General features: G+C 63.9%; 50 protein-coding genes and 6 pseudogenes (1 of these 56 running past the window's edge). 22 read left to right on the top strand and 34 right to left on the bottom strand.

From position 1 onward, the window contains the following. Positions 1-242, top strand: partial view of a serine hydrolase gene (locus ACLQI9_RS01945; RefSeq protein WP_442382041.1) — the 3' portion only. Its footprint begins 2,044 nt before the window's first position; 242 of the gene's 2,286 nt are visible here — the last part of the coding sequence; its start codon lies off the left edge, out of view; its stop codon occupies positions 240-242. An 80-nt stretch (positions 243-322) separates the two neighbouring features. Here ACLQI9_RS01945 and ACLQI9_RS01940 read toward each other — a convergent pair. The 6 genes and pseudogenes from ACLQI9_RS01940 to ACLQI9_RS01915 form a co-directional block, all read right to left on the bottom strand. After that, positions 323-519, bottom strand: a pseudogene (locus ACLQI9_RS01940) (steroid 3-ketoacyl-CoA thiolase); the annotation flags it as partial. A 60-nt stretch (positions 520-579) separates the two neighbouring features. Then, positions 580-987 carry a nuclear transport factor 2 family protein gene (locus ACLQI9_RS01935; RefSeq protein WP_442382040.1) on the bottom strand — a complete coding sequence of 136 codons (408 nt, stop codon included), beginning with the start codon at positions 985-987 and terminating at the stop codon, positions 580-582. Positions 988-1,161: 174 nt separating this feature from the next. Next, positions 1,162-1,380, bottom strand: a pseudogene (locus ACLQI9_RS01930) (steroid 3-ketoacyl-CoA thiolase); the annotation flags it as partial. 110 nt (positions 1,381-1,490) lie between these two features. Then, positions 1,491-2,525 carry an NmrA family NAD(P)-binding protein gene (locus ACLQI9_RS01925; protein ID WP_442382053.1) on the bottom strand — a complete coding sequence of 345 codons (1,035 nt, stop codon included), beginning with the start codon at positions 2,523-2,525 and terminating at the stop codon, positions 1,491-1,493. Then, positions 2,508-3,569 (bottom strand): annotated as a pseudogene (locus ACLQI9_RS01920) (IS630 family transposase); the annotation flags it as partial. The gene ACLQI9_RS01925 and the pseudogene ACLQI9_RS01920, both read right to left, overlap by 18 nt. A 171-nt stretch (positions 3,570-3,740) precedes the next feature. Continuing rightward, positions 3,741-4,934, bottom strand: coding sequence for a thiolase family protein (locus ACLQI9_RS01915; protein ID WP_442382627.1), 1,194 nt, complete (start codon positions 4,932-4,934; stop codon positions 3,741-3,743). 93 nt (positions 4,935-5,027) lie between these two features. On the opposite strand from ACLQI9_RS01915, the gene ACLQI9_RS01910 reads away from it, so the two are divergent. Then, positions 5,028-5,516: a winged helix-turn-helix transcriptional regulator gene (locus ACLQI9_RS01910; RefSeq protein WP_442382628.1), complete on the top strand. Its 489-nt coding sequence runs from the start codon at positions 5,028-5,030 to the stop codon at positions 5,514-5,516. 36 nt (positions 5,517-5,552) lie between these two features. On the opposite strand, the pseudogene ACLQI9_RS01905 reads toward ACLQI9_RS01910, so the two are convergent. Continuing rightward, positions 5,553-6,203, bottom strand: a pseudogene (locus ACLQI9_RS01905) (DUF1345 domain-containing protein). A gap of 131 nt (positions 6,204-6,334) precedes the next feature. On the opposite strand from ACLQI9_RS01905, the gene ACLQI9_RS01900 reads away from it, so the two are divergent. From ACLQI9_RS01900 to ACLQI9_RS01890, 3 genes are read left to right on the top strand one after another with little or no spacing between them, the layout of a single operon-like run. Further along, complete coding sequence (locus tag ACLQI9_RS01900; RefSeq protein ID WP_442390867.1) at positions 6,335-7,546, top strand: cytochrome P450; 1,212 nt, start codon at positions 6,335-6,337, stop codon at positions 7,544-7,546. 56 nt (positions 7,547-7,602) lie between these two features. Beyond that, positions 7,603-8,817, top strand: coding sequence for a CaiB/BaiF CoA transferase family protein (locus ACLQI9_RS01895; protein ID WP_442382675.1), 1,215 nt, complete (start codon positions 7,603-7,605; stop codon positions 8,815-8,817). Then, the gene (locus ACLQI9_RS01890) at positions 8,814-9,971 is read left to right on the top strand and encodes a thiolase family protein (RefSeq protein ID WP_442382630.1); all 1,158 of its coding nucleotides are present in this window, start codon (positions 8,814-8,816) and stop codon (positions 9,969-9,971) included. Before ACLQI9_RS01895 ends, ACLQI9_RS01890 begins: the two co-directional genes overlap by 4 nt. 69 nt (positions 9,972-10,040) lie before the next feature. On the opposite strand, the gene ACLQI9_RS01885 is transcribed toward ACLQI9_RS01890, so the two are convergent. From ACLQI9_RS01885 to ACLQI9_RS01850, 8 genes are all read right to left on the bottom strand, one after another. After that, on the bottom strand, positions 10,041-11,231 hold the full coding sequence (locus ACLQI9_RS01885; RefSeq protein ID WP_442382631.1) for an acyl-CoA dehydrogenase family protein: 1,191 nt from the start codon (positions 11,229-11,231) through the stop codon (positions 10,041-10,043). Further along, positions 11,232-12,284, bottom strand: a complete 1,053-nt coding sequence (locus ACLQI9_RS01880; RefSeq protein WP_442382632.1) for an acyl-CoA dehydrogenase family protein — start codon at positions 12,282-12,284, stop codon at positions 11,232-11,234. Between the two features lie 2 nt (positions 12,285-12,286). Beyond that, entirely contained in the window at positions 12,287-13,126 is an 840-nt protein-coding gene (locus ACLQI9_RS01875; RefSeq protein ID WP_442382633.1) for an amidohydrolase family protein, read from the bottom strand. Further along, entirely contained in the window at positions 13,123-14,748 is a 1,626-nt protein-coding gene (locus ACLQI9_RS01870) for an acyl-CoA synthetase (RefSeq protein ID WP_442382634.1), read from the bottom strand. The genes ACLQI9_RS01875 and ACLQI9_RS01870 overlap by 4 nt, the downstream gene beginning before the upstream one ends. Before the next feature lie 22 nt (positions 14,749-14,770). Then, positions 14,771-15,973, bottom strand: a complete 1,203-nt coding sequence (locus ACLQI9_RS01865; RefSeq protein WP_442382635.1) for an amidohydrolase family protein — start codon at positions 15,971-15,973, stop codon at positions 14,771-14,773. Beyond that, positions 15,954-16,856, bottom strand: coding sequence for an enoyl-CoA hydratase (locus tag ACLQI9_RS01860; RefSeq protein ID WP_442382636.1), 903 nt, complete (start codon positions 16,854-16,856; stop codon positions 15,954-15,956). Before ACLQI9_RS01860 ends, ACLQI9_RS01865 begins: the two co-directional genes overlap by 20 nt. A gap of 233 nt (positions 16,857-17,089) precedes the next feature. Then, a complete protein-coding gene (locus ACLQI9_RS01855) occupies positions 17,090-18,139 on the bottom strand; it encodes a dihydrodipicolinate synthase family protein (protein ID WP_442390865.1) in 1,050 nt (349 codons plus the stop codon). A gap of 27 nt (positions 18,140-18,166) precedes the next feature. After that, positions 18,167-18,964 carry an SDR family NAD(P)-dependent oxidoreductase gene (locus tag ACLQI9_RS01850; protein ID WP_442390863.1) on the bottom strand — a complete coding sequence of 266 codons (798 nt, stop codon included), beginning with the start codon at positions 18,962-18,964 and terminating at the stop codon, positions 18,167-18,169. A 178-nt stretch (positions 18,965-19,142) separates the two neighbouring features. Between ACLQI9_RS01850 and ACLQI9_RS01845 the strand changes: the two genes are divergently transcribed. After that, on the top strand, positions 19,143-19,931 hold the full coding sequence (locus ACLQI9_RS01845) for a TetR/AcrR family transcriptional regulator (RefSeq protein ID WP_442382639.1): 789 nt from the start codon (positions 19,143-19,145) through the stop codon (positions 19,929-19,931). Between the two features lie 15 nt (positions 19,932-19,946). Here ACLQI9_RS01845 and ACLQI9_RS01840 read toward each other — a convergent pair whose 3' ends face one another. The 3 genes and pseudogenes from ACLQI9_RS01840 to ACLQI9_RS01830 form a co-directional block, all read right to left on the bottom strand. Next, positions 19,947-20,834, bottom strand: coding sequence for an enoyl-CoA hydratase/isomerase family protein (locus ACLQI9_RS01840; RefSeq protein ID WP_442382640.1), 888 nt, complete (start codon positions 20,832-20,834; stop codon positions 19,947-19,949). 125 nt (positions 20,835-20,959) lie between these two features. Beyond that, positions 20,960-21,721 (bottom strand): annotated as a pseudogene (locus ACLQI9_RS01835) (FadR/GntR family transcriptional regulator); the annotation flags it as partial. Between the two features lies 1 nt (position 21,722). Further along, positions 21,723-22,406, bottom strand: a complete 684-nt coding sequence (locus ACLQI9_RS01830) for a hypothetical protein (protein WP_442382641.1) — start codon at positions 22,404-22,406, stop codon at positions 21,723-21,725. 120 nt (positions 22,407-22,526) lie between these two features. Between ACLQI9_RS01830 and ACLQI9_RS01825 the strand changes: the two genes are divergently transcribed. The 6 genes from ACLQI9_RS01825 to ACLQI9_RS01800 are packed head-to-tail and all read left to right on the top strand — an operon-like array spanning position 22,527 to position 29,625. Further along, positions 22,527-23,348 (top strand): enoyl-CoA hydratase/isomerase family protein, encoded by an 822-nt coding sequence (locus tag ACLQI9_RS01825; RefSeq protein WP_442382642.1) that lies wholly within the window; start codon positions 22,527-22,529, stop codon positions 23,346-23,348. Between the two features lie 22 nt (positions 23,349-23,370). Further along, positions 23,371-24,192, top strand: a complete 822-nt coding sequence (locus tag ACLQI9_RS01820; RefSeq protein ID WP_442382643.1) for an enoyl-CoA hydratase/isomerase family protein — start codon at positions 23,371-23,373, stop codon at positions 24,190-24,192. After that, positions 24,189-24,980, top strand: a complete 792-nt coding sequence (locus ACLQI9_RS01815) for an enoyl-CoA hydratase/isomerase family protein (RefSeq protein WP_442382644.1) — start codon at positions 24,189-24,191, stop codon at positions 24,978-24,980. The genes ACLQI9_RS01820 and ACLQI9_RS01815 overlap by 4 nt, the downstream gene beginning before the upstream one ends. After that, positions 24,977-26,473 carry a class I adenylate-forming enzyme family protein gene (locus ACLQI9_RS01810; protein WP_442382645.1) on the top strand — a complete coding sequence of 499 codons (1,497 nt, stop codon included), beginning with the start codon at positions 24,977-24,979 and terminating at the stop codon, positions 26,471-26,473. The genes ACLQI9_RS01815 and ACLQI9_RS01810 overlap by 4 nt, the downstream gene beginning before the upstream one ends. Beyond that, complete coding sequence (locus ACLQI9_RS01805; protein ID WP_442382646.1) at positions 26,463-28,037, top strand: class I adenylate-forming enzyme family protein; 1,575 nt, start codon at positions 26,463-26,465, stop codon at positions 28,035-28,037. The genes ACLQI9_RS01810 and ACLQI9_RS01805 overlap by 11 nt, the downstream gene beginning before the upstream one ends. Further along, positions 28,027-29,625: a class I adenylate-forming enzyme family protein gene (locus ACLQI9_RS01800; RefSeq protein ID WP_442382647.1), complete on the top strand. Its 1,599-nt coding sequence runs from the start codon at positions 28,027-28,029 to the stop codon at positions 29,623-29,625. Before ACLQI9_RS01805 ends, ACLQI9_RS01800 begins: the two co-directional genes overlap by 11 nt. On the opposite strand, the gene ACLQI9_RS01795 is transcribed toward ACLQI9_RS01800, so the two are convergent. Then, positions 29,599-30,033, bottom strand: a complete 435-nt coding sequence (locus ACLQI9_RS01795) for a MarR family winged helix-turn-helix transcriptional regulator (protein WP_442382648.1) — start codon at positions 30,031-30,033, stop codon at positions 29,599-29,601. The two genes, ACLQI9_RS01800 and ACLQI9_RS01795, sit on opposite strands and share 27 nt — an antisense overlap. A 112-nt stretch (positions 30,034-30,145) precedes the next feature. On the opposite strand from ACLQI9_RS01795, the gene ACLQI9_RS01790 reads away from it, so the two are divergent. Beyond that, positions 30,146-31,099 carry a quinone oxidoreductase family protein gene (locus ACLQI9_RS01790; RefSeq protein ID WP_442382649.1) on the top strand — a complete coding sequence of 318 codons (954 nt, stop codon included), beginning with the start codon at positions 30,146-30,148 and terminating at the stop codon, positions 31,097-31,099. A gap of 16 nt (positions 31,100-31,115) precedes the next feature. Here the strand turns inward: ACLQI9_RS01790 and ACLQI9_RS01785 are convergent, their stop codons facing one another. Genes ACLQI9_RS01785 through fabG form a run of 5 tightly spaced genes read right to left on the bottom strand, consistent with a single transcriptional unit; the run spans position 31,116 to position 36,183 of the window. Further along, entirely contained in the window at positions 31,116-31,817 is a 702-nt protein-coding gene (locus tag ACLQI9_RS01785) for a GntR family transcriptional regulator (RefSeq protein ID WP_442382650.1), read from the bottom strand. A 2-nt stretch (positions 31,818-31,819) separates the two neighbouring features. Next, positions 31,820-33,013: an acyl-CoA dehydrogenase family protein gene (locus tag ACLQI9_RS01780; RefSeq protein WP_442382651.1), complete on the bottom strand. Its 1,194-nt coding sequence runs from the start codon at positions 33,011-33,013 to the stop codon at positions 31,820-31,822. Positions 33,014-33,032: 19 nt separating this feature from the next. Next, entirely contained in the window at positions 33,033-34,220 is a 1,188-nt protein-coding gene (locus ACLQI9_RS01775; RefSeq protein ID WP_442382676.1) for a CoA transferase, read from the bottom strand. A gap of 2 nt (positions 34,221-34,222) precedes the next feature. Next, entirely contained in the window at positions 34,223-35,446 is a 1,224-nt protein-coding gene (locus ACLQI9_RS01770; protein WP_442382652.1) for an acetyl-CoA C-acetyltransferase, read from the bottom strand. Then, positions 35,443-36,183 carry a 3-oxoacyl-ACP reductase FabG gene (fabG, locus tag ACLQI9_RS01765; RefSeq protein ID WP_442382653.1) on the bottom strand — a complete coding sequence of 247 codons (741 nt, stop codon included), beginning with the start codon at positions 36,181-36,183 and terminating at the stop codon, positions 35,443-35,445. The genes ACLQI9_RS01770 and fabG overlap by 4 nt, the downstream gene beginning before the upstream one ends. A gap of 113 nt (positions 36,184-36,296) precedes the next feature. On the opposite strand from fabG, the gene ACLQI9_RS01760 reads away from it, so the two are divergent. Beyond that, a complete protein-coding gene (locus ACLQI9_RS01760; protein WP_442382654.1) occupies positions 36,297-37,463 on the top strand; it encodes an acyl-CoA dehydrogenase family protein in 1,167 nt (388 codons plus the stop codon). Between the two features lie 46 nt (positions 37,464-37,509). Then, positions 37,510-38,331 carry a mycofactocin-coupled SDR family oxidoreductase gene (locus tag ACLQI9_RS01755; RefSeq protein WP_442382655.1) on the top strand — a complete coding sequence of 274 codons (822 nt, stop codon included), beginning with the start codon at positions 37,510-37,512 and terminating at the stop codon, positions 38,329-38,331. 18 nt (positions 38,332-38,349) lie between these two features. Here ACLQI9_RS01755 and ACLQI9_RS01750 read toward each other — a convergent pair whose 3' ends face one another. From ACLQI9_RS01750 to ACLQI9_RS01710, 9 genes are all read right to left on the bottom strand, one after another. Next, the gene (locus tag ACLQI9_RS01750; protein WP_442382656.1) at positions 38,350-39,414 is read right to left on the bottom strand and encodes a phosphotransferase family protein; all 1,065 of its coding nucleotides are present in this window, start codon (positions 39,412-39,414) and stop codon (positions 38,350-38,352) included. Between the two features lie 173 nt (positions 39,415-39,587). Further along, the gene (locus ACLQI9_RS01745) at positions 39,588-41,072 is read right to left on the bottom strand and encodes an adenylate/guanylate cyclase domain-containing protein (RefSeq protein ID WP_442382657.1); all 1,485 of its coding nucleotides are present in this window, start codon (positions 41,070-41,072) and stop codon (positions 39,588-39,590) included. A gap of 71 nt (positions 41,073-41,143) precedes the next feature. Beyond that, positions 41,144-42,628: an aldehyde dehydrogenase family protein gene (locus tag ACLQI9_RS01740; protein ID WP_442390861.1), complete on the bottom strand. Its 1,485-nt coding sequence runs from the start codon at positions 42,626-42,628 to the stop codon at positions 41,144-41,146. 114 nt (positions 42,629-42,742) lie between these two features. Next, positions 42,743-43,960: a cytochrome P450 gene (locus tag ACLQI9_RS01735; protein WP_442382659.1), complete on the bottom strand. Its 1,218-nt coding sequence runs from the start codon at positions 43,958-43,960 to the stop codon at positions 42,743-42,745. Between the two features lie 2 nt (positions 43,961-43,962). Next, the gene (locus ACLQI9_RS01730) at positions 43,963-45,000 is read right to left on the bottom strand and encodes an SDR family oxidoreductase (RefSeq protein WP_442382660.1); all 1,038 of its coding nucleotides are present in this window, start codon (positions 44,998-45,000) and stop codon (positions 43,963-43,965) included. Next, complete coding sequence (locus ACLQI9_RS01725) at positions 44,993-46,129, bottom strand: spirocyclase AveC family protein (protein ID WP_442382661.1); 1,137 nt, start codon at positions 46,127-46,129, stop codon at positions 44,993-44,995. The genes ACLQI9_RS01730 and ACLQI9_RS01725 overlap by 8 nt, the downstream gene beginning before the upstream one ends. A 4-nt stretch (positions 46,130-46,133) precedes the next feature. Continuing rightward, positions 46,134-47,252 carry an ABC transporter substrate-binding protein gene (locus ACLQI9_RS01720; protein WP_442382662.1) on the bottom strand — a complete coding sequence of 373 codons (1,119 nt, stop codon included), beginning with the start codon at positions 47,250-47,252 and terminating at the stop codon, positions 46,134-46,136. Between the two features lie 87 nt (positions 47,253-47,339). After that, positions 47,340-48,191, bottom strand: a complete 852-nt coding sequence (locus tag ACLQI9_RS01715; RefSeq protein ID WP_442382663.1) for a CbbQ/NirQ/NorQ/GpvN family protein — start codon at positions 48,189-48,191, stop codon at positions 47,340-47,342. A 137-nt stretch (positions 48,192-48,328) separates the two neighbouring features. Next, positions 48,329-50,035 carry a nitric oxide reductase activation protein NorD gene (locus ACLQI9_RS01710; RefSeq protein ID WP_442382664.1) on the bottom strand — a complete coding sequence of 569 codons (1,707 nt, stop codon included), beginning with the start codon at positions 50,033-50,035 and terminating at the stop codon, positions 48,329-48,331. Between the two features lie 234 nt (positions 50,036-50,269). Between ACLQI9_RS01710 and ACLQI9_RS01705 the strand changes: the two genes are divergently transcribed. From ACLQI9_RS01705 to ACLQI9_RS01675, 7 genes are all read left to right on the top strand, one after another. Further along, on the top strand, positions 50,270-51,412 hold the full coding sequence (locus ACLQI9_RS01705) for an acyl-CoA dehydrogenase family protein (protein ID WP_442382665.1): 1,143 nt from the start codon (positions 50,270-50,272) through the stop codon (positions 51,410-51,412). Continuing rightward, positions 51,409-52,521, top strand: a complete 1,113-nt coding sequence (locus ACLQI9_RS01700) for an acyl-CoA dehydrogenase family protein (protein WP_442382666.1) — start codon at positions 51,409-51,411, stop codon at positions 52,519-52,521. Before ACLQI9_RS01705 ends, ACLQI9_RS01700 begins: the two co-directional genes overlap by 4 nt. Further along, positions 52,518-53,456: an SDR family NAD(P)-dependent oxidoreductase gene (locus ACLQI9_RS01695; protein WP_442382667.1), complete on the top strand. Its 939-nt coding sequence runs from the start codon at positions 52,518-52,520 to the stop codon at positions 53,454-53,456. The genes ACLQI9_RS01700 and ACLQI9_RS01695 overlap by 4 nt, the downstream gene beginning before the upstream one ends. A gap of 27 nt (positions 53,457-53,483) precedes the next feature. Beyond that, positions 53,484-54,131: a nitroreductase family protein gene (locus ACLQI9_RS01690; protein WP_442382668.1), complete on the top strand. Its 648-nt coding sequence runs from the start codon at positions 53,484-53,486 to the stop codon at positions 54,129-54,131. Positions 54,132-54,369: 238 nt separating this feature from the next. After that, positions 54,370-55,689: a TetR/AcrR family transcriptional regulator gene (locus ACLQI9_RS01685; protein ID WP_442382669.1), complete on the top strand. Its 1,320-nt coding sequence runs from the start codon at positions 54,370-54,372 to the stop codon at positions 55,687-55,689. A 178-nt stretch (positions 55,690-55,867) separates the two neighbouring features. Beyond that, the gene (locus tag ACLQI9_RS01680; RefSeq protein WP_442382670.1) at positions 55,868-56,710 is read left to right on the top strand and encodes an SDR family oxidoreductase; all 843 of its coding nucleotides are present in this window, start codon (positions 55,868-55,870) and stop codon (positions 56,708-56,710) included. A 182-nt stretch (positions 56,711-56,892) separates the two neighbouring features. Beyond that, positions 56,893-57,231, top strand: coding sequence for a lipoprotein LpqH (locus ACLQI9_RS01675; RefSeq protein WP_442382671.1), 339 nt, complete (start codon positions 56,893-56,895; stop codon positions 57,229-57,231). A gap of 70 nt (positions 57,232-57,301) precedes the next feature. Here the strand turns inward: ACLQI9_RS01675 and ACLQI9_RS01670 are convergent. Next, positions 57,302-57,448: pseudogene (locus tag ACLQI9_RS01670) on the bottom strand (histidine phosphatase family protein); the annotation flags it as partial. Between the last annotated feature and the right edge of the window lie 223 nt (positions 57,449-57,671).

Below are 57,671 nucleotides of genomic sequence, written 5' to 3'. Positions count from 1 at the left end.
TCGTGCTCGATCCTGCACGGGCCGATTTCAACGGCGGCGCCATCGGTCCGGGTAGCTATTACTGGGGCGGCGTGCACGGCACCTGGTTCTGGGTCGATCCAGCCTACGACGTCATCGTCATCGGCATGATCCAGCAGGTAGACGCAGGTAACCCGATGACCGGGCGGCCCTACCCGGTGCCCGATATCCGTGCGATATCGCGGTCCATCACGTATGGAGCGCTGCTCGACCCCGCGAGCTAATGCGGAATTCGACAAGAAGACCCCCGGACCCATCAGGGGCCGGAGGCTTCTATTTTTCTCATCCTGGATGCCGGAGCCGCCTAGCTCAGCCGCTCGATGATGGTGGCGTTGGCCATCCCGCCGCCCTCGCACATCGTCTGCAGCCCGTACCGACCGCCGCATTGCTCCAGGGCATTGACCAGTGTGGTCATGATGCGGGCACCGCTGGCGCCCAGTGGGCGCCGCCGTTGACGTTGGTCTTGGCCAGATCCGCTCCGGTGTGATGGGCCCAGGCCAGCGTCGGATCCATGGCGCAACTTGCTAACCTCGCCGCGGAGGTCTGATTCTCGCTGAGGCGCTAGTAATGGGAAAGGTGTTGTGCGTCTTTCCAAACTCCGTCGGGGGGCATGTCGAGACGACCGGTGAGTGGTCGGCGCCATTCGGGCGTGGTGGTGGGTTCGCCCCAGTAGTCGGTGACTTTGGTGGCCTCGCCGTTGTGGAGTTCGGCGATGCTGACGTTCCGGTAGAGGCGTCCATCGCCGTAATTGCACGTCCATTCGACGACGACGATGTCCTCGAGGTGAAGTCGCCGACCGACTTCTAGGGTGAGCTCGGGGAAGTTGCCTTCGACTTGAGCGATGAGGTCGCGGCCAGACACGACTTCTGCCATTTGGGGCCATTGGCGTTGGCAATCCGGCGCCAGGGGCACCCCGAGGATGTAGGCCAAGCGGGTTTGGCCGTTGGACGGTGTTGAGGGCTCGGTCATGGTTAGGGATTCTTCCGTGCCGGCTCTTTGTCGGTGGGATTTTCCGAGCCCACCCGAAAGCCTCAGCTCGACACACCAATTTGGGGTGTCCGTGCCAGCGCGATCCGTCGGATCGCCGAGACGGCGATAGACCCCGCGCCTTGAATCGGACAGGCGCGGGGTCTGCCGTTACAGCTAGCCCAATCGCTCGATGATGGTGGCGCTGGCCATGCCGCCGCCCTCGCACATCGTCTGCAGCCCGTACCGACCGCCCCGCTGTTCAAGCGCATTCACAAGTGTGGTCATGATGCGGGCACCGCTCGCGCCCAGTGGATGTCCGATCGCGATCGCCCCGCCGTTGACGTTGGTCTTGGCCAGATCCGCTCCGGTGTCATGGGCCCAGGCCAGTGCCAGGTGGTCCGCGACCCGGCTGATAGTTCGATCACTGTCGGCGTGAAGCGATACCGCACGAAGACGGAAACCCATGTCTACCTGTACCTTTCAGACCGGATCGAGCGTCTGATCTATAACTTCCCTGTCCTCATATCCTCACCAATCTTTAGAATCGGGGTCTGGTTCTCCGGTTGAACCCTCTCCCAAAGGCTGCCGTGCCCCAACTCGCGGCCAAACTGATCTTCTCTCCGGAACCACTCCTCGGCACTCCTGATGCGATTCGGGTGAATTTCGTCGAGCAAAGCATAATCCCGTTTGACGATTCCGTATTTCCAAAGATTCCAGAACCCCGTGAAATTGTCGCGCACGCTCATGGTGCTTTTGTCAATTGGGTCGGCGTTGTATCCAGCAGGCGCAGCCGCGCGTGCACTCTGCGGACCGTTGCTCCAGTAAGCCTCTAAATCGGTGTCGATGTATTGCGCTGGATGGCCAGTGACCTTTTCAAACGCCGCAGCAAGATCCGCATAGCCGACGTGATCGATAGCGACTTCGAGGTTCATGCCGTTGGCGCGCTCCGGGTGGTCGAAAAGCCAACGAACATAAAACCCGCAATCCTCAAGAGACACATGCGGAACGGCTCCCCCGCCGAGCGGAACTCGCCAAGTTACGACACCATCCTCGACGGTAGGTGTCATCGGCGTCCGGGGCGAAATCACCATCTCGATGTACGGACCCGTCGTGAAGACCGCAGCTCCCATCCGATCCCTATTCGCCTGGTTCTGAAACAAGATCCACTCGCCCACGCGTCCCTTGCCGTCGTAATGGCCGGTGCGGAACCTAGAGTCATATCCCGATTTCTTCAGTCCGTAGTCGAGGTTTCCATAGACGAAGAATTTAATTCCTTCTTCGATGGCTATCTCGTAGCTGCGGATCGCCCAGTAGGTCTCGGTTTTCTCGCCGGTGTTGAACCCGTCGATGTTGATAAATGCTCCGTCGCAACCGCGGAATCCTTCCCGCAGGATGGCTTCGTCGGCGAATGAGCCTTCCAGGATGGAGACGTTGTCGAGTGCGAGGAGGTCCGTGGCTCGCCGGGAGGCGGGGTCGCGGCTGAGGAATCGAACGGAGTATTTCTTGTCGGCGACTAGCTGGTGTCGTGAGTCATTAATTCGGCGGCAGTAATTGGCGACGGCTTCGAGGATTTGGTCGGCAGTTTTGGTCCATACGTAGGGTCGCGGGTTGTCGTTCCAGGTGTCGATCCAGGCGCGGATGTCTTTGTTGAGTTGGCGTACCGAGGTGTGGGTGCCGCGGCGCAGTTTCTTGGTGGTCAGTTCGGCGAACCAGCGCTCGACCAGGTTCAGCCAGGACGCACTGGTCGGGGTGAAGTGCAGCACGAACCGCGGATGCGCTGTGAGCCAACGCTTTACCGCTGGGGTCTTGTGGGTGGAGGCGTTGTCCAAAACGACGTGGCAGTCCAGATCGGCGGGCACTTCGGCATCGATCTTCTTGAGAAAGGCAAGGAACTCCTGGGCGCGGTGGCGGGCATGCAGCGATCCGATGACCTTGCCGCTGGACAGATCCAGGGCGGCGTACAGGCTCGAAGTGCCGTGTCGGGCGTAGTCGTGGCTGGCCCGCGCCGGCGTGCCGGGCAGCATCGGAAACACCGGCTGGGTCCGGTTGAGCGCCTGGATCTGGGTCTTTTCATCCACGCATAACACCAGCGCTCGCTCCGGCGGATCCATGTACAGCCCGACGATGTCGCGGACCTTGTCGACAAACTGCGGATCCGAGGACAACTTCCACGAATCTTGCTTGTGCGGAGCCAATCCGAACGCCCGCCAGATCCGCGACACCGCCGATTGCGACATCCGCAGCTCGGCAGCCAACGAACGCGTCGACCAGTGCGTGGCATTCTTCGGAGTCGTCTCCAGGGTCGTGGTGATCACCGCCTCGACCTGCTCATCGGCCACCGTACGCGGCCGGCCTGGCCGCAGCTCATCGAGCAGACCGTCGAGTCGGTTGGCCACAAACCGCGTCCGCCACTTGCGCGCGCTGGTGATGTGGATATCGAGCTTGTCAGCGATCGCAGTGTTGCTCAGCCCGTCAGCAGCAGCCAGCACAATCCGCGACCGCATCGCCAACGCATTAGCACTGGTCGACCGCCGCGACCACGCCAACAACTGGGAACGCTCATCGTCGGTCAGATCCACCATAGGCGCGACAGGATTCGGCACCTATCAATTCTAAAACACTAGAGGTGAATTAATGACTCACGACACTAGGGCACGGATGATGGGGATGCCTTGGGCTCCGGTGCCACCTATGACAAAGATTTTGAAGGTGGTGTGAGATGACATTGTCGGTGGCTTTCTGTCCTGCGAGCGTTACAGCCGCTCGATGATGGTGGCGTTGGCCATGCCGCCGCCCTCGCACATCGTCTGCAGCCCGTACCGACCGCCGCTCTGTTCGAGAGCGTTGACCAGCGTGGTCATGATCCGGGCACCGCTCGCGCCCAGAGGGTGGCCGATGGCGATGGCCCCGCCGTTGACGTTGGTCCGCGCCAGGATGTTGCTTTGCTCCCCATCTACGTCCTTCGCCCATGCCAGCACGACCGGTGCGAACGCCTCATTGACCTCGAAGAGGTCGATGTCAGCCAGCGTGAGACCGGCGCGTCGTAACACCTTCTCGGTGGCGGGAATAACGCCGGTCAGCATGTACAGCGGATCCGAGCCCACCACCGTGGCGGTGTGAATCCGGGCCAGCGGCCGCAGGCCCAATTTCTTGGCGGCCTCGCCGCTGGTGATCAGGACCGCGGCGCTGCCGTCGGACAGCGGCGACGAGTTGCCCGGCGTAATCGACCAATTGATCTGGGGGAAGCGGGCTTGGACCGCCGGGTCGTAGAAGGCAGGCTTCAGCCCAGCCAGGGTCTCGACGGTGGTGCCGGGCCGGATGATTTCGTCGGTGCTCAGCCCGGCGATCGGAGCCAGCTCGTTGTCGAAGAGTCCGTCCTTAGTGGCCTGCGCCGCCTTCTCGTGGCTGCCGGCCGAGAACTCGTCGAGCTGGCTGCGCGAGAAACCCCACTTCGCGGCGATCAGTTCCGCGCTGATGCCCTGCGGCACCAGGCCCTCGGGGTAGCGGCTGGTCATGTCGTTGCCGAACGGGTTGCTGCCCGGCAACACCGAGCTGCCCATCGGGACGCGGCTCATCGACTCCACGCCGGCGGCGATAACCAGGTCGTACGCGCCGGAGACGACGCCCTGGGCGGCGAAGCTGATGGCCTGCTGGCTGCTGCCGCACTGCCGGTCAACCGTGGTGCCGGGAACCGACTCCGGGAACCCCGCACCCAGCAGGGCGTTGCGCGCGATGTTGACTGCCTGGTCACCCACCTGCGTTACGGCACCAGCAATGACGTCATCGATCTGGCCTGGTTCCACGCCGGTGCGTGCCACCAGCTCTCGCAAGCTGTGGGCCAGCAGATCTGCGGGCAGCACGTCGTGCAATGCGCCGCTTGCCTTGCCCTTGCCGACGGGCGTGCGTACCGCACCCACGATGACGGCGTCGCGACCTTGATATGCCATGACTCCTCCTTGAGCCGAATGCTAGGTATTTGTAGCTGTACTCAGCTAAACACCTGGGTATACTGAGAACAACCCAGATCGGAGGTGATTTGCGTGACACTTTTACAGGGCGCGCTGGCGGATCGCGACGCCTGGTCGGCGGTCGGTGAGTGCCCGATCGAGAAGACCATGTCGGTCGTGGGCACCAAATCGGCGATGTTGATCATGCGCGAGGCCTACTACGGCACCACTCGCTTCGACGACTTCGCACGGCGGGTGGGGATCACCAAGGCCGCCACCTCGGCGAGGCTCGCCGAATTGGTCGACCTCGGTTTACTGACGCGGCGGCCATATCGTCACCCGGGGCAGCGCACCCGCGACGAGTACGTGCTCACCGAGGCCGGCACCGATTTCATGCCCGTGGTGTGGGCGATGTTCGAGTGGGGCCAGCGCCACCTGCCGGGCCGCAGCCGGTTGCGCCTCATTCACCTGGATTGCGGAGCCGAAGCGTCGGTCGAAATCCGTTGCGCTGCCGGTCATCCAGTGCCACCGGAGGAGCTCGGCGTTCAGCTGGCCAGGCGGAATTCGCGCCGCGACGCTTGAGTCCGCGGCGCGGAGGCTCGGCGCGGTCCGATTCGATCAGACCTTGGAGCCAAGCCCCGCAATCAAATTGATCGTGACCGCCAGGACAACCGCGCCCAGGAGATAGGACAGCATCGCATGGCGCAACACCGTCGCCCTGATGGACCTCAAGCAGATCTCGGTGTCCGACACCTGGTAGGTCATGCCGACGGTGTAGGCCACATACGCGAAGTCCTGAAAACAGGGCTGCTCCCGGTCGTGGAAGTTGATTCCGCCCGGTTCGTCCGAATAGTAGAGCCGCGCGTAGCGCACGGTGAACAGCGTGTGCAAGGAAAACCAGGATGCCGCGACGGTCAGGATGCCGACAGCGGCGGCTTCTACGGCCTCGGGGCCGGAGCGCGACGCGGCGGCCACCAACTAGCCGACCCCGCCCAAGCTGGCGATACTTGCCGACACGATGACCACGTCGGCGATCCAGCGGGTGACGTCCTCCCGGGTCACCCATCTGCAGGTTTGCTCGGCATCCATTCCGCCCAAGATGAGCCGCGTCCACACCACATACACTCCGGCGGTAGCGATCCAGCCGGCAAGCGCGAATCGCCAGCCGACCGTGTTACCCACCGCGAGAGCGACGGCGACTCCGAGCGACACGGCGACCAATATCCGAACCGCGACGGTGTCGCGGAACAACTTCACCAGGGAATTCACAATCCCGACCTAACCACCAACCGGCCGTCAGCTCACCATTTGGACACCCGTGCGAGAGACGCTGCCAGCCCCGGATGTAGGCTACTGTAATCTTTACAGTACGATCATGTAGCCGAAGCCGGAGAGCAGCTGTGGAAAGTCGAGTTCAGGACGCTGCCGTCAACGCCGCCTTGCCTGCCGGCTTCATCCGTGACCCCTACCCGTACTTCACCCAGAAACGCAGCGAAGGCGGCGTGTTCCACGGGACGGTCGTCGACTACTCCAAAACCCCCGAATCGCTGCGACCTAAGAACTCCTTCGCTGCGATGTCGTTCGACGCGGTAAACAAGGCATTCCGCGACGGCCAGGCTTTCAGTTCGGCCTACTACGACAACACAATCGGGCTGTTCATGGGTCCCACCATCTTGGCGATGGAAGGCAAGAAACACCGCGAACACCGCAACCTGGTATCGGCGGCGTTCAAATCCAAGGCGCTCGCGCGCTGGGAACCCGCGGTCGTGCGGCCAATCTGCAATCAGCTGATCGACGAGTTCATCGACGCCGGCGAAGCCGATCTGGTCCGCAATTTCACGTTCGAGTTCCCTACTCGGGTCATCGCCAAGCTCTTGGGTCTGCCGGCCGAGGATCTGCCCACGTTTCGCCGCCGCGCAGTGCAATTGATCAACTACACCGTCAAGTACGAGCGCGCTTTCGAAGCATCGTCGGCGCTGAAAGACTATTTCCTCGACCAGATCGAGCAGCGCAAGGCGAAGCCGACCGAAGACATCATCGGTGATCTGGTCACCGCTGAGATCGACGGCGAAAAGCTCAGCGACGAAGCCATTTACTCCTTCCTGCGACTGCTGCTGCCCGCCGGGCTGGAAACCACCTACCGCTCATCGGGCAACCTTTTGTTCTTGTTGCTCACCAACCCGGACCAGTTCGATGCGGTGCACGCCAATCACGAGTTGATCCCGCCGGCGATCGAAGAGGCGCTGCGCTTCGAAACCCCACTGACCACGGTGCAGCGGTTCGCCACCGAAGACACCGAGCTGGAAGGAGTCAAGATTCCCGCACGTTCGGCAGTTGATCTGTGCATCGGCTCGGCCAATCGCGACGAGCATCGATGGGAGCGCGCGGAGGAATTCGACATCTTTCGCAAGCACATGCCGCACATCTCCTTCGCGGCCGGTGAACACACGTGCTTAGGCCTTCACTTGGCCCGCATGGAGACCCGGGTCGCGCTGGAATGCCTGCTGAGTCGGGTGACCAACGTCAAGCTCGTCACCGATGACGACCCGCATATCGACGGCCAGCCCTTCCGCTCGCCGAACGCGCTTCCGGTGACGTTCGACCCCACGTAGCGTTCACGGTTGGAGAGGTTTTCGAACGTCGAAGGAGGGCTGAATTGGTCAAAGTGATGGAGGGCTTTCGGGTCCTGGAGCTTGCGCAGTTCACGTTCGTCCCGGCGGCGGGCGCCATCCTCGCCGACTGGGGCGCCGACGTCCTCAAGATCGAGCACCCGGTGCGTGGTGACACCCAACGCGGCTTCCTCAACATGGGTGGCATCCAGGTCAACCCGGATCGGCATCCGCTGATGGAGCATCCCAACCGCGGCAAGCGCAGCGTCGGGATCGACGTTTCCACACCGGGCGGCCAGGAAGTGATCTACGAACTGGCCAAGACCTCCGACGTGTTCCTGACCAACTACATGCCCGCGCAGCGGCAGAAGCACAAGTTCGACGTGGAGCACATTCGCGCGGCGAACCCCAACATTGTCTATGCCCGGGGTTCGGCGTACGGCGACAAGGGTGCCGAGCGCGACGTCGGGGGCTATGACGGGACGGCGTTCTGGACGCGCAGTGGCGTGGGGTACGCGCTGACGCCCGAGGAGTTGGGCGGTGCACTGGGACAGGGCATTCCCGCGTTCGGCGATTCCATCGGCGGCATGTTCATCGCGGGTGGCATCTCGGCGGCGCTGCTGCATCGCGAGCGGACCGGCGAGGCCGTCGAACTTGACGTGTCGTTGCTGAGCACAGCCTGGTGGGCGGCGGGCGCAAGCGTGACGCAGGGCATGGAAACCGGAGAGGTGATGCGTACGCCCATGCCAGGTTCGGCCAACCCGTCGGTGAATCCATTCATGGGCAACTACGAAACCTCTGATGGCGGCACGATCAACCTGTGCATCATCAGCCCGACGGGCTTGATCCGCGACACCTTCGAGCACCTCGGCGTTCCCGAGGCCGCTGACGATCCGCGCTTCGCCGACGTACTGCCGTTGATCCAAAATGCCGACGCGGCAGCCCAACTGATTGCAAAAGCATTCTCCACCAGGCCCTTTGACTACTGGCGCGAGCACCTGAAAACGATGAAGGGTCAGTGGGCGCCCTTCCAGAGCCTCATCGACCTGGCCGACGACGAGCAGGCCATTGCCAACGACATGATCGTCGAGGTCGAACTCGCCAGCGGCGGAGCACCGTTCCGGGTGGTGCGCGGGCCCGTCCAGTTCAACCACGAACCGCAGGTGACAACCCGTGCCCCGCAGGCGTCGGAACACACCGAACTCGTGCTGATGGAGATCGGCATGGACTGGGATCGCATTGCCGAACTCAAGGAATCGGGAGCAATAGCGTGACCGATAGCAAGAACCAGGTCGCCATCATCGGTGCGGGTCTGCACCCGTTCGGTCGCTTCGAGGGTAAGTCCGCCATGGAGATGGCGGCCGACGCGATCGGACTGGCGCTGGCCGACGCCGGCGTCGAGTGGAAAGACATCCAATTCGCGGTCGGCGGGAGCTGGACGGTGGCCAACCCGGACGCGATTGTCGGCATGGTGGGTCTCACCGGCATCCCATTCACCGATGTGTTCAACGCCTGCGCGACCGCGGCCAGCGCCACCAAATTGTGCGCCGACAGTATCCGATTGGGCGACTACGACATCGGCATCGCAGTCGGGATGGACAAGCACCCGCGCGGCGCCTTCACCGAAGATCCCGCACTGGTCGGGATGCCGAGCTGGTACGCCGAGAACGGTCAATACCTCACCACCAAGTTCTTCGGGATGAAGGCAAACCGTTACCTCCACGACCACGGCATATCCACCGAAGCGCTGGCCAAGGTGGCCGCCAAGAACTTTCGCAACGGCGCATTGAACCCCAACGCCTTTCGCCGCAAGCCGATCTCTGAAGAGGCCATTCTCGCGTCGCCGGTGCTGAATTATCCGCTAACCCAGTACATGTTCTGTGCTCCCGACGAAGGCGCCGCCGCCGTCGTGATGTGTCGTGCCGACATCGCACACCGATTCAGCACCAAACCCGTGTATGTGCGTGCGGTCGAAGTCCGCACCCGCCGCTACGGCGCCTACGAGGTGAACACGACGTATGCACCCGTCGAGGAGGACGTATCGCCGACCGTCTACGCCGCGAAGGCCGCCTTCGAGAAAGCGGGTGTGGCACCGTCGGACGTCGACGTTATCCAACTCCAGGACACCGACGCGGGCGCGGAGCTGATCCACATGGCCGAGGCGGGGTTCTGCGCCGACGGCGAACAAGAGAAGCTGCTGGCTGACGGCGCCACAGAGATCATCGGCCCAATGCCGGTCAACACCGACGGCGGATTGATCGCCAACGGCGAACCGATCGGCGCATCGGGGCTGCGTCAGATGCACGAGTTGGTGCGCCAACTGCGCGGCGAGGCCGGCGACCGCCAAGTCCCCGGAACTCCGCGGGTCGGCTTTGCCCAGGTGTACGGTGCGCCCGGCACGGCAGCGGCGACCATCCTGACGACCTGATATTCCGGCCGAGCAGACGCAAAAGCCCCTGACACGCCGAGCTTTTAAGAGCTTTTGCGTCTGCTCGTCCTAATGAGCTTTCACCGGCGCCGAATAATTCAGCTTGCCCAGGCCGAGCACGTATTGCGCGATCATGTTGCGGAACACCTCGAGGGTGCCGCCGTAGATCCCGACCAGCGGCGCGAAGCGGTACACGTACTCCGACGCGCCGTCGTCGGCCGCGCCGTCGGTGCCGTTCGGCAGCGTCGACGCCGCGCCGAGGATGTCCATCAGGTCCGGTGAGATGTCGCGCATCGTCTGTGCCAGCGCTACCCGGCCGAAGATGCTCGGCGCGCTGAACGCCGCCTCCATCCGTGCGGCGCTGCGACCCAGCCGGTATGCCACTGCCTGGTCGTCGATGAGCCTGCGCCCGTTCGGATCCCGCTCCGCAACCTTGCCGGCGGCCTTGTCCAGGGCATCGGCCATGAAGCCGGCCTGGTGCATCATGATCGACACGTCCTGCAACCCATCGCGCGCCGCGGCAACTGCGCCGTGCTCGGTGTTGAGCGGATCTCGCAGCACCGTCCAGCCCGCGTTGACCTCGCCGAGCCGGTACTTGTCGTCGACGCGTACATCGCTGTAATAGACGATATTGGTGCGATCGCCGTCGATGGTGCGCATGCCCTGGATCTCGATGCCAGGGGAATCGAGCGGCACCAGAAACATGGTCAGGCTCTTGTGCTTTGGCGCCTCTGGATCGGTGTTGGTGATCAGAAAGACATACTGACACTTGTGCGCCCCGGTAGTGAACATCTTCGAGCCGTTGATGATCCAGCCGTCCCCGTCGCGCACCGCGCGCGTCTTGCAGGTGGCGATGTCGGAACCGCCTTCGGGTTCGGTGTAGCCCAAGCACAGCCGGACGTGCCCGCTGAAAACCTTCGGCAGCACCTCATCCCGCACTTCCGGTGACCCGAACTTGGCCACCGAACGCGCCACCATCGCGGTGGTCCCCCAGGTCACCCAGGGCACATGCGCCCGACGCTTCTCCAATTCCCAAATGCGGCGGCGTACCCGAGGGAATCCGCCTTCGGCATGCGGCTTCCATTCGCGTTCGAGATAGCCCACGTCTCCCAGTGCTAAATGCACACCTTCGTCAAAGTTGTCGCCGGTTTCCCGGTCTCGACGTTTGACGTCGTCCGTCACATGAGTTCTCAAGAACTGCCGGGCCTCGTCGAGAAAGGCCTGATCGTCATCGGAAAGAGTGACTCGTGAGAAATCCACCTATGCATCCTTCCCTGAACGGCTTTCGCGTTCGGCGACGATCTCGGCGATGTATTTGGCGCTGGCACCGGGGTCTCCCCCGGCCAGCGCCCAACCACGGGCGCGCACCAGGTATGCCGTCGCGGCCGCCTCCGCCGAAACGCCAAGACCACCTTGCACATGCACCGCCATGGTCGCGGCCTTCGCCGCTTCCTCGGCCATGAACACAAACGCCGCCGGTGCCAACTCCGGGCGCTCGTCGGGCTCGTTGTCCAAAAACCACGCAGCGCGCCGCGCCAGATTACGGCCGCCCTGCACGGTGATCGCAATGTTGGCAAGTGGATGGGAGATGCCCTGCAGCGTCGAGATCGGCACACCCAGCGTGTAGCGGGTCTTGGCGAACTCCGCCGCGATGGTCATGGTCTCTTCCACCAGGCCCGTCAATGCCGCAGCGGTCAGCACCCGCCATTCATCCAGTGCCCGTTGGTAGTGCGCCAAGGCGTCGGATCCGCTGGCAAGCACGACGCTGGTGTCGGCGCCTGCCGGATCGACCCACGCCATCGGCAGCCGGCCGATGTTGTCCACCTTGGTCGGGCGGGTGTCGAACGTCAGCCGCACCACGTCCTCACCGTCGCGGACGATGAGCTGGTCGGCGATTGATCCGGTCGGGATCAGCCGAACTCCGCTGACGTTGTCGTGTTGCGGGTCAAACGCCGCGAGCTGCTTACCGTTCACGAGATCGGATTCCACCGAGCCGAGTCTGTTCAACAACCGGGCCGCGCATACGTGGTCGATCCACGGCACCGGCGCCAGCGAGCGCCCGATCTCCTCAGCCACCAACGTCAAGTCGACCAGTGTCGCACCGTCTCCCCCGACGGTGTCGGGCAGCGCCATGGTGGTCGCGCCCATCGTGCACAGCCGCTCCCACAGGCTCTTGTCGAACCCGGATTCCTCTGCGGCACGCACGGTCTCGATCGGGCAGTGCGTTTTGAAGAAATCTCGGTACGCCGCCTGCAACGCCTGGTGATCCTCTGTCAGGCTGTAGTCAAGTCTGCGCAGTTCGTAGCGGTCCATCGTCAGTGTTCCTCCTGACCCTGAAAGAAGAATTCGTGCGCGTTGTTGTAGAGGTAGTTCTCGAGGACGTCGGCGGGCAGGTCCAGAGATTGAGCTTCGGGGACGACACGGCGCATTTTCAACACCGGCCAGTCCGAGGCGTAGATCACCTTGTTGTTCCCGCGGGTCCGCATGTAGTGCAGCAGACTTTCCGGCAGCCGCTTGGGTGACCAAGCCGACGTCATCAGGCGCAGGTTGGTGTATTTGATCAATAATCGGATCGCGATGTCCCACCAGGGATCCGCGCCGTGAATCATGCAGAGCTTGAGCTCGGGGAATCGCACGCAGACCCGGTCGAGGTGAATGGGGTTCTGCACCTCTCCGGGGATGGGAGGTCCGGGAATACCGGTGTTGATGCACAGCGGTAGCTCTAGCTCGGCGCATTTGGTGTAGAGCGGATAGTAGACGGCGTCACTGGGCGGGTACTGGCCATCTCCCCAGAAGCTGGGCCCCACAACGGCATACGCGACCGGAAGCTCGTTGACGACGGCACTAAGTTCCCGCAGCGACGGGATCGGCCGCAGTAGGTTGACACCACCCATCGCGAGCGCGAACCGATCCGGCCTGGCTTCGACGAATTTGCGCGCGGTTACCGACGGCTTCGCGAGGTTATCCATCAGCACGGCCTTGCGCACACCGTGCTCGTCCATCTCGTCGAGCAACTCCGCCAGGTCGACCGGCGCGAACATCGACTCCGGTCCCTTGAAGTAGTCATCGCGCACCTTCAGCATCCACGTGGGCTGCTTCTCGGTCTCACCGAAGTGCACATTGACCAAGCAATCGATGACTGGGCTTGCGTTCATGTCGACATCGGCGCCTTTTCTGTCGCTTGAGTTTTCGCCCACCGGTAATCGGCCTTGCCATTGCCCAGGCGATGGACGTATTCGACGAAGATGTAGTCCTTGGGCGCCTTGAACCGTGCCAGCTGCGATGTGCAATGCGCATGCAGCGGCTCACGTGCCGCATCGGTTCCGTCGCGCAGTTCGACGAGCGCGACAAGTTCTTCACCCCAGCGATCGCTCGGGCGGCCCACCACCAATGCATCGGCGACCGAGGGATGCGCACGCAGTACTTCCTCGACCTCCTCGACGAACACCTTTTCGCCGCCGGTATTGACGACCAGCGAATCGCGGCCGTACAGCCGCAAGGTGCCGTCCTCCTCGAGACTGGCACGGTCACCGGATATCACCACCCGCTTACCGTCGACCTCGGGAAAGGTCTTACGGGTGGCGTCGGGATCATTGAAGTACCCGAGCGGGATTCGCCCTTCTCTGGCAGCCCAACCTATTTCGCGCTCCCCGGGCCGAAGAAAGCGGCTGTAGTCCTCGGACAGGATCAGTCCGCCCTCGCGCAGTGTGAAGGTGTCGGTCCGGGTGTCACCCTGACTGTGCCCGAACCCCATGTTGCCGGTTTCCGACGACCCGTATCCGTTGATGAGCGTGATGTGGGGCAGCAATTCCAGCAGCGCCCGTTGGTATTTCGGATTCGTCGCGGCACCGCCGGTTCCGATCGCGTTGAGCGACGACAAGTCGTAGCGACCACGCCGCAGCTCCTCAACCAGCGGCGCGGCGTATGCGTCGCCGACCATCGTCATCATGCCGATCTTTTCACGCTCGGCCGTCTGCCATACTGCCCGCGGATCGAGTTTGCGGCGGGTGTCGTACAGCACCACGGTCGTGCCGGCCATGATCGCGGCGAACGCCGTCCACATGCCGGCGGCATGCATCAGCGGTGAAACGGCGAACCACGGCGGTCCGGCGGCTCGGCTCACCTTGTCATGGATCTCTTGGGCGGACTCATGATCGGCCCCCAACATCGATGACACGTAGATGTCGGACTGCCGCCAGAGCACGCCCTTGGGCCGACCGGTGGTACCTCCAGTACAGATCATCAGCAGGTCATCCGGCGGCCCGGTCGCGTTATGGTCGGTATTCCCTTGCGCCAGCGCATCGTCCAACGGCACCGCGCCGGGCAGCTCCGGTACCGAACTTCCGTCGTCCACCGACAGCAATAGATCCGCGCTGTCCGGCGGAAACACATCGGCGAATTTCGCGCCGAGAGACTTGTGGTAGATGACGGCGCGTGGCCGCAGGTAGTCGAGCAGTTCCTGGACTTCACGCGGCGTGTAGTTGTAGTTGACGTTCACCGGGACGGTGCGGGCCTTCAGGCAACCGACGACCATGTCGGGATAAAGGTCGTTGTGCATGACAAGCGCGATACGGTCCTGCCCACATTCCCAGTTCTGCAGGCCGGTCCGTTCCTGATGGGCACCAAAGCCCCTGCCGGCGAGGAAGTTTGCCAGCCGGCGGGTGCGGTCCGCTGTTTCGGCGAAGGTGCTGCGACGATCGCCGCAGACGGTGATCGTCCGGTCCGGGATGACCTCGGCGATCGCGTCCAGGACCGCCCCTATGGTCCACTCGCTCATCGGTTTGCGCGGCCTTGAACGTTCAAGCGGCCGATCCGACCTTGACGTCCAGCAAATCTAATGCGTTGTCGCGCATGACCTTTCGGATGTCGGCATCACTGAATCCGACCAATTCCTCGGTGAAAGAGACCGGATCCTCCAAGCCTTCGCCATGCGGCCAGTCTGATCCGAACAAAATCTTGTCGACACCGATGACCGAGGCCAACTCCGGCAAGTCATCCTCGTAGTAGGGCGCGATCCAGACGTTGTTACGCAGCTGCTCCACCGGATCCTCGGGGAACAGGCTGGGGTGATTATTGGCCGCCTTCTTCAGACGCTTGACCAGCCGGTGCACGAAATATGAACCGTTCTCGATACTGACCGCCTTCAACCGCGGGTGACGGGTGAACACTCCATGGACGATCATCGAGGCCATCGTGTCGTGAATCGCGCGGTCGTCAACGAGCACCTGGTCCAACGGATTTGAACCACCGAACCCCTCAAACGTCGACTTGCCGCCCCACATCGCCGCCACCTGCAGGTAGCCGCTGTCACTCAAGTGGAACCCCACCGGCACGCCCGCCTCTGCCAGTGAAGCCCATACCCGATCGTGGACCGGATCGCCCAAGGACCGCGGCTTGACCACACCGGGCACCGGCGCGGGCCGCACCAGGATTAGCTTCGCGCCGCGGCGCAACACGAATTCCACCTCGTCGAGCGCCTTGGCAGGATCGGCCAGCGAAATGATCGGCGCGGCGACGATCCGATGGTCGGGCAGGTCGAAGCCCCAGTCCTCATCCAGCCACAGGTTGAACGCATGCAGTGACGCCATCGTCGCGTCGACATCGTGCTTGAGCGCTTCCTCGACGCCACATGCGAACGTCGGCAACATGAACGCCGTTTCGATGCCTTGGGTATCCATCACCGTGATGCGGGCGTCGCGGTTCTGGTATTCGGGGTGCGCCTCCAACCGCTCGACCTTCATCAGCGACGCCGGGTCGACGCCTTCCGGAATCTCGCCGCGGAACAGCAAATCCAGGCACCCCGGCACGATGATCGGGTCGAACGTCGGGTTGGGGATGAAGCGATTTACCCGGTCCCCGATGACCGCTTGGGTGTGCTTACCGTCGCTGAAGATCTGCACACCACGTCGGCGGAACTTCTTGTCCAGATGCCGGGTGAAGGCGTCCAGCGGTTCGTAGTAGTGATTGTCGACGTCGATCGCCTTATAGCCCAAGTTCGCCATGATCATCCTTTCCGGGACCGCAAGAGTCATTCGTGGCCATTGTCGAAGCGCTCAGCCCGGGAAAGCTCGGCGCTCGCTTGTCGAGGAAGCTGGTAATCCCTTCGATGACATCGGGACGTTGCAGCGACTCGTGCAGTAAGGCTTCGGCCCGCGAACTCGCTTGCACCACCTCACGCATGGCATCACCGTAAGTCTGACGTTTGATGACGGCCATCGATGCCGGCGAGCAGTTCTGGGCGATGTCTTCGGCGTATTCCATCGCGCGTTTCATCAGCTGTTCGGGCGGGACCACTTCCTTGATCAGCCCCAGGTCTGCCGCCTCGTCGGCAAGGAAGGTTCGGCCGCTCAACAACAGGTCGAGTGCGATGCCCCAGCCGGTCAGCCGCGGAAGTATCCATGAGACGCCGTATTCGGCGATCAGGCCGCGCCGCGCAAACGACGCCGCGAACTTGGCTCCGGCGGCGGCGAACCGCACGTCGCACATCAGCGCCTGGGTCAGGCCGATGCCGACACAGGATCCGTTGATGGCCGCGACGATCGGTTTGCACAGCGTCGTCAAATAGTACGGTTGCCGTTCCCCGACGAGGCTTGCCAACTTGCCTTCGTCGGTCTTCTCAATCGACTGAGCCACGCTTCCCATCGAACCGAGCTGAGCGCCGGCGCAGAACGCCTTACCGCGACCGGTCAGCACGATGACCCGAACAGCCGGGTCCTCTTCGGCCCGGTCCAATCCCGCGTAAAACGCGGTCGCGATGTCACCGCCCCAGGTGTTGAGACGATCCGGCCGGTTCAACGTCAAGACGGCGACGCCGCTCGCGGTCACCTCGTAAATGACTGCCTCGTCTTGGGTGGAGTGGGCGACGACGTCGTCGGCGGTGTTCATATGCGCCACTCCTCCGCATCGCTGAGCTCTGCATCGTCGTCAGCGGTGCTCATCTGCGCCACTCCTCCGCATCGCTGCGCTCTGCATCGTCGTCAGCGCGGCTCATCTGCGCCACTCCTAACTGATCTCAGGCAGCAACTTCGGCGAGGTTTGTATCCATACTGTATACCTATCGGTACTGCATTCCGCAACTGCCGTCGTCCACCGCGCGATGGGGCGCGAGCAGCCAAAATTCACTGCCCGACATGTGATGTCAACGCCGTTCGCGCCGCCGGCGAGGCATCCACGAGCCCGAGGCGCCGATAGGCGTTTTCGATCTGAGCCTTGGCCTCGGGCGGCAACTTGGCCTGCGGCGGCCGGGAATGCGGATAGCCGCCGATCGGCAGGCCGAGTACCGACGCGGCGTATTTGAACGCGCCGCCCCAATGCGTGAAGTAATCGGCCCGACCGGGATAGCAGGTGAACCACGATCCGAGGTCGATTTCGAGTTGGTCGAGACCCGATTCGCGGCCGTAGTCCATCGCCTCGATGAGCTTGTCGTTGCACACCAAGTCCCAATACTCGGAGAGCAGCGGCCGCTGGGGGGTCTCGAACAAGTACCCGGCGGTGCCCAATTGGGCCGGGCAGACGATCCCGTCGCGCAGCCATCCGGCCCGGTACACCGTCTTTTCGCACTCCCAGATCACCAGGCCGGGCGCCAACTCGTGCAACAGACGGCTGTTCGCCGGACGGAACGCGCCCTCCTTCGTAGCGCAGACCGCGGGGACCTCGTCGTAGATGCGCGCGCCTTCGGCCGCCGTCAGTACGTATCCCGAAGCAGGCGAATTGAACATGCCCAGAGCAATATCCGTGCGCTGACCGATGTATTTGAAGAACCGCAGCACGCCTTCGCCGCCGTGAGCCTCCATCATCGGCGTCTGGATATAGGCGATGTCGGCGCCGGCGCGCTGAGCGTGCAGGGTGAGATCCAGGCAGTCCTTGGCCGACATGGCGGCTGTGCAGGCCTGCACCACGATGTCCGGGTTGGCGGCTCTGGCTTCCTCGATCGCCACCTCCAGCAGGCGCTTTCGTTCGTCGAGCGTCAATGACCAGAACTCCGCGATGCCGCTGGTGCACCACAACATCGGGTGCCCGAGATCGCTGACGCAGTAACGAACCAGCGTCCGATATGCGTCCCAGTCGATGTCGTCACCGTCGGTGCCGCAGAACGGTGTGTACAGAGAATCGCCGATTCCCCGCAAAACGCTGCGCGCCCAAGGACGTGCCTCGCTCGCCGTGGCCATCATCGACTCCTTCCCAGTCAGCGACGGTCAGGTGAAGTCCGAACCGCCGTCGACGTTGATATTCGCCCCGGTCATGTATGAGTTGCGACGCGATGCCAAAAACGCCACAACTGAACCCATTTCGTCTGGCAGCCCGGCTCGTGGCAGGTGGGCCGGATGCCCGAAGTGCTTGGCAATGGCATCCATCAACTGGTAGGGGTTATCACCGTCGACCCCGACCGACTTGGCCCAGCCGACCAGCGACTCGGACGCGATGCTGCCCGGGGAGACCACGTTGACCAGGATCTCGTCCTTGGCCAGCAACAGCGACAAGTTTTTGGAAATGCTCGTCAGCGCCGCTTTGGCCGCGGTGTACGCCGGCAGTATGACGCTTTGACGCTGGGTCGAGTGCGCCGAAAAGTTGACGATCCGCGCCCACGCCGCCTTCCGAAGTAGCGGAAGAGCCGAACGCACGGAGCGCACCATGCCCATCACGCCGTCGTCGAAAGCCTGGCGCCACTGCTCGTCGGTCAGGTCTTCGAAGCTGCCGACCGCGCCCGGCCCGACCGCGTTGATGAGCACGTTGAGTTCGCCATTCCATCGGTCACCGAGCTCGGCGAATACACCGTTGACTTGATCGGCATCGACGATGTCGGCCACCAGCCCAAGGGCATCGGGGCTGCCGCGATCAGTCAAGTCTGCGGCCGCGCGATCGAGGTCAGCCCGGGACCGGGCGACGATCGCGACGCGGGCGCCGTCGTCCGCTAGGCAGCGCGCGGCGGCTAGCCCCATGCCGCGGCCACCGCCGACGACGACTGCGGTGGCGTTTGTCAGCCCTAAATCCATGGCAAATGCCCGGTTATCTTTCGCTTGCCGCCATGCGTATCAAAAAGTTTACGATAGGTATTACAGTAGCAGACGGGGACGGCGACACGGCTGCGTTACCGCAGATCACCGGGCAACTGACGGTAGATTCGACTCCACCGGCCGCGGGGCCGGAACGGCATGCGCAGCATGGATCTTGATGGAGGTGCCCGCAGTGGCCAAGCAAGCAACCGCCGAGAAGCGTCAGCGACGCGAACGCGGGTCCATCAATCCCGATGACATCATCAGCGGCGCGTTCGAGCTCGCAGAGCAGGTGTCGATCGACAACCTGAGCATGCCGCTGCTCGGCAAGCATCTCGGCGTGGGGGTCACCAGCATTTACTGGTACTTCCGTAAGAAGGACGATCTGCTCAACGCGATGACCGACCGCGCCTTGCGCAAGTATGTGTTCGCCACTCCTTACGTCGAAGCCAAAGACTGGCGCGAGACGCTGCGCAATCACGCTCGTTCGATGCGGAAAACCTTCATGGGCAACCCGATACTGTGCGACCTGATTTTGATCAGGTCGGCGCTTAGTCCCAGAGCGGCCCGCCTCGGAGTTCAGGAGATCGAGAAGGCAATCGGCGGTCTGGTCGAGGCGGGATTGTCGCCGGAAGAAGCCTTCGACACCTACTCCGCGGTTTCGGTTCACGTGCGAGGTTCGGTGGTACTGCATCGGCTTCAGGAGAAGAACCAGGCGACGGAGAACGGAGCCCGCACAATCGAGGACGCGATGGTCATCGATCCCGAGACCACGCCCCTGCTGGCCCAAATGACCAGTAAGGGCCACCACATCGGCGCCCCCGACGACAACAACTTCGAATACGGCTTGGACTGCATCCTCGACCACGCCAGTCAGCTGATTGAGCAGGGGTCGAAATCGACTGCTCGTCAACGTAAGTCGACCAAGTCGAGCCCCTCCCGTGGACGGGCCAAGGAAGCGCGCTAGCGCCAGCGAAGACCGTTAAGGCGACTCGGGTTCAGGCACGTTGAAATGCTCGTCCCGAAGCCGAAACGCCTCTTTCGTGCCGTGCTGCGCTCGCGTCTTGACGAAGTTGAACTCCCCCGGCGCGAATTGCAGGTTGGTTCCGAACGCGTGGAACAGATAGCTGGCCACTTCTTCACCCTGGTAGGCCTGGCTCTGCTCGACAAGGCGAAAAGCCTCTTTGGCGATCACGACGCCGTCGGCCGGCATTTTCGCGGCCTTCTCCGCCCAGTACCTGGCCCGGGCCGCAACCAGGCCGGGATCGCAAGTGTCGGTGAAGATTCCCAGGTGCTCGATTTCACCGGCCTCGATGATGTCGCCGGTCAGCAAAAGGCGCCGCGCCAGCACCGGGCCCAACCGATGGAAGAACATGTGCAGGCTGCCCAGCGCGGGCCCGAGGAAACGGGTGGCGGGCATGCCGATCTTCGCGTTGCGTGCGATCACCGAGATGTCGGTCATCAATGCGATCTCGAACCCGCCGCCGAGCGCGTAGCCGCTGATCTCTCCCACGGTGACCTTCGGGAAGCCCATGAGGTTGTGGTAGAAGCCGAACGACTTACGGTCGACCGTGAGCCGGCGACGTTGACTGGGACGGCTTTTGACTTCTTGGGCGCCCTGCTCGCCGTACCAGCCGTAGGCGTTGTTCATGTCCGCCCCGGTGCTGAAAACCCCGTCCGCTCCACGCAGCAGCACCACGGTGAGATCGTCGTCTTCGGCTACCCGGTCCAGACAGCGGGCGAGGGCGTCACGCATGGCGGCGTCGTAGGAGTTGCGCTGTTTGGGGTTGTTCAACGTGATCGTGGCGATTCGTTTTTCGGGTTCGACTTCGAACAGCACCCGATCATCTGAAGCGTCCGAAACCGTCATGCGCCGGACTCCTTCCTGCTCTGGGCGTACGCCCCATCGCCGCTGCGCGGCTGGGGGTACCCCCACCCGCTTGCGGGGGAGGGTCGGCCGTTGTGTCGGAATCGCGAGTCCAGTCGCGAACCGATATCCGACATCAGCTTCGCCTCAATGGTTTTGTCAGGGCCGAAGGCAAGCGTCTTGCGGCGAGCCGCGGCCAGGTGATCCTGTGCCAGCCGGGCCGCCCTGGCCGGATTGCCATCGCGGATAGCGTCGAGCAGGCGCTGATGGTCACGCAGCGCGGCTCGCCTGGTCTTGTCCAGCATCGGCGCCGGTTCGCCGTCGTCGTCCCACACCGAAGACTCGTGCGCAGACCAGATCAGCTCCAGCGAGCCGATCAGCAGGATCATCGGCTCGTTGCCGCATCGGGAGACCAGCGTTTCATGAAATCGGCGGGCATTCGTGACATACTGAGAGACGTCGTCGAATTGCGCTGTCTGGAAATCGATTTCCTGCTGCAGATATGGCACCACTTCGGTCATCCGGTCGTCGCGGGCGGCGCACATCCCCGCGCAGATCGGCTCGAGATGCATCAGCGCCTCGCTGACGTCCACCGGTGTCGCGGACCTGGCCTGCAGAACCATGCTGATCATGTGCGCGGTCCGCTCGACCGTCGGCCGGTGGATGACCGCTCCACCGACATTGCCGCGACGCACCGAGATCAGCCCGTCGGTCTCCAGGATGTGGATTGCCTCTCGCAACGCGGGTGGGCTCACGCCGAATTCACCGAAAAGGCGTTCCTGAGAAGGCAACACATCGCCTTCCTTCAGGCGGCCGGACAGGATGTCGTCCCGCAACTTCGAGGCGACGATTTCCGCGACGCGGGGTTGACGAAAACGCTGCGGAGCCACGTCAGGTCTGCTCGGCTCGTCGCTTGCCGAATCGAAACCCGGTCAACTTGTCCGGCGTCTGCGCCAGTGTGTTGACCTCACCGATGCATAGCACCTCGTCGTCGAGCAGCAACCGGGCCGTCGACGTGATCCCGCGCTCTACCTCGGAGCGCGCAATGTCGAAACGTAGGTCGGTCAGTACGGGCGTGGGACGGCGGAAAGTGACCTTGAGCGAACGGGTCTTGCCGGAGAGTCCCGCAAGGCAGTTCTGGTGCTGCATGACGCAGTCGAAAAACACCGCGAGGAAGCCGCCGTGAACCAATCCCGGCGGGCCTTCGTAGACCAGCGGAAAGGCGACGCGGCCGGACGCGGTCTCGGCGTCGAAGTGGTCGAAATGGTATTCCGGAAAGCAGGGGTTGAACGCACCGATGTCGGTCGCGTGGTCGAGATAGATGCGCCGGCAGCCATCGTCGTCGGAACCGATTCGAGGGGCGCTGTCCGGCGGAACCGCCGCGCTCAGCTCGCGTTCCCAATCGCTGATCTGCGTCAGGATCGCGTCCACCGTCGGGTGGGCATGTTCCAGGGATAGCAGCAGCGAGCTGAGTCGGCGGATGGCGCCTGCGGCGACGACGGTCTGGGCGAGCGGCGCTTCGCCGAATCGCGAGCCGGGCCGCGCGGGAACAGCCCCCGTTTGTTGTTCGCCCATAGGCCCTCTTCCCCATGCAGCTGTTCCGTCGCCGAGCTTTCCTTGCTAAGTTATACAGCGCAGCAATTGTATAGCCTACTGTAGGGGTAACCATATCGGCGGGAAAGGGCGGGTTCGACGGTGAGTCATGACCTGGACTCCACAGCCGACGACGGCTCGCTCACCACGAGCCGTGACGGCGCGGTGCTGCGGCTCACGCTCGATCGGCCCTCGCAGCGCAATGCGTTGAGTCATAACATGATCGAGACCTTCGTCGCCGTGCTGACCGGCGCCGCCACCGATGACACGGTGCGGGCCATCCATATCCAGGGCGTGGGCGATCACTTCTGTGCGGGCGCCGACTGGGTTGCCACCAACAGCGGCGGCGACTCGCGGCCCCGCACCGGCGATCTCGTTCGCCGCATTCCGCACGCCGCCCATCGCGTGATCGAACTGGTGCACAGCATCCACTTGCCGGTCGTCTGCCGCGTCCGGGGATTCGCCGTCGGCCTCGGGTGCAACCTGGCACTCGCCGCCGACTTCACTGTGGCTGCGACCGACGCGGTGTTCTGGGAGCCATTTGTCGCCCGCGGTTTCGGCCCGGACTCCGGTGCAACCTGGCTACTCCCCCGGCTGATCGGGCTGGCCCGTGCAAAGCAGATGCTGCTGCTCGGCGACAAAGTCAGCGCAACAGATGCCGCGGACTGGGGTTTGATCCACCGAGCCGTCAGCCCGACAGAGCTCGACGACGCCAGCGAGGAACTGCTGGAACGATTGGCCGCCGGGCCCACGGTTGCGCTCGGCCTGACCAAGCAAGCCCTCCATTACGGCCAGCATGCGACGCTGAGCCAGTCGATGACGCAAGAACTCTTCGACCTTGAACTCTCCTGTCGAACCAAGGATTTCAAAGAGGGCCTGGCCGCATTCCGTGAACGACGCCCGCCGCAGTTCCATGGCCGATGACACTTAACAACAAGGAACGCTGATGTCTGCAAGCTCTGCACGGTCATACGACACCATCAAGTACGAAGTCGACGGACACAAGGCCACGATCACCTTGAATCGGCCCGACGCCCTCAACGCACTCAGCCCGCACATGGTCACCGAGCTGCGCAGCGCATACAGCGAGGCCGAAAACGACGACGCGGTATGGATTCTCATCGTCACCGGCACCGGCCGGGCGTTCTGTACCGGCGCTGATGTCAAGGCGATTCCCGGTGACGGGAAGGTGATCAACGAGCGGCCCTATCTGTCCACTTACGAACAGTGGGAGGCACCACAAGAAGGCACTCCGCCCTTTCGCACGATGGCCAAACCGGTGCTCGCCGCGATCAACGGAATCTGTTGTGGCGCGGGACTCGATTGGGTCACCACTGGCGACATCGTCATCGCGTCCGACAACGCGACGTTCTTCGACCCGCATGTCAGCATCGGCCTGGTGGCCGCACGTGAGGTGGTCCGGGTGGCCCGAGTGCTACCGCGCTCGATCGCGCTGCGCATGGCTTTGATCGGCAAGCATGAGCGGATGAGCGCCCAGCGGGCATACGAGCTCGGCTTGATCAGCGAGATCGTCGAGCACGACCGTCTGCTGGAACGCGCCCACGAGATCGCCGACATCGTCAACTCCAATGCGCCCCTTGCCGTCCGTGCTACCCGGCTGGCCATTCTCAAGGGCCTCGACCTACCGCTGCACGAAGCCGAGATGCTGGCCGAAGCATTCCGCGAACGCAACCTGCACACCGAGGATTCCCTCGAGGGGCCCAAGGCGTTCGTCGAAAAGCGACCACCGGAATGGCAGTGCCGATGAGCTTCCAGACGATCCAGCTCCAGGTGGACGGCGCCGACCGGGTCGCCACTATCACCTTGAACCGGCCCGACCAGCTCAACGCTTTCAACCGAACGATGTGTGACGAGATGACCCGGGCTTGGCGGATCGTCAAGTCGGACGATTCGGTCAATGCCGTGGTGCTGCGCGCTGCCGGTAGCCGGGCGTTCAGTGCCGGACTCGACATCAAGACACCTTACGGTCAACCCGAGAACATTTGGAATCACGAGGATCCCGGCGAAGCACTCAGCCCGAAATGGCAGAAGATGTGGAAACCGGTGGTATGCGCGGTGCAAGGTATCTGCACCGCGGGCGCGTTCTACTTCATCAACGAGTCCGATGTGGTCATCTGCTCGACCGACGCCACCTTTTTCGACTCCCACGTGTCGGCGGGGCTGGTCTGCGCGTTGGAGCCGATCGGGCTGATGCGCAAAGTCGGCCTGGGCGAAACGTTGCGAATAGCCCTGATGGGTAATGACGAACGGGTCGGTGCCGACACCGCCCTTCGGATCGGGTTGGTGTCGGAAGTGGTCTCCCCCGAACGGTTGTGGAGCCGGGCGCATGAGATCGCCGCGACGATTGCAGCCAAGCCGCCGTCGGCAACCCAGGGCACGGTCAAGGCGATCTGGGAATCGCTGGACAAGCCCTACCGGGCGGCACTGGATCAAGGCCTGATCTACACCCGGCTGGGAAATCCGATCGGGACCGCCGAGCTGGCGGCACGCGGCCGAGGTCCCAATGCCCCGGCGCCGGATCCGAGGATCCGGTGACGGCGCATCCGCTCAGTCGGCGCATCGCCGACGTTCTGGGCTTGCAGCCCAATGCGCCGGCTCTGGAGTATGAGGGCCGATGGGTGTCATGGGGCGAGCTGGGCGCGCTGGCCGACCGGATCTGTTCGCTCGTTGGTGATGGCAACCAACACCGGCAGATCGGGCTCCTACTGCGGAATCGTCCGGTGCAAGTGGCCACCCTGCTCGGCGTGCTGCAGTCCGGAGCGACAGTCGTCGCCATCAACCCGGCCCGCGGGGATGAGCGCACCCAAGCCGACGTCAACCAGCTGAGACTCCCGTTGATCGTCGGCGAGCCCGGCGACCTGGCGACGCTGGACAGGCCGTCCGCCACGGCAGTGATGTCAATCTCGGACCTTGCCGACGCGCCGAAAGTTGTTGCGGGCGACGAGGCTTGCACCGGCAACGATGTGCGGCCCGGCGTCGCGGTGCGGATGCTGACCAGTGGAACGACCGGACCACCCAAACGCGTGGACCTCACTTACGACATGCTGGCGCACAGCGTGATAGGTCCGGAGGATGACCGGTCGGCGGCGCCGACGGAGCTGCGTCGTGGTGTCGCGATCGTCAACTCGCCGCTGGTTCATATCGGCGGGGTGTTCCGGGTACTGCAATGTGTCGCCGAGGGGCGACCGTTTGTGCTGCTGGAGCGATTCGAGCTCAGCCGCTGGATCGAGGCGGTGCGCAGGTATCGACCACGCACGGTATCGCTGGTGCCGGCCGCGCTGCGAATGGTGTTGCATTCCGACCTGGGTCGGGAGGATCTGGCGAGTATCCGCGCCGTGACTTCGGGTACCGCGCCGCTGTCCGCTGAAGACGCCGACGCGTTCACCGAAAAATATGGAATTCCGGTCCTGACTTCCTATGCGGCAACCGAATTCGGCGGCGGCGTCGCGGGCTGGACGTTGCCCGACTACCAGAAGTATTGGCAGGCTAAGCGCGGCAGCGTCGGGCGCGCCAACCCCGGGACCCAATTGCGGGTGGTCGGCGACGACGGCACCCCGCTCGAGCCCGACCAGGTCGGGTTGCTCGAGGTCAAGCCCGGACAGCTGGGACCCTCCGGGCAGTGGATGCGCACCACCGACATGGCACGCATCGATGCCGACGGCTTCTTGTGGATCATCGGCCGAGCCGATCAGGCGATCATCCGCGGCGGCTTCAAAGTGATGCCCGATGACGTACGGACGGCGCTGGAGAGCCATCCCGCGGTCGCAGGTGCTGCGGTGGTCGGGCGGCACGACGAACGCCTCGGGGAGACGCCGGTCGCGATGGTGGAACTGCGAGAGCCAGCATCCGTGGACGTCGGTCGACTCGCCGACTTTCTGCGGACGCGGTTGGCGCGCTACGAGATTCCCACCGACATCGTCGTCGTCGACCGACTCCCGAGAACACCGTCAGGCAAACCGGACCTGAGCGCGGTCCGGCGCTTCTTCAGCGATGCCGTCTCCGCGGCGCAGGGCGACCATGCCGAGTGAATCGCCAACGGTCGGCGAAATCCTGCGGCAGCAAGCCCGCGGCAGAGGTGATCATCCGCTGCTGATTTCCGACACCGAACGCATCAGTTACGCCGAAGCCGACCGTCGCTCCGCGCAATTGGCGCGTGGGCTCGTCGCGCTCGGCGCCGGTAAGGGCAGCCATGTCGGATTGCTTTACCCCAACGGCGTGGCATTTGTCGTCGGCATGCTGGCGGCCGCGCGAGTCGGCGCCGTCGTTGTCCCGTTTTCCACGTTCGCGACCACGCCAGAGCTACGCGACCAGCTGGTCAACAGCGACACCGAGATTCTCCTTGCCGCGCCGTCCTACCGCTCTCACGATTACGTGCAGCAGCTTACCGACGTGCTGTCCGGTTCGAGCCTCGACGGAGATGATCGGCTATTCGACAGCGCCGCACCGCAATTGCGACATGTGATCTTCGATGTCACACTTCCCTGTCGGCTGGGCGAGACCATCGATGAAAAATTGCTGATGGCGATGGAAGACGACGTCGACGGCTCGGATCCGCTGTCGCTCGTCCACACGTCGGGCACAACCAGCGCTCCCAAGGGGGTGGTGCATACCCACGCCACGCTTCTCAACCACCAGAGAAATCTCAACGCGATCCGGGGCCTGACCGCCGCCGACAAGCTGTTCTGCAATTCGCCGTTCTTCTGGATCGGAGGATTCGCGTTCGCTTTGCTCGCCACATTGCTCGCCGGATCGACACTGGTGTGCTCCAACGCCGAAGATTCCGGCCAGATGCTCGATCTGCTCGAGGCCGAAAGGCCAACCATCACCAACGGTTTTGCTGCCGGGATCGCGCACCTGGCGCGACACCCGAGTTTTGACGGACGCGATCTCTCGTCGATGCGACGCGGCAACCTGTATCCGATTATGGCGCCCGAGGCGCGGCCGGCTGATCCGGAGTTGCGGCACAACATGCTCGGATCGACCGAGGCCGGCAGCGTGGTCCTGATCAGCGGCGACGAGAGCGACCAGCCGGAGCACCGGCGTGGCTCGTTCGGCAAGCCCGCACCAGGCTTGGAAACCAAGATCGTCGAACCCTCGACCGGAACGCCGGTCGAGGATGGCGCACTCGGAGAGCTGTGCATCCGCGGGTCGTGCCTGATGCAGCGGTACTACAAACGCAGCCGGGAAGAATGTTTCGACGCTGACGGCTGGTTCCACACCGGTGACTTGGTTGCCGCCGACCGTGACGGATTCGTCTACTACATTCGCCGCCAGGGTTCGATGATCAAGACCGCAGGCGCGAACGTCTCGCCCGCCGAGGTGGAGCAGGCGATCGCCAAGGTCACCGGCGGCGCCGTGGCTCACGTACTCGGCATCCCTGACGCCGAGCGCGGACAGCTGGTCGCCGCCGTCGTCGCGCTGGAAAACGGCGACCACTTCGACGAGACCGCGCTTCGACGCAAGCTCGCGGCGGAACTCTCGGCGTACAAGATCCCCAAGCGGTTCGCGGCCCTACCCGCAGCCGAGGTTCCGCTTTTGGCCAGCGGCAAAGTCGATATGCGGCAATTGAGGCGAGTGTTCGATGCCGGATGAGGTGCCGACCGGCCGCACCATAGACGAGCTGGTCAGGCTTCGCTCCGCCCGCGGCGGGGTCAAACCGATGGTGATCGACCCTGCCGGTCGGCTCAGCTACCACGAACTTGACGTAAACACACGTGATTTGGCGGCGGCGCTCGTCGAAGCCGGGATCGTCAAAGGCACACGAGTCGGGCTGATCATGCCCAACGGTGTCCGCTGGGTGCAGATCGCGATCGCGGTTACCCGGATCGGCGCGGTGCTGGTTCCGCTGAGCACGCTGTTGCAGGCACGGGAATTGGTGGCGCAACTGCAGGCCGCGTCCGTGCAGTTCCTGGTCAGTGTGGAGGAGTTTCGCGGCCACCGATACCTTGACGACCTCCGCTCGGTTCTCGATGTGCGCGATTTGGGCGGCACGTTGCAGCATCCCGAACTTCCTGCGCTGCGCCAGGTTTGGGTGGCCGATCAGTTAGCGGAGCCCAAGGCCCGTGAGTCGACCTCAGCTATCGTCGACGCGCTGGCAGCGACGGTGACACCCAGCGATCCGATGGTCATCATGTTCACCTCCGGCACCAGCGGCCCGCCCAAGGGCGTCATCCATTCACATGGCAGTGCGCTGGGCGCCGTCGCATCGGGCCTGGCAAGTCGTTGCATCGATTCCGACACCCGGCTGTATCTGCCGATGCCGTTTTTCTGGGTGGGTGGCTTCGGCACTGGCGTGCTCTCAGCGCTGCTGGCCGATGCCACCCTGGTGACCGAAGAAATCCCTGAACCAGAGACCACGCTGCGCCTGTTGGAGCGTGAACGGGTGACGCTGTTCCGGGGCTGGCCCGATCAGGCCGAGGCCCTGGCGCGCCATCCGTCCCGCCCCGAGACGGATTTGTCGGCGCTGCGCCCCGGCAGTCTGGAAGCGCTGCTACCCCCCGAGCAACGTGGGAAGCCCGGTGCGCGGGCGACACTATTCGGCATGACCGAAGCTTTCGGACCCTACTGCGGCTACCCCGCCGACACCGATATGCCGCACTCCGCCTGGGGCAGCTGCGGCAAGCCGTTCCCCGGAATGGAGGTCCGGATCACCGACCCCGACACCGGACAGCCGGCTTCGGCGGGAACCATTGGGATGGTCGAGCTTCGGGGACCGCACACCCTTCGCGGGATATGCCGGCGCAGCCGCGGCGACCTGTTCACCTCTGACGGGTTCTACCCCACCGGTGACCTTGGCCAGTTCGACGGCGATGGTTTCCTGTTCTATCACGGCCGATCCGACGACATGTTCAAAGTCAGCGGTGCCACCGTCTATCCCACCGAGGTAGCGCAGGCGCTGCGGGAAATCGACGGCGTCGACAACGCCTTCGTCATCAATGTTCCTGGCGCGCAAGGAGATCAGGTCGGTGCGGTGGTGGTGTGTGAGACCACTAGGAAATCCGCCGAGGAGCTCCGTGGATCCGCCCGCAAGCTGCTCAGCTCGTTCAAGGTGCCCAAACTGTGGCTGCTCGTCGACTCTGACGACGTGATTCCGCGCGGTCCGACCGGCAAGGTCGATGCCCGGCGGCTGCGCGAGTTACTGGCCGGCGGGGCGTCAGGAGCCGAGCGCTTTGGTGAGTAGCGAGGTGAGACGCTTCTGCTCGCCGGTACTCAGCTGACCGATCAACGGCTTGATCCGGTCACCGATCGCCGCCGTGACCTCGGGTACCAAACTGCGAGCTTGCGCGGTGAGACTTACCCGCACCGAGCGGCCGTCGACGGGGTCGGCGGCCCTCACGACCAACCCACGCTGGCTCGCGCGGTCGATCAGTCCGCTGACCGTGGAGCGCTCCAGACCGGTAAAGGTCGCCAGGTTGGCCATCGTCGGCTCACGATCACGCAGGATGCCCAAAACCCTCAGTTGCGTCAGCGACAAGTCATGTTCGGCTGCAACCTCCGTGAGGGCGGCCATCAGCGCAAAAGAAACCTGTACCAACGCATCTCGTAGATCGCCGAGGTGGTCTTGGCCGCCGCTGGGGTCGGGAGTCATGACTGAAACGATACCTTAACTCCTTCGCATTGCCAACTATAGTAATTCGTACTACCATCTATTTTTACGATCACCAGTCGGGCATGCGGGAAGAAACGAGAGGAAGGCCACGATGAAAGCAGCAGTTGTGACTGCGTTCGACCAGGCACCGCACTACGAGGACTTCCCAGACCCGGTCACCGCACAAGGGGATGAACTGGTCGTCGACGTCGTCGCCGCGGCATTGCATCCGCGGGTGCGTTCCCAGGCGAATGGATCGCACTACAGCAGCACCGGCCAGTTTCCGCTGGTGCCGGGCATCGACGCGGTGGTTCGCGACGCGAAAGGCACCCTCTACTACGCCCTTCTGGACGACACCACGGCCCTTCTGGACGACACCACGTTGGGCACCATGGCGCAACGGACGATCGTTGAAAAAGACCGCAGCGTAGCGTTGCCCAAACACGCCGACCCGGTGGCGGTGGCAGCTGCGATCAACCCCGTGATGTCCTCCTGGGTCGCGCTGCGGCACCGTGTCCACTTCAAGCGGGGATCGAGCGTGCTGATCCTCGGCGCTACCGGCAGCGCCGGACGCATGGCAATACAAGTCGCCAAACGGTTCGGCGCCAACGAGGTCATCGGCGCCGGCCGAAATCCCCAGCGGCTCGACGAACTCACCGCGCTCGGCGCCGACCGTGTGCTCACCCTCGACCAACTCGACCGGGCCGGCGATGTCGACGTGGTCATCGACTACCTGTGGGGCGAACCCACCGCCAAAGGCATGGTCCACCTCGTCACGCACCGACGCGACCGCGGCAAAGAACTCGTCTGGATCCAAATCGGCTCGATGGCCGGACCCGGTGCCGAAATCCCCTCCGCTGCACTACGATCAACCCGCCTGCAGATCGTCGGGAGCGGCATCGGATCGGTATCCGGCCACGACTTCCGCAAGGAAATCCCCAACATCGCCAAGGCCGTCAGCGAGGGAGCGTTCGACGTCCGCACCCAAACCATCCCACTGAGCGACGTCGCCACCGCATGGACACAGCCGCTCGACGCAGACAAACGCATCGTTTTTCTGCCGTGACCGCTAGGCCCGCCGGCTAGCCTCGGGCTCGAGGGGACGAACCGTCGCCCGGTTCGACCACGCCATGCTCGACTAGGTGGTTGATCAGCGGAGCCGCACCTGCGGCCAGGTGTTCCGACATGGTTTTGCGGGCAAGCTCGCTGTCGTGTTTGGCCAGCGCCGCCACCACCCGTCGATGGTCTTTTATCGATTGGTGCGGCCAGCCCGCGATGGTGGGAAACACGGATTCCGGTGCGTAGCGGGTGATTTGCGACATCAACTGTGCCAGCTTCGGCGAGTCGGCGGCAACGTTGATCGCCCGGTGAAACTCATGATTGAGCCGAACGGTTCGTTCGTCGTCGCCACCGGCATAGGCTTCCTCCAGCTGGGCCTGGATCTCCTTGAGCTCGCGTAGCTGGATGTCGTCGATGTTGGTCGCGGCCCGCGCGGCAAGCTCGCCACCGACATGCGCCTGGACGTTGGCCACATCAGTGAGATCTCGTCCAGTCACCGGTAGCACCACGAAGCCACGGCGCGGCTGCTGGGCGAGCAGGCCCTCGGCACGGAGTTCGAAGAGAGCCTCACGCACCGGCGTGACGCTGATCCCTAACTCCGCAGCCAACTGATCCAGCCGGACGTACTCGCCGGCGGAGTAGGTGCCGTCGAAGATCCGCTTACGGACAAAGCGAGCAACATCTTCCGAGAGCTGCGGACGCGCGGCGAAATCCGGAACGCTCACCGTCAGATCCGGTACTCGGCGAGCAAGCGCTTGCTGATGATGGACTTCTGTATCTCGCTGGTCCCCTCGCCGATGAGCAGAAACGGGGCGTCGCGCATCAGCCGTTCGATTTCATACTCCTTGGAGTACCCGTAGCCGCCGTGGATGCGAAAGCTCTGCTGAGTGACCTCCGAACAGAATTCACTGGCGAGGTACTTCGCCATGCCCGCGGCGACGTCGTTACGCTCACCGGAATCCTTCAGTCGGGCGGCATTGACCATCATCAGATGTGCCGCCTCGACTTTCGTTGCCATTTCGGCGATTTGAAATGCGATGGCCTGGTGTTCGGCGATCGGCCTGCCGAAGGTATGACGCTGCTGGGCATAACGCACGGCGAGCTCGAACGCGCGTACGGCCACTCCGCAAGCCCTGGCCGACACGTTGACCCGTCCGACCTCGATACCGTCCATCATCTGGTAGAAACCCTGCCCCGGGGTACCACCCAGGACGTCGTCGGCGCCGGTCACGTATCCGTCGAAGATGAGCTCGGTGGTGTCAATCCCCTTGTAGCCCAACTTGTCGATCTTGCCCGGTATCAGCAGACCGGGTTTCACCTCGCCGAAGCCGGTCGGCTTCTCGATGAGGAATGCGGTCAGATTGCGGTGCGGTGTGTCGGCGCCCTCGTCGGTGCGAACCAACGCCGCCACCAAGGTCGAGCTGCCGCCATTGGTCAGCCACATCTTCTGGCCGTTGATGGTGTAAGTGCCGTCGGCGTTGAGAGCGGCGCGGGTGCGGATCGCGGCGACGTCGGAGCCCAGCTCTGGTTCGGACATCGAGAATGCACCGCGAACCTCGCCGACTGCCATGCGCGGCAACAGGCGTTGCTTCTGCGCGTCGGTGCCGTGCCGACGCAGCATGTAGGCGACGATGAAATGGGTATTGAGCACCCCCGAGATGCTCATCCACCCGCGTGCCAATTCTTCCACGCACAAGGCGTAGGTCAGCAGCGATTCACCCAAGCCGTCGTACTCCTGCGGGATCATCAGGCCGAATAGGCCCATCTCCCGCATTTGATCGACGATCGCCTGCGGATAAGTGTCGGTGCGTTCCAGCTCCGGTGCGTTGGGAATGACTTCCTTCTCGACGAATTGTCGTACCGTAGCGATGATCTCGGTCTGGAATTCGGTGAGGCCGACCGTCTCGGCGAGTTTGGTCATGCGGCGCCCATCTCCTTAGTCAGCAGGCGATCGTTTTAGCACTGGTCAGTCGTGTGACGTCGGCTGCGCTCAAACCCAACCGCGCGGAGAGCACGTCGGCGGTGTCGCCGCCGAGTCTGGGCGCCGGTTCGGCCGCGAGATAGCCACCATCGAAGACGGCCGGGTTCCCCGGCGCAAGATAGTCGCCGAGGCCGTCTTGGTGCAGCCGAGAAAACAGCGGATTCGCGGTCACCCGTTCGTCTTCGGCAACCTGCGCGAAAGTCCGGTAGCGCTCGAACAACACGCTCGTGCCCGACAGCGCATCGGTGACCTCCTCGGCGGTGTGATCGGCGAACCAGGTCGCGAATAGTCCGCTCAGCACGTCGCGGTACCGATAGCGCTCGCCCTCGTCGCTGAAGTCCGCGTCCAGCGACTCGGCGAGCGCCGAAACGGCTGCGCCGGTTCCCGATACCTCGACGAGGTCGTGAAAGTGCCTTTTCGTCAGCGTGACAACCATGAATCCGACGCCGTCGCGACTGGTGAAATCCTGGCCGTACTGGCCATAGATCGCGTTGCCCAGCCGTTGGCGTTCGGTGCCGTTCACCTGCGGCTCGGTCAACCATCCCAGGTTGCCCGCGGTGGCCAGCGCGACATCTTCCAGCGCGATGCTGATTTTGGCGCCGACTCCGGACTGGTCTCGGCGACGCACCGCGGCGACAACGGCAAGCGCGGCATACAGGCCACAGCACACATCCCAGGCCGGCAGCACATGATTGATCGGGCCGGCCTGGTTCGCCGGCCCGGTGACCAACGGAAATCCGGTTGCCGCGTTGACCGTGTAGTCCACACCGGTGGAGCCGTCGCCGCGGCCAAGCAACTGGACATGGATCACGTCGGCGCGTGTCGCGGCGAGCTGTTCAAATGACAACCAGGACAAGCCCGCAGCATTGGTCACCACGACGCCGTCGCCCTCGACAATCAGCCGCCGAATCAGCTCCTGTCCGTCGGGTGAGCGCAAATCGATTGTGGCCGAACGCTTTCCCTTATTCAGACCGGTCCAGTAGATCGACGTCCCGCTTGCGGCCAGTGGCCAGCGACGGACATCGGATGCGCCGCCGATCGGGTCGACACGTATCACCTCGGCGCCCAGTTGGCTCAACGTCAAGCCGCACAGCGGCGCTGCGACGAAGCTGGAAACTTCGACGACGGTGAGGTCGGCCAACGGCATGGTCACTGCGACCCGACCCGTTCAAAGACCGCGGCAAGACCTTGTCCGCCACCGATGCACATGGTTTCCAGCCCGTAGCGCGCGTCCCGCCGAGTGAGCTCGCGGGCCAGCGTGGCCAGCATCCTGCCGCCCGTCGCACCGACCGGATGACCCAGCGAGATTCCCGAGCCATGCACGTTCGTCCGTTCCCGGTCGGTGGCGCCGAAATCCCACTCCCGCATTACCGCCAGAGCTTGCGCGGCGAATGCCTCGTTGAGTTCGATGACGTCGATGTCGCTCATTTGCAGTCCCGCCTTGGCGAGGGCGACCTCGGTGGCCGGTACCGGGCCGATGCCCATCACGTCGGGCGCCACGGCCGCGACGCCCCACGACACCAGCCGGACCAGTGGGGTCAGGCCGAGTTCGCCAGCCTTCTCTGGCGTCGTCACCAGACACATGGATGCCGCATCGTTTTGTCCGCTGGAGTTTCCAGCGGTCACCGTCGCATCTGGATCGTGCTCTAGCAGAACGGGTTTGAGCTTGCTCAGCGATTCGACCGTGGTGTCGGTGCGCGGGTGCTCGTCGGTGTCGATCAGCTCCTCGCCCCGCCGGCTGCGCACCGTAACCGGAATGATCTCTTCGGCCAGAATGCCGTCCTTCTGCGCGGCCACTGCCCGCTGGTGCGACGACACCGCGAGTTCGTCCTGCTCTTGCCGCGAGATGCCGTATTGGCGCCGCAGATTCTCCGCGGTCTCCAACATCCCGCCGGGCACCGGATAGTGACGACCACCGGCGGTGCTTCGTCCGCGGGCCAGCCCGTCGTGCACCCGCACACCACCGCGGGCACCGCCCCAGCGCATGTCGGTCGAATAGAAGACGACGTTGCTCATGCTCTCCGCACCCCCTGCGACAGCGAGATCACTGTCGCCGGCGCGCACTTGCAGACACGCCTGGATCACCGCCTGCAGGCCCGACCCACAACGACGATCAACCTGCATGCCGGGCACCGTTACCGGCAGCCCGGAGTCGAGTGCGACCACACGTCCGATCGCCGGCGCCTCGCTGCTGGGGTAGCAGTGCCCGAGGATGACGTCCTGCACCGATTCGGGTGGGATGCCGGTTCGGTCGAGCAGCCCGGTGAGGGCGGCGACGCCGAGGTCGACGGCGTTCTGCGACTTGAACATTCCGCCATACCGGCCGATCGGCGTCCGAACCGGCTCACAGATGACAGCCTCGCGCGTGCTCATAGGTGCCTCCCGCCGGTCACCTCGAGGACGGTTCCGGTCATGTATGACGACAGATCGCTCGCGAGGAACAGTGCGACCTTAGCGACCTCTTCGGGCTCGCCGGCTCGTCCCATCGGTATCTCGGCCAGCTTCTCGTCCCAGATCCGTTGCGGCATGGCCTCTGTCATCGCCGACCTGATCAGCCCTGGCTGGATCGCGTTGACCCGAACACCGAGATGGGCGAGTTCCTTGGCAGCCGCCTTGGTCATGCCGACGATGCCGGCCTTGGCCGCCGAATAGTTGGTCTGGCCGACCATGCCGACCTTTCCGGAGATCGACGACATGTTCACGATCGCCCCGCGCTTGTTCTCCCGCATGATCGCTGCGGCCTTGCGAAGCCCGTTCCAGGTTCCCTTCAGATGCACGGCGATTACCTGATCGAACTGCTCTTCGGTCATTTTGCGCATCGTCGCGTCGCGGGTGATGCCGGCGTTGTTGACCATGATGTCCAGCCCGCCGAATCGGTCGACGGCGGCGGCGACCAGGGCGTCGACGTCGGCCGCGGAAGTCACATCGCAGCTGACCGCCACGGCGACGTTATCGCCGCCGAGCTGCGTCGCCGCGGACTCGGTTGCCTCGAGATTCACGTCACCGAGCACTATCCGTGCCCCTTCGGCAACGAACCGTTGCGCTATGGCGAAACCCAGACCTTGGGCACCGCCGGTGACAACTGCGGTCTGACCCTTCAACAACGACACCTGATCACCGTCTTCCTTCTAGACCCCGAACCCGAGACATCATCACACATCGTATTTCATATATGATCGCGCGAGTTAGCCGCCATCACGTTGCCCGGAAGGAGCGTTGATTCATGTCTACTGCGGTCGTCGACGACGACGACTTTCAGCAGATCCTCGCGCAGACCCGGCAGTTCGTCCGCACTGTGGTCGTCCCACGGGAGCAGGAAATTCTTGCCACCGACCGAGTGCCGGATGATCTACGCGACCAGGCCAAGAACATGGGTTTGTTCGGGTATGCCATTCCGCAGGAGTGGGGCGGACTCGGGCTCGATATCACCCAAGACGTCGAGCTGGCGATGGAGTTGGGCTACACCTCGCTGGCGCTTCGCTCGATGTTCGGCACCAACAACGGCATCGCCGGTCAAGTCCTGGTCGGATTTGGCACCGATGAGCAGAAGGCCCGCTGGCTGCAAGCGCTGGCATCCGGAAAGGTCGCCTCGTTCGCGCTGACCGAACCCGGGGCGGGATCCAACCCGGCAGGGTTGCGCACCAAGGCCATTCGGGACGGCGCAGATTGGATGATCTCCGGCGAGAAGCGGTTCATCACCAACGCACCGGTCGCGGATTTGTTCGTGGTCTTCGCCCGGACCCGCCCCGCCGACAACGCCGGACCGGGCATCGCCGTCTTCCTGGTTCCCGCGGACACCGCCGGTGTGGAGGTCGGGGCCAAGGACGCCAAGATGGGACAGGAAGGCGCCTGGACCGCCGACGTGCGCTTCACCGATGTGCGTGTCCCGGCCGGCGCGCTGGTCGGCGGCAGTGAGGAAATCGGCTATCGGGCGGCGATGACCTCTCTGGCACGCGGGCGGATCCACATCGCCGCACTCGCCGTGGGAACCGCTCAGCGGGCACTGGACGAATCCGTGACGTACGCGGCCACCGCCACGCAGGGCGGTACCCCGATCGGGAACTTCCAACTCGTGCAGGCGATGCTCGCGGACCAGCAGACCGGGGTGATGGCCGGCCGCGCCCTCGTCCGTGACGCGGCCCGGCTGTGGATCACCGACCAGGACCGGCGGATCGCGCCGTCGGCAGCGAAGGTGTTCTGCACCGAAATGGCCGGCAAGGTCGCGGACCTCGCCGTCCAGATTCACGGCGGGAGCGGATACATGCGCGAAGTGCCGGTGGAACGCATTTATCGCGACGTTCGGCTGTTGCGGCTCTATGAGGGGACCAGCGAGATTCAACGGCTGATCATCGGGTCGAACCTGGTCAAGGCGGCGCAGCGCAAGCTGTAACGTATTGTCGTTCGCGTTACAGTGACGTTTACGATATGGAGCGCACATGAGCGGCCGGCTGACAGGCAAGGTGGCACTCATCACCGGAGCGGCACGGGGCCAGGGCCGCGCGCACGCTGTCCGCATGGCCCGCGAGGGCGCCGACATCATCGCCGTCGACATCGCGGGCAAGCTTCCGTCCTGTGTGCCCTACGACCCGGCAACCCCAGAGGACCTCGCCGAAACCGCAAGGCTCGTCGAAGCCGCCAACCGTCGAATTGTGGCTTCAGCGATCGATATTCGTGACTTCGACGGTCTGAGCGAGGCGGTGAACGACGCGGTAACCAAGCTCGGGCGGCTGGACATCATCGTCGCCAACGCCGGCATCTCGGCTCCACAGGCGTGGAACGAGATCACTCCCGAATCGTTTCGGGACGTGATGGACGTCAACGTGACGGGAACGTGGAACACGGTCATGGCCGGCGCACAGAAGATCATCGACGGCGGTCGCGGCGGGTCCATCATCCTGATCAGCTCCGCAGCCGGCATCAAGATGCAGCCGTTCATGGTGCATTACACCGCCAGCAAGCACGCCGTGACCGGGATGGCTCGCGCGTTCGCCGCCGAGCTGGGCAGGCATTCGATCCGGGTGAACAGCGTGCACCCCGGTCCGGTCAACTCCGCGATGGGCAGCGGGGAGATGGTCGCCGCGGTAGCCAGGGCGACCGAAACCTATCCGCAGTTGGCGAATGTGCTCACGCCGTTTCTGCCGAATTGGGTGGCACAGCCCGAAGACATCGCGGACGCGGTGTGCTGGTTGGCCAGCGACGAATCACGAAACGTCACCGCCGCGGCGATCTCGGTCGATCAAGGCTCCACGCAATACTGATTCGCGTCGTGGCTCGGGTCACGGGATGAGCTCGAGCGTGCCGAGGTCACGGATGGCCTCGCAGCCCCGGGCCAACATGGTGAGCACCATGTCGTCACCGCGGTCGGTGGCGGTGGCGAACGCGAATCCCAACGCTGAGATCAGCAGCGCCTGCGGCATGCCGAGGCGGTAGTCGCGCCAGCATGTTTCGCGATCGTAGCCGGTCACGCCGTAGCCGCAGAGAGCTCGGTGGTAATCCTCCACAAGGTTTTGCTCGATGGCCGAGCGCAGTTCCGGCTTGAGGCTGGTGGCGGTGAAGTAGGCGAGATCCCTTGCGGGCAGCCCTACGCCGAGCGTCTGCCAATCCACCACCGTGACCCTGCTGGCGTCCGGATAGAACAGCATGTTGTCGAGGCGGTAGTCGCCGTGCAGCAAGGCAAATCGATCCCGCTCAGCTAGCAGCCAGGGCGCTACCAAACCCATTGCGGCAGTGAAGGTCTCCCGGTCGGCTGCGCTCATGCGATCACCGAGCTTGTCCAGAGTGATGTCGGCGCTCATCCGTGCGACCTCGCCGAGACCTTTGGCCGATGCTTCGTCGGGTCGGGTGAAGGCAATCCCTGTGAAATCAAGCCAGACCGGATCACACCAGCTGGGCCCGTGCAGGCCGGCCACCGCGATGACGGCCAGCCGCGCCTCCCGCTCACCGCAGCCCGCGATTTGGTCGCCCTGCACCGCGGGCGCCTGATCGGCCAGCAGCAGGGCATAGTCAAGGGCGTCGTCGCTGATCTCGCAGTAGAAGCACTCCGGCGTCGGTACCCGTACCCGGTCGGCGACCCCGTCGTAGAAGGCGCATTCACTGCGGTAGCCGATAGTTACCCGATCGCGCACGGTGTCGTCCTGAGCAGGCAGTTTGATCACGAAGGTGTCCGGTAACCCGCCCGAATCGCCCGCGTAGCTGACCGACACCCGATAGGTCGCCCCGGTCTGTCCGGTGCCGATAGCGGCCACGTCCACGTCCGAGACGCGCACCGGGGTGTCGCCACTGCTCAGTACCGCCGAGAGCCACTCGCGGGTGATGTCGCCCGGATATCGGGGAATGGACATAGCGATGCTTGCGCCCTCCGGGTGACACCAATACTCGGACGATCACGCCCGACCGACCCGACAACTGTAAGCCATACGGCATGCGCTGCAACCAGGCCCATGGTTAAAGCAGCCGCAGGTGACCGCGGTAAACCAGGAATTTGTTCAGGTCAAGACAGCGGTGGATAAGCTGCCTAGTCTTCGGCCCCTGGAGTCCAGATATGGGTGGGTTCGGAGCGGCCCCGCAGGACGGTGTCGCCACTTGCGACCCAGTGCCGGCGCTCGGCCGCATCGGCACGATCTATCGCAGCGGCTGAACACCCGATCCGCCGGTCCAACGTTTTGGCGAAATCGGCCAGCCGCGCGGCCTCGTTGACCGCGTCGCCGACGACGGTGTATTCATAGCGGTTTTCGGCGCCGATGTTTCCGGCGAAGACCGGCCCGGCCGAAACACCTATCCCGAAATCGACGACAGCCAGCCGACGGAGTTGGCTCCGCAGGCTGCGGGCGGTGGCCAACGCCGCTGACACCGCGCCGTCTGAGGGCAGCGGCACCCCGAAGACGGCCAACGCGGCGTCTCCCTGGAATTTGTTGATAAAACCGTGTCGTTCGTCCACGGCGCTGACAACGATTCGGAAGAAATCGTTGAGCACCTCGGCGACCTCTCGTGGCGGGCGACTCGCCGCCAGTTTCGTCGAGTCCACCAGGTCGATGAAAAGGATCGCCGCCTCCCGCACGTCTCCTGACAGCGATGCGCCACCGTCGAGCGCGCGGCGGGCCACATCTTCCCCGACGTGACGGCCGAACAAATCCTGCAACCGGTCACGCTCGGCTATCCCGGCAACCATCCGGTTGAACCCGCTTTGCAGACGCCCGATTTCAGAGCGCTCATAGACTCCGACGAAGGTGTCAATACGGCCCTGCTGGACCTGCGCCATCGCGTCGACGACCTCTCGCACCGGGTCGGATATCGACCGGGATGTCAGGATCATGATTGGCAGTCCCAGTAGCACCGCGGCAAGTGTGACCACCAGAATGGGCATCTCCACCGACGCCGTCTTCTGAATAATCCAACCGTTGGAACGGATCACGATTAGAGCCGCGATTGCCGCGCAGGGCAGCCCACAGCCCATTAACCACATGCCCACAAGTCGAGTGAGCACGCGTGGAGCTATCACCACACCTTCAGAGCCTTGGGTCGCTGCAACGAAGATTGGCCGAAGAGAGCGCTGAGTAAGCAGAAGGCTGAGGCCTGCTGCCGCACTGCCGCCGAGCACGACCGCCAGCAGGGTTGCGACCGCAAGCGCCACACCGCCGTCAAGGTTCAGCGCGAGGAAAATCACGCCGCTTGCAGCCCACGTTGCGGCCAAGATCAGCGATTGTCGCCTGACGAGTCTCGTCGCTGTGCGTCGCTCATCTGGATTAGGTTGCCGGCCCTGAACAAACCACCGCAGTACCGGAGCGATAATCACGGCGCCGCCAACAGCGACGCCGGCGGCTCCCAACACGACAAGGATCGCCGCAATTATCATGTTCTTTGCGCCGAAGTATGCGTACGCTCCCGTACCTATTCGGTCGTGGAGCGGTATCACAATGGCGGCGGCATCACCGACCGCCAGCAGGTGAGCAAATGCGAGCCCGATCGCATACTGAATCGACAACCTGCGGGCCTTGGTCACGGAAACAAGGTAGCCCGTGGCTGCTTTATTGCGGACGAGCAGAGCGCACCGGTTCAGGCGCGCCGCCCTTCCTAGCCGGCGGGATAACCGACCGACTTGATCTCGGTGTACTGGTCGAAACCGGCGACACCGTTCTGCCGGCCCACGCCGCTTTCCTTGTAGCCGCCGAACGGAGTGTCGGCGCCGTACGGTGCGCCGCCGTTGACGCCCATGAAGCCGGCCTTGATTCGGCGGGCCACCGCCAGCGAATGTTCCAGCGAGCCCGACATCACGTTGCCGGCCAATCCGTACACGCTGTCGTTGGCAATCCGGATCGCGTCTTCCTCGTCGTCGAACGGGATGACCGCTAGCACCGGGCCGAAGATCTCCTCCTGGGCGATGGTCATCTTGTTGTCGACGTCGGTGAAAAGCGTTGGCCGGACGTAATACCCCTTGTCGAAACCGGTGGGCGCGTCGGGCCCGCCGACGAGCGCTGTGGCGCCCTCTTCGACGCCCTTCTTGATGTAGCCCCGCACCCGCTCGAACTGCCTTTCCGAGATCAGCGGGCCGCACAACGTCCCGGGATCCTGCGGGTCGCCACACGTGACGTTCTCATAGATGCTCTTGAGGATCGCCACACCTTCTTCGTAGCGTGACCGAGGCAGGAGCATCCGAGTGGGGTTGGCGCAACCCTGCCCGGCGTGCATGCAGGGCGCGATGCCGATCGCACAGGCCAGCCCGAAGTCGGCGTCCTCGAGGACGATGGTGGCCGACTTGCCACCGAGCTCCAGGAACAGCCGCTTCATGGTGGCCGCACCCTTTTCCATGATCCGCTTGCCGACCACCGTCGAGCCGGTGAACGAGATCAGGTCGACCTTGGGTGACAGCGTCAGCTCCTCACCCACGAAGTGATCCGATGCGGTGACGACGTTGACGACACCGGCTGGGATGTCAGTCTTCTCGGCGATGAGTCGGCCCAGTCTGGTCGCGTTGAACGGGGTGTTCGGCGCCGGCTTGAGCACGACGGTGTTGCCGGTGCCCAGCGCCTGGCCGAGCTTGTTGATCGTCACCTCGAACGGGAAGTTCCACGGCACGATCGCGCCGACCACGCCGACCGGTTCCCGCCACACCTTACGGGTCGTCAGCGTGCCGGTGAGGCTGATTACCTTGTCGCCCAGGTCGGTCTCCCACGGGTACTGATCGATCAGCCTCGCGGGGTACTTCAGCCCGTCTTCCAGTGGGGCGTCTAGCTGGGGCCCGAACGTGATGGCTCGGGGGGAGCCGACCTCGAGGATGAGCTCCTCGCGCAGCTCCTCTTTCTCCGATTCGATCGCCTCGTGCAACTGCAGGAGGCAGCGCTGACGCAACTTGTGGTTGGTCGACCAGTCGGTCTCATCGAAAGCCCGCCGGGCGGCGTCGATCGCCCGGTGCATGTCCTCTTTCGACGCGTCGGCGACTTCGCCGAGCGACTCCTCGGTTGCCGGGTTGATGTTCGTGAAGGTGCCGGCCTGGCCGTCGACCAGCTTGCCGTCGATCATCATCTTCGGCTCGAACCGGACCTTTACGGTGTCAGTCATATCTGTCACTCTCTTTTGACTCGTTAGAGGGCGGCCCGCTGGGCACTGATTACCCTACGGAGAGCCTTACTGGAAACTAGCCGATTGGCAACGTGCAATTTCTGCGGGGGTTGGCTACTGGGGATCGAACAGCACGGGTAGTGATGTCGGGGACCGGAAAACCTGCCCGCGGATGTGCGGGTCGTCCCCGTCCGGGTCCAGCCGCAGATTCGGCAGTCGGTCCAGCAAAAGGTTGATGGCGGTGCGCATCTCGAGCCGCGCCAGATGCATACCGAGGCAGACGTGCAGGCCGTGCCCCCAGCCCAGGTTTGCCTTGGCTTGTCGGTGAATGTTGAACGTGTCGGGATCCGGGTAGCGATCCTCTTGCCGGTTCGCCGAACCCAACATCGGCATCACCGTCGCCCCGGCCGGGATCGGCACCCCGCCGAGTTCGGTGTCGCGGGTCGTGACCCGGGTGATCGTCAGCAGCGGTGGCTCCCACCGCACGCCTTCCTCGATCGCCTGTGGTAGCAGCGAGCGGTCCGCGCGGATCGCGTCTAACTGCAATGGCTCCGACAACAGACCGAAGAGCAGGCTGCCCAGCGACCGGTAGGTCGTCTCGACGCCTGCGGGGAGCAGCAGCCGAAGGAACGAGAAGATCTCTTCGTCGGCGAGCTTTTCCCCGTCGATCTCGGCCGCACCGAGCGCGCTGATCAGGTCGTCCTTCGGCTCGGCGCGGCGGGCCTCGAGTACCGGGGCAAAGTAGTCGCACAGGGCCGCCGATGCCGCAAGCCCGCGTTCCGGGTTCATCAGCCAACTCAGCAGCGAAATCGACCACCGCTGGAACTGCGGATAGTCCTTTTCCGGCAACCCCAACAGGCCCGCGATGATCTGGCTCGGATAGTCGAAGGTGAACTCCTTCACCAGATCTGCCTTGCCATTGGGTGCAAACTTGTCGATCAGGCTATTTGCCACCCGGCCGACCAACTCGTCCTGCCAGCGCGCCAATGACTTCTGCGTGAACGCCTTCGATATCAGCGAACGCAGCCGCCCGTGGATCGGCTCGTCCATGCCGAGCATCACGCCTTCGCCCAACACGGGCCCGAACGCCGCGATGACGGCGGCCGAGGAGAACGTCTCGTTGTCGCGCAGCATTTGTTGGACATCCTCGTGGCGATACACGATGAACATCGGCAGGGATTCCTCGTGTGGAAGCGCTCCCGACGTCTCGAGTCGCTGCACCGGTTCCTCGCGGCGCAGTCGCGCCAGTTCGGTGTACGGGTCGCGCACATCGCCGGATATCGCGTCGTCGAAAGAGCCGAAATCCTCGAGATCGTCAAATAGCTGTTCCATGCTTACCTCTCAGTCCCCTTCACTCCCCTGATTTCTCTGGCGGCGCTTGGCCGCCAACGATTTCTCTGGCGGCGCTTGGCCGCCAACGACGCCAAGCGCCGCAACACCGGCTGCGGCAGAACGCGCGCGACCAACACCATCGCCCGTTGACCCGCGGTCAACGGATACGCCCCACCCCGCATCGAGCCTTGTCTGGGTATGCCGAGCACGATCCGCGACATGTGGTGCATGCCCGAAGACGGGAGAATTCTGTTGAAAGCCAACAGCATCGAAGCGTCCGGGCCAACGCCGCGGCGGCGGAACGACTTCTCGTCAGCCAGCGCCTTGAGCAGTCCGTCGGTGAACCGCTCCGCTGGTCTGGCAAAACTGACCGCGAATCGCCCGCGGGTGTTCATCGTGTTGTGCAGCCGGGCGTAGGGGCCGTCGAAATTGCGATCATCGGTGGTGCCCGCGTCGGTGATGATCTCGGTGTCATACGTGCCGGCGACCAAAACGGTGACACCGAGACCGAAGGGCGCGATCTCGCACGCCATGGACTCACCCCAGCGCTCCAACGCTCCCTTGGCCGCCGAGTACGGCGCGGTGCCCGGTTGACCGCGCACCCCGGCCGCGCTGGATACCAACACGATGCGCCCCTCACCCGCTGCCCGCATCGACGGCAGCAGAGCCTGGGTCAGCGCGACGGGGCCGAGGACACTGGTGGCGAACATCTTCTGCCACAGCGCCGTATCGGTCTCCTCCACCATTCCGGCGGCGGAAATCCCGGCGTTGTGCACCAGCGCACAGGGTGCGCCAACGGCTTCTTCGATTGTCTTGGCCGCCGCGGAGATTGACGCGGCGTCCAAAAGGTCGAGCTGCACACCGATCAGCCGGTCGTCGTCTGCACCAGCGCCTGCCGCCTCCCGTAGGAGTGGAACCCCGTGGTCGGGCGTGCGCATAGCCGCGACCACGCGCCACCCCTCGCGGTACAGGCGGACGGCCGATGCGAAACCCAGTCCCCGGGACGCACCTGTGATGACGACGGTGCGCGGATCAACCATTCTTGCTCGCACAGGGGCCGGTACCCGGCGGCGGCGGGTCGACGTGGGGCCGTCCATTGGGCTCCCCGCTCATCCAGGTCGACCAGATGCCGACCGAGTACGGGCCTGGAGCGCCTGCCTTCTCGTAAAAACCCTGCGGGTCATAGACTTTGGCCTCCGGGTAGGGCCACGGGCAGGCCACCGAGGTCGCCGCTTTGCTGACCTTGATGGCCGCGAACCAGGCCCCGTAGGCGAAGTAGGACACGTTGATGATCGCGAACATCACCAGGAAGGTGCCGAGTACCGGACGGCTTGGGAAGATCTTCGCTTTCGCGGCCAGCTTCTCTGCCACCGACTTCCCGGTGTCGTCGCGATAGCAGAGTATGGCCGCGGGCACCATCACGAAGGTCACCGAGAACGACTCCCAGATCAGCGGGAATTGGAATGTCGTGCCGGTGAATACCGAGCCCCAGGGAATCACCTGCGAGTAGATGTACATGCCGGCGTGCACCAGCTGGATCTCAAGCCACGCGTCAAAGACGAAGCCGATCGCACACGTCAGCAGACCCAGGCTGACCAACGGGTGTCGCGATACGAAACTCTCCGGTCCGTATTTGGCCTGCAGCTTGCGCAGGATCCAGACCGCCGGGAAGTAGGGACCGAAATAGAAAGTGACGTAGCCGAATACGACGAACGGTTCCACGGTTGGTGATAACGACACCAGCGGCCAGGACTCCGGCCAGTGGATCAGATCGGGGTTGTAGACCGCGAAGGGCGCCCAGTTCATGATCGGGTCCTGCCACACGATCAGCGTGGTGCACAGGAACATCAGCATCACCGGACTGCCCGGGTTCCGCCGCCAGCCCCTGATGAATACCACCAGCAGCACCAGCAGCATGATGATCGTGGAAATGTGCAAGAAAGTGATGTAGTCCAGCCCGAACAGGAACCGGACGGGGCGTGGCCGGCCGTGCACGTTGGGGTTGGCGACCCGCGGGTCCAGGGCGACGCGGCAATTCGCGATGAAGAAGAGCACGAACGCCGCCAGCGCAGCGCCGGCGATCCAACCGCCCCACCCCTTGCGCTCGCCGCCGCCAGGCCGGGCGGGCTTTTCGCCTGCCTTTAGAGGTGCGGATTGTTCCGTAGACATCGAGTCAGCCTTCCTCTCCGAAACGATCGACCAGATGAGAGTTGATGCCATCGGCATCGAGGGTCCGCGCCACCAGATAACCGGCGCCCATCCACGCCCGGCGGGTCCACTTGCCGAATGACACCCGGGTGCCGGGCGCGCCCGCCGCGGCGGGCATCATCTTGACCCGCTCCAGCGCCTCTTTCACACCACGCGGACTAAGTGGATGGGCGTCGGTGAACGCCCGCACCAGCGTCTCGGCGACGTCGCGGTTGACCGGCGGCACGCAATATTCGGGACGCCGCCCGCCATACTTCTTCGCGTAACGGTCGAGGAAGTTCTGACCGATCTGATTGGCTTCGTCGTACTGGTCGACCCCGATCCACCCCATGAACGCGTTCCACATGATCGGGTTCACCCACGCGTTCTGGAAAGCCGTCGTGGTGAATCGCGGCGGGTCCCAGTCGACCGCCTGCAGCGCGGGGTTGATGAACACGATCCCGAAACCGAAGCCCAGATGCACGATCGCTTCCGCCTTGGCATCGTGCAGGATGCGCACGGCTTCATTGATGTCCTGGGCGGTCTGCGCGATTGCCACCTCCGCGACGATGCGAATGCCCTTGCGCCGAGACGCGTTTCGCAGATTCTTCAGGTAGCTCTCGCCGATCAGGTTCTGCTCGACCAGAACCCCGATTTCGGTCAGCCCGCGTTTGGCCACCAGGTCCGCGATGAAAATCGGCTCGTCGGTCATCGATCCCTGCGGGAAGGAGAATGTCCATTCGCCCAACCAGTCATCGGTGCCGGTGACGCTGATGGCCGGCACCTTGAACCGCTCCTGGATGGCTTCGCGGGTGGGCACGCAGTTGTCGGTGATGTGTGGCCCGAACACCACCAGACAGCCTTCTTCGACGAGTTCGCCAAACGCATCGATGACCGCCTTGACCGATCCCTTGGGCAACCCCTCGACTTCGCGGTAAATCATCTGCACGGGCCGGTCCATCAACCCGTGCTCAACGGCCTCCTCGAATACCAGGTCGAAGCAGCGCGTGAAGTCCGCGAGCATCTCTTCGGGGAACCCCGGTGGCAGCGTGAAGTCCATCAGGTAGCCGACCTTGATCGGCTCGGCGGTGCTTTCGTAGGACATCTGACCTCCCGGGTGACGCACTCACTCGCACGGATCTACATGCTGACCTAATATTTGTTCAGACCGTAGCGGCGGCGGTATACCGCGTCAATCATCAGATCCATCCGCTCCGCCCAGATAGACCTCGACCATCTCGCCCAGAGCCCTGCCCACTGCCACGTCGTCGGTGAGCGGCCCGGCGATCGCGGCCCGGGCCGCCTCACGCATGGTCAGGCCCTCCGCGACAAGCTGGGCTGCCGCGATGAGCACCCGAGTCGATGCGACCTCACGCAGGCCGCCGGCTTCCAGGCGCCGGATGGCCTGCCCGAAGCGCACCAGCTCAGCGGCGGTGGCACCGTCCACGCCGGCCTCGTGTGCAACGATCCCCTCTTCGATATCGGCTGCGGGAAAACCGAATTCGATGGCGACCATCCGCTGACGTGTCGAATCCTTGAGGTCCTTGAGCACGCTTTGATAGCCGGGATTGTAGGACACCACAAGGCCGAATCCGGGCGCCGCGTCCAGCGTGACACCGAGACGTTCGATGGGCAGCTGTCGCCGGTGATCCGCAAGCGGGTGCAGCACCACGGTCGTGTCTTGTCGGGCTTCCACCACTTCGTCGAGGTAACAGATCGCACCCTCGCGCACCGCCCGGGTCAGCGGACCGTCCATCCAAACTGTCTCGTCGCCCCGGAGAAGATACCGCCCGACAAGGTCCGCGGTGGTGAGGTCGTCATGGCAGGCAACGGTGATCAGCGGCCGACCGAGATCGTAGGCCATCGCCTCGACGAATCGGGTCTTGCCGCAACCCGTCGGCCCCTTCAGGACGAGCGCCAGGCCCTGGCGATATGCCGCCTTGAAAATGGCCTCTTCGCTGCCGACCGCCTGGTAATAGGGCCGTACCATCTCCGCCTCGGTGATCACGCCGTTCCGGCAAGCAAGCCCGGACTCGTTGGCCATAGCTTCCCTTCTGATACTCCCGGCGATTGGAGCCTAGCCGGAACAGATGTTTGTTTCAAGTGCCCAGACGGGCAGGTCCGGACCAGTGGTACACCAACTGCGTTCTGGGACTTGGCATCAGGGCCGAGTTTGGCTCGTCACGACACCTTCCGGCGAACCTCTGCCGAGCGCAGCGCGGACCGGAACAGTGGTCCGATCACACCGGCGAGTTGATCTGGTCGCGCAATCGTCGCATGCGCGGTGTTGCCGAACACCCTGCGCAGCGATTGCACGTCGGTTCCCGCGCCGATCGTCAGGCATACGCAGCCAGTGCCTCGACGGCGAGCCTCGGTCAGAGCGCGGCGCGCGTCAGCAGCACCGTAGGCGCGTTCGTATCCATGGTCGTACGCGAGTCCGTCGGAAAGCACCACCAACAGCCGGCGTGACGTACCTCCGCGCGTCTCCAAGACCGCCGAGCCATGGCGGATGGCCGCGCCGAGCCGCGAGAACGCACCGGGCTCCAGGCTGTTCAATCGCCTCATGACTTGGGCGTCGAAGTGGTCGTCAAATCGCTTGACCGGCACCATGTTCACCGCTCTGCGTCCCTGCGAGTAATAGGCGTAGAGCGCAACCCGGTCACCCAGGTCGTGCAATGCGACGGTCAGGTTGGCGACCGCCGCGCGCTGTTGTTCGTGCACCGTGCGCCCCAGGGTTCCGGGCTCCGCCGCGGACCCCGACACATCGAGGAGGAGCAGCACCGACAGGTCGCGCCTGCGCCGAAGGCTGTCGAGGTATACCGCTTCGTCGGGCACCGACCCGGCCCGCACCTCGACGCGGGCTTCAACGGCCGCGTCGAGGTCGATGTCGTCGCCCTGGTACTGGCGGTGGCGACGGTACAGACCCATTCCAAGTCGCGATAGCGGCCGCCGCATGCCGATTGCGTCCTCAATCGCCTGGGTCGCCGACGCCTTGATCTTCGGCTCGACCTCCCGCACGGTGCACCACGCGGGCCGGTAGCTTTTTCGCGTGACGTCCCATTCGGGATAGCTCACGCCGTCCGCGGCGGTTTTCGTTTCGCGGTCTTGAACATCCGTGACGTCCTCGCTCGAGGTTGAGGCCAGCGACGACACGGCGTGCGGACCGCGGTTCGCGGAGTTCGTGCGGTGCGTCGGGGTGTCCGCGCCGGGCGGCCCGCCGCCGCTACCGGTCTTCCGCGCCGACGACAGCATTTTCTTCAACCACTTGCCGATGAAGCCGCCACCACCAACCGGGCTGGTGAACAGATCTGGATCGTCGGAATCGTCGATCTCGCCTTCATCGAGTTCCGCTAGTTCCTGCGCGCCACGGCCCCGCGGGACGTGCCGGGGGTTCGACTGGCCCTGTTGTTCGGCCACTCGAGAGGATGCCGCGACCACCTTCGCGGCGCGTATCACGCCGAACTGCGGCGCCGGGTCGTCGATGGCAGTCCGTCCGGCGGCAATGCCCAGCGAGGCGGCGGGCGAATCGCTGCGCCCAGCGATATCGTGGTCGCCGACCGACGCCAGGATGCGTGGTAGCAGCTCGGCATTGCTGACCAATGCGCGGTGGCCCTCGACCGCGAGGTAGCGCCTGGCCATCCGGGGGCGGCGGAGAAGGAAACGCATGACGTCGGGATCCAGGCTGCCAGCGGCGATCATCGATGCGTGTACGGCGATGGCCTCGAGTCTCGCACGGGCTCGCGCCGCAGCATCGATATAAATCGTCTGGCCGTCCGTCCACGAAGGCTCACCCGGTTGCAACTCGTCGACCGCCACCGGTCGGCCGGCAAGCGCAGAGGCAAACATGCCGAGTCCCTGCAACCGGTCGTCACGAGCGTCGTCTGCCACGCCCGACCTCCGAACCCCCGGGGACCCCGTTGACCAAATATCTGTTCCAACGTAGAGTCCGGTGTCGCTGCAGTCAATCGGACCAGCTGCGCAGTAATGACCGGATGTGCCGAAGTGCCTACGGTCAGGCTTGTTGACCAAATATCTGCTCCGCCGTAAAGTCCGGCTTGGCCGCAGTCAGCAGTCAGTCGTTGCAAAGTCGACGCAAAGTCGATAAAGGAACCTCCCAACAAAGTGGATTTCTCATACCCGGCGGACGTCGAACGGTTCCGCGCCGAGTTGCGTGAGTGGCTGTCCGCGAATCTGACCGATGAGCTGATCGCCGCCCGACGTCCCTCCGGCCACAACGACGTGGTATTCGAGACGTTGCGCACCTGGAATCGCACGATGGCCGACGCCGGCTGGGCGGCCGTGTCCTGGCCCCGAGAATATGGTGGCCGGGGAGCGACGGTGCTCGAGCAGCTGGTCTACACCGAGGAGACCACCCGTGCCCGGGCGCCATTGCCGCTCAACGTCATCGGCATGAACAACATTGCGCCGGCCATCATGCAATACGGCACTGAATCCCAGAAGACAACGCTGCTCCCCCGCATGATGCGCGCCGACGACATCTGGTGCCAGGGAATGTCAGAACCCGAAGCGGGATCCGATCTCGCTGCGCTGCGCACCAGGGCAGTGCGCGATGGTGACGACTTCGTCGTCAACGGCCAGAAGATCTGGACCTCACTCGGGCATCGGGCGCAGTGGTGTCAGTTGTACGTGCGCACTGATCCGGATGCCCCGAAACACAAGGGGATCTCCTGCCTGATTGTCGACATGAGGCTGCCGGGCATCCAGGTTCGACCACTCGTCACGCTCAACGGCGACACCGATTTCGCCGAAATCTTCTTTCACGATGTGCGGGTGCCGGCCGATGCGTTGCTCGGGCCGCTGAATGCCGGTTGGCAGGTGGCCACCACCACGCTCAGCCACGAGCGCGCCGGAGCCGCGCGGCTGTACGCCGAGATGCAGGTGCGCTTAGAAGAACTGGTCGCTGACATTGCCGCGGCGCAGGCCGCCGACGACCCGGTGACACTGCGGCGCCTCGGCGAAATAGCGCTTCGCATAAAATATCTCGAGGTGCTCTGCCAGCGATCGATCTCGGCGACGCTGCACGGCGGGGACGCCTTCGGGTCGGCCAGCCTCGCCAAGACCGTGTGGGGGGAGATTGGACAAGACCTGGCTGCCCTGGCCTACGACGTGTTGGGCAACCACGGTAGCAACGCCTCGTGGGCAAACTACCGTCTGACCTCGCGCTCACTGACCATCGCGGGGGGCACCAGCCAGATCAACAAGAACATCACCGCACAGCGCGTACTCGGGTTGCCACGCAAATGAATCTCGAACTCACCGACGAGCAAGTGGCACTGCGCGACACCACACGGCGTTTTCTAGCAGAAAAGGCGCCGATTTCGGGTCATGTGCGCAAGCTGCTCGACGATCCGACCGGCGTAGATGAGCAGGTCTGGCGCGGTCTCGCCGACCTCGGGACGACCGGACTGCTGGTGCCGCAGGACTACGGTGGCGCCGGCATGACGATGGTCGAGGCCGGTCTCGTTGCCGAGGAACTCGGCGCCGCCCTGCATCCGGGACCGTGGCTGTCAAGCGCGGTTGCCGCGACGCGCACGCTGACCCGGCTCGACGTCAACGGGACTGCCGCCAAGCTGTTGACCGGGATCGCTGACGGCACCACGATCGCGGCTGTCGGCTTCTTGGATTCCCAGAACACCTCCGTTGTCGCGGCCGAGCAAGGCTCGGATGCCGCAGACGTCGTGCTGCGGGGCGAGATCGCGTGCGTGCCCGACGCCGCGGCTGCCGACACCCTGCTGGTGCTCGCCGAGGATTCAATAGGTACAGCGCTTTTCACGGTAAAAACTGATTCATCGGGGATCTCGGTGACACCCGAGCCCGGTATCGACCGGACCCGCAAGCCGTGTCGTGTCACGCTCAACGACACGTCCGCACATCGGCTGGCCACTCCCTCGTCAGAAGCCGTCGACGCTGTGATCGATGACGTGCTTATCGCCAATGCCGCCGACGCGCTCGGCGCTGCACGAGCCGTCATGCATCTCGCCATCGAATACGCAAAGGTGAGAAAGCAATTCGGTCAGCTCATCGGGTCGTTTCAGGCAATTCAGCATCTGTGCGTCGACATGTACGAAACTGTCGAGCTGGCCCGCAGCGGAGTGATCCATGCGCTGTGGACCGCCGACAACGCCGACGCCGACGAGCGGCACCTGTCCGCGTTGCGGGCGAAAGCGTTTGCAGGACGGCTGGCCACCGTCGGTGATACCGCGATCCAGGTATTCGGGGGTATTGGCTACACCTGGGAGCACGACGCTCACCTCTACCTCAAACGTCTGCTCAGCTGGAGCACGTTCCTCGGTGGACCTGACCGCTATCTCACTGAACTCGGTGCGCGCCTTGCGGAAAGGGCTCTGAAATGATCGATTTCACTGATCAGGTTGCGATCGTCACGGGAGCGGGCCGAGGGCTCGGTCGTTTGTATGCGCTGGAGTTGGCTCGGCGCGGTGCCTCGGTGATCGTGAACGACCTGGGCGGAACGATGCACGGCGAAGGCTCCGATGCCAGCGTCTCCGACGCGGTCGTCGACGAGATCGCGCGCGCCGGTGGGGTCGCGGTGGCTTCACACGATTCGGTGGACAGCCGCGAGGGCGGCGAAGCGATCGTCCGCACCGCTATCGACCGGTTCGGTCGCCTCGACGCAGTGGTGAGCAACGCCGGCATCTTCAACAGTGTGCCTTTCGAGGATCTGTCGCCGGCCGACTGGCGGCGGATGCTGAGCGTGCACCTGGACGGCGGGTTCTATTTGAGCCAGCCGGCATACCGAGCGATGAAGACGGCCGGGTACGGGCGGTTCGTCTTCATCTCCTCCTCCGGGGGCATGTTCGGACAGCCGCTGGAAGCCCACTACGCGGCGGCCAAGGCGGGCCTCGTCGGGCTGGCCAACGTTATCGCCATCGAAGGTGCCCAGCACGGGATCCTCGCGAATACCGCTCTGCCGTTCGGCTTTACGCGCATGGTCACTGAGACGGTCGGGGATCCCAAAGCGCTTGAGGCAACGGGATTCCTGAAGGTGATCCAGCCTGACCTAGTCGTGCCGATCGTGGCATTTTTGGCCAGTCGGGCCTGCGAGTTCACCCATCACAACTATTCGGCCTGTGCCGGACGTTTCTCGCGAGTATTCGTGGGCCTCGGCGAGGGTTGGCTCGCCGAACCGGGCAGCAACCCCACAGCCGACGACGTCGCGGCGCACCTCTCCGAGGTTTCAGCCACCGAGCCGTTCACCGTTCCCGGCTCGATCTTCGAAGAGGTCTTCGCGGTCTGCGAAAGGCTGGGCGTCAACGTGTTTTCACAATGACCCCGCCACACCCGATGTCGAGCAGCCATGGACATTGAACACCTCCTGACCACCACCAGGTCGGCACGAAGGTCGCTCGATCTGGATGCGCCCGTGGACATCGACGACATCCGCGAATCGCTTCGGGTCGGGCTGCAGGCCGCGAACGGCTCCAATGCGCAGTCCTGGCGATGGTTGGTGGTCACTGACGCCGGGCTGCGGGAACAACTGGCGGGCCTGTACCGCGACGCCTATCTGCTGCGAGTCGGCGGGCAGATGCTCGGCGATCTGCTACCGGCAGGCACCCCGGAGGGCCGGCTCATGTCGTCCACCGAGTGGCTGGTTGAGAACTTGGCGAAGGTGCCATTGCTGGTAATCCCTTGCTACCAGCCGTATCTGCCGCGCATCGATGGCGACGAATCTTTCTACCAGGCCACCCTGTACGGCTCGATCTTCCCAGCGGCATGGAACTTCCAGCTGGCGCTGCATGCCCGCGGCTACGGGACGTGTGTCACGACTCTGCATTTGCATCAGGAAGACGCCGTTGCCGAGCTGCTGCAGATCCCGGACAGCTACGCGCAAGGTTGCCTGCTGCCAGTCGCCCGCCTGCGTGCCGGTCACACCTTTCGGCCCGCGCCCAGACGCGCGCTTGACGAGGTCGTCGCCGTCGACGGCTGGAACGGCCCGCCGATCTGATGCCGAGATGAACCGCGCCGGAATGCGTCGTTGAAGCTGGGCGGCCTGACGACAGCAACCTGGTAGCGTTAAACCAAATATTCGGTCGCCAATGAGGCGACCTTTGTCGGGCGGGAGCCGTGGAGGTGTCGTGGGGCTTCAGCAACCATCCCAGGCTGCTGCCGCCCGACCCGCTGCGCGCCTAGACTTGCCCGATGCCGATTCGTTGGTGCGAGCAGGTCGACCGGGACGTTCTCGCATGACGCCGCGCGGAAGAGGTGCTGCCAAACACATCCCAGACTTGGCGGACGATCGCGGAGGCGCGTACGACGACGGCACTCGCCGGACCGAAATCCTGCAAACCGCCGCGTCGTTAATTGCCTCCTCGGGTTTGCGGACCTCTCTGCAAGAGATCGCCGACGCCGCGGGCATATTGCCGGGAAGCCTGTATCACCATTTCGAATCGAAAGAAGCGATCCTCGTCGAGCTGGTGCGGCGGTATTACGCCGACTTGGACCGCATCGGCGAGATCGCCCACCAGAAGTTGGACAAGCCCGACTCGCGCTCCGCCGCTGACGAGATCTTCGAGTTGGGATCTGCGATCGCGCGCTGCGCGGTGCAGCATCGCGCCGCTCTACAGATGTCGTTCTATGAGGCGCCGAGCGCGAATCCGGAACTCGTAGAACTGCTTCAAACACCGCCCACCGCGGTCCAGCAGGCGATGCTGCAAACGCTGCGCGCCGGTAGGTGGAGCGGCTACATCAGATCCGATATCGATCTGCCGACGCTGGCCGACCGTATCTGCCAGACGATGATGCACGTCGGACTGGACGTCGTTCGACACAACGCCGCAGCCGACCAGACTGCGGTCGTGTTGTGCCGCATCATGTTGCATGGCCTGGCCAGTCGACCGCACAGTGACAAGGAATTGGATCGCTCCCCTGCTTTCGCGGCGGCCGAGGCGGCAATCAAGACCTGGAGCGACGAAAGCGAATCCGACGCCAACGACAAAGCCGCCCATGTCCGTGCGGTAGCACGAGCCGAGTTCGGCCGAAAAGGTTACGAGGTCACCACCATCAGGGACATCGCCTCTGCGGCGGGATTGGGTACCGGGACCGTCTATCGGCTGATCGGGTCGAAAGACGAACTGCTCGCCTCGATCATGGAGTCGTTTGGCAAGAAAGCCGGCGGCGGATTCGCCAGCGTTCTGCGCACCGACGCCACGCCGGTCGAAAAGCTCGATGCGCTCAGTTGGGTCAACATCAACGCGTTGGACCAATTCCCCGACGAGTGGAAGATCCAGCTCGCGTGGATGCGCCAGTCGCCGCCGGACACGCCGAACCCGGGGCTGGCGTTCACCATGCGACTACGACAGCTGCGAGCACTGTTGTCGGAGGGAATCCAGTCGGGCGACATCCGGATCGAGGACCCCCCGTCCCTCACGATGCTGTCGCGCTACGTGATGGACATCCTGTGGATGCCGGAAAACATCGTGCGGGCTCAGGGCAAGCACGCAGCACTCATCAATGCCCGTGACACCGTGGTGCGCGGCGTCGCCGAACGCGGCGGACGCAAGTAAGAGCGACTTCTCCAAACACTCACCGGTGGCGGCGCCGTCCACGCATACTTGCGGTGTGCGCCGTTCGGGCCCGGAAATTCATGTCGGATGGCCCTTCACCAGCCTTGTTGTACCAAATATCTGTTCCCCGTAAAGTACACCGGAGCCTTTACGGTAGGCATCCCAAGAGAGGATAGAAATGACTGGTATCGATCAGTTCCGCTACGACGGCAAGCGGGCGTTGGTAGTCGGAGGTGCCACCGGCATGGGCGCCGCGGCGGCCAAGATCGTCGGCGCGCTCGGAGCTGAGGTCATCAACATGGACTACGCGCCGGTCGAGTCCGGCCTCGGCCGCGGGATCCAGGTGGACCTTCGGGACCCGGCGTCGATTGACAACGCCCTCGAGCAGGTCGGCGGACCCGTCGACGCCCTCTTCTCTGCCGCCGGTATCGCCGACGGTCCAGACCTGATGAAGATCAACTTCATCGGGCATCGGCACGTGATCGACCGACTGATGAGCGGCGGCCACCTGAGACGCGGTTCGGCCATCTGCTTCATCTCCTCGGTGGCCGGCATCGGGTGGGAAACCGATTTACCGCGGCTCCAGGAGTTCTTGGCCACGCCCGACTTCGAGTCGGCAGACGCCTGGGTCAAAGCCCACGAGGCGGACAACTTCGGCCATTACGGCACCAGCAAGCAGGCCATCAACGCCTACGTCGCAACGCACGCATTCCCATTCCTCGCGAAGGGCGTGCGCATCAACGCGATCTGCCCCGGCCCGACCGACACTCCCCTGGCCCGGGCCAACGCCGACCTCTGGCTGACTTTCGCGCAGGACTATCGAGAAGCCACCGGCGCCGAGGTCCACACGCCGGAGCAGATGGGCAACGTGATGGCGTTCCTCAACAGTGACGCCGCCGCCGGTGTCAACGGCGTCACGCTCCTTGTCGACTACGGGCACGTCAATTCATCGAATACCGGAACTTTCGCAGCCGGCAAGCCGATCATCGACTTGCTGATGGGCCGGATCTCGCTCACGTAGCCGGCCACGCACATTTACCCCCGAAGACGGCCTTAAGGCTGGTAGAAAAAGGCGTGCGGCGAGAGCACGCGTGCAAGCGGCTGTCCGAATGGAGGTGCGCGGTGGGAGGCCGGTTCGTCACCGCGGCGGTGACCGTTCTAGTGGTAGCGGCATCCTCCGCGGGATGCTCTAGTGCGGAAAAAGTGACGCAGAAAACCGCTCGGATCACTGTCGACAACAACACCCGCACCTCGCACGCCGTCACCTGCAATCAGGTGCAGTGGTTGTTGACCGCGAACATCGCCGCCGCGCCGGCAAGTGTCCGCGTATTGCTCAAGCTCGATTCCGAAAAGCCGAAGCTGGAATCGGTCAATATCGACAATTTCGCGGGCTTCACCGGCGTCGCCGACGTCGGTGCGGGTGATGCGAAAGCCGCTTTCGCCAACGGCACCTACACGATCACGGGCACGGCCGAAGGATCTCAGCGCAACGATCCACGCGTCTCCGTTACGGCACCCTTCAAGATCGAGATGGTCTGCTAACAGCGCGCATCAGATCGACGTCAGGGTTCCGCTGCCCACCGCGTCGACGATGTCGTCGATCACCGAGACGGTAGGACGCCATTTGCGGTGCGGTGATCAGGTCACGCAGGTCGACAAAAAGTTCCGTCGGCAAGTTCGCTGGCCCAATTGGTGTCCCGTCCCAGCTGACCAACGTCCAGCCATCCTGCGGATCGCCCTGAATCACCACCTGCCTCGTCAATCCCTAAATGGAAACACCCACCCCGGCACCATTGGGAATCGGACGCGGCGCGCAGCGACGACGTTTGCGCGTGCGCAAGTAGCAGTTGCCACTGGTTCAATCCCAACTTGTTGAATGTGGCCAGGAGGGCGTGGTCTGCAGCCATGCTCTTCTAGGCGGTGATCGGGTGTGGCTCGCTCAATCCCTGTCGCCTGCTGGCTGACTACTTACTGGCTTGCCA

Source organism: Mycobacterium sp., assembly GCF_052143115.1.
In the GTDB taxonomy this organism is placed as follows: Bacteria; Actinomycetota; Actinomycetes; order Mycobacteriales; family Mycobacteriaceae; genus Mycobacterium.
Note: the sequence above shows the minus strand (reverse complement) of the source record. Positions and strands in the feature narration are given on the sequence as shown.

Coding starts and splice junctions, on each gene's coding strand:
- ACLQI9_RS01935 (WP_442382040.1), bottom strand. CDS start 987: ATGACCGAGCCCTCAACACCGTCCAACGGCCAAACCCGCTTGGCCTAC.
- ACLQI9_RS01915 (WP_442382627.1), bottom strand. CDS start 4,934: ATGGCATATCAAGGTCGCGACGCCGTCATCGTGGGTGCGGTACGCACG.
- ACLQI9_RS01895 (WP_442382675.1), top strand. CDS start 7,603: ATGGAGGGCTTTCGGGTCCTGGAGCTTGCGCAGTTCACGTTCGTCCCG.
- ACLQI9_RS01880 (WP_442382632.1), bottom strand. CDS start 12,284: ATGGACCGCTACGAACTGCGCAGACTTGACTACAGCCTGACAGAGGAT.
- ACLQI9_RS01875 (WP_442382633.1), bottom strand. CDS start 13,126: ATGAACGCAAGCCCAGTCATCGATTGCTTGGTCAATGTGCACTTCGGT.
- ACLQI9_RS01870 (WP_442382634.1), bottom strand. CDS start 14,748: ATGAGCGAGTGGACCATAGGGGCGGTCCTGGACGCGATCGCCGAGGTC.
- ACLQI9_RS01865 (WP_442382635.1), bottom strand. CDS start 15,973: ATGGCGAACTTGGGCTATAAGGCGATCGACGTCGACAATCACTACTAC.
- ACLQI9_RS01860 (WP_442382636.1), bottom strand. CDS start 16,856: ATGAACACCGCCGACGACGTCGTCGCCCACTCCACCCAAGACGAGGCA.
- ACLQI9_RS01855 (WP_442390865.1), bottom strand. CDS start 18,139: ATGGCCACGGCGAGCGAGGCACGTCCTTGGGCGCGCAGCGTTTTGCGG.
- ACLQI9_RS01850 (WP_442390863.1), bottom strand. CDS start 18,964: ATGGATTTAGGGCTGACAAACGCCACCGCAGTCGTCGTCGGCGGTGGC.
- ACLQI9_RS01845 (WP_442382639.1), top strand. CDS start 19,143: ATGGAGGTGCCCGCAGTGGCCAAGCAAGCAACCGCCGAGAAGCGTCAG.
- ACLQI9_RS01840 (WP_442382640.1), bottom strand. CDS start 20,834: ATGACGGTTTCGGACGCTTCAGATGATCGGGTGCTGTTCGAAGTCGAA.
- ACLQI9_RS01830 (WP_442382641.1), bottom strand. CDS start 22,406: ATGGGCGAACAACAAACGGGGGCTGTTCCCGCGCGGCCCGGCTCGCGA.
- ACLQI9_RS01820 (WP_442382643.1), top strand. CDS start 23,371: ATGTCTGCAAGCTCTGCACGGTCATACGACACCATCAAGTACGAAGTC.
- ACLQI9_RS01815 (WP_442382644.1), top strand. CDS start 24,189: ATGAGCTTCCAGACGATCCAGCTCCAGGTGGACGGCGCCGACCGGGTC.
- ACLQI9_RS01805 (WP_442382646.1), top strand. CDS start 26,463: ATGCCGAGTGAATCGCCAACGGTCGGCGAAATCCTGCGGCAGCAAGCC.
- ACLQI9_RS01800 (WP_442382647.1), top strand. CDS start 28,027: ATGCCGGATGAGGTGCCGACCGGCCGCACCATAGACGAGCTGGTCAGG.
- ACLQI9_RS01795 (WP_442382648.1), bottom strand. CDS start 30,033: ATGACTCCCGACCCCAGCGGCGGCCAAGACCACCTCGGCGATCTACGA.
- ACLQI9_RS01790 (WP_442382649.1), top strand. CDS start 30,146: ATGAAAGCAGCAGTTGTGACTGCGTTCGACCAGGCACCGCACTACGAG.
- ACLQI9_RS01780 (WP_442382651.1), bottom strand. CDS start 33,013: ATGACCAAACTCGCCGAGACGGTCGGCCTCACCGAATTCCAGACCGAG.
- ACLQI9_RS01775 (WP_442382676.1), bottom strand. CDS start 34,220: ATGCCGTTGGCCGACCTCACCGTCGTCGAAGTTTCCAGCTTCGTCGCA.
- ACLQI9_RS01770 (WP_442382652.1), bottom strand. CDS start 35,446: ATGAGCACGCGCGAGGCTGTCATCTGTGAGCCGGTTCGGACGCCGATC.
- ACLQI9_RS01760 (WP_442382654.1), top strand. CDS start 36,297: ATGTCTACTGCGGTCGTCGACGACGACGACTTTCAGCAGATCCTCGCG.
- ACLQI9_RS01755 (WP_442382655.1), top strand. CDS start 37,510: ATGAGCGGCCGGCTGACAGGCAAGGTGGCACTCATCACCGGAGCGGCA.
- ACLQI9_RS01750 (WP_442382656.1), bottom strand. CDS start 39,414: ATGTCCATTCCCCGATATCCGGGCGACATCACCCGCGAGTGGCTCTCG.
- ACLQI9_RS01740 (WP_442390861.1), bottom strand. CDS start 42,628: ATGACTGACACCGTAAAGGTCCGGTTCGAGCCGAAGATGATGATCGAC.
- ACLQI9_RS01735 (WP_442382659.1), bottom strand. CDS start 43,960: ATGGAACAGCTATTTGACGATCTCGAGGATTTCGGCTCTTTCGACGAC.
- ACLQI9_RS01730 (WP_442382660.1), bottom strand. CDS start 45,000: ATGGTTGATCCGCGCACCGTCGTCATCACAGGTGCGTCCCGGGGACTG.
- ACLQI9_RS01725 (WP_442382661.1), bottom strand. CDS start 46,129: ATGTCTACGGAACAATCCGCACCTCTAAAGGCAGGCGAAAAGCCCGCC.
- ACLQI9_RS01720 (WP_442382662.1), bottom strand. CDS start 47,252: ATGTCCTACGAAAGCACCGCCGAGCCGATCAAGGTCGGCTACCTGATG.
- ACLQI9_RS01715 (WP_442382663.1), bottom strand. CDS start 48,191: ATGGCCAACGAGTCCGGGCTTGCTTGCCGGAACGGCGTGATCACCGAG.
- ACLQI9_RS01700 (WP_442382666.1), top strand. CDS start 51,409: ATGAATCTCGAACTCACCGACGAGCAAGTGGCACTGCGCGACACCACA.
- ACLQI9_RS01695 (WP_442382667.1), top strand. CDS start 52,518: ATGATCGATTTCACTGATCAGGTTGCGATCGTCACGGGAGCGGGCCGA.
- ACLQI9_RS01690 (WP_442382668.1), top strand. CDS start 53,484: ATGGACATTGAACACCTCCTGACCACCACCAGGTCGGCACGAAGGTCG.
- ACLQI9_RS01685 (WP_442382669.1), top strand. CDS start 54,370: ATGACGCCGCGCGGAAGAGGTGCTGCCAAACACATCCCAGACTTGGCG.
- ACLQI9_RS01680 (WP_442382670.1), top strand. CDS start 55,868: ATGACTGGTATCGATCAGTTCCGCTACGACGGCAAGCGGGCGTTGGTA.